The 55682-nt window shown below is 71.0% G+C and carries 51 protein-coding genes (2 of these 51 running past the window's edge); 21 read left to right on the top strand and 30 right to left on the bottom strand.

Going from position 1 to position 55682, the window contains the following annotated elements; translation table 11 throughout:
• Positions 1-564, top strand: the 3' portion of a protein-coding gene (locus tag OKJ99_RS15480; protein WP_407700702.1) for a LacI family DNA-binding transcriptional regulator. Its footprint begins 465 nt before the window's first position; the window shows 564 of its 1029 coding nt (coding positions 466-1029); its start codon lies beyond the left edge, outside the window; it ends in the stop codon at positions 562-564.
• A gap of 1 nt (position 565) precedes the next feature.
• Positions 566-1156, top strand: coding sequence for a GrpB family protein (locus OKJ99_RS15475; RefSeq protein ID WP_326016783.1), 591 nt, complete (start codon positions 566-568; stop codon positions 1154-1156).
• 18 nt (positions 1157-1174) lie between these two features.
• On the opposite strand, the gene OKJ99_RS15470 is transcribed toward OKJ99_RS15475, so the two are convergent.
• The 3 genes from OKJ99_RS15470 to OKJ99_RS15460 all read right to left on the bottom strand — a co-directional run bounded on the left by OKJ99_RS15470 (position 1175) and on the right by OKJ99_RS15460 (position 3746).
• Complete coding sequence (locus tag OKJ99_RS15470; RefSeq protein ID WP_326016782.1) at positions 1175-2647, bottom strand: FAD-dependent monooxygenase; 1473 nt, start codon at positions 2645-2647, stop codon at positions 1175-1177.
• A gap of 43 nt (positions 2648-2690) precedes the next feature.
• A complete protein-coding gene (locus OKJ99_RS15465; protein ID WP_326016781.1) occupies positions 2691-3302 on the bottom strand; it encodes an acyl-CoA-like ligand-binding transcription factor in 612 nt (203 codons plus the stop codon).
• An 81-nt stretch (positions 3303-3383) separates the two neighbouring features.
• Positions 3384-3746: a DoxX family protein gene (locus OKJ99_RS15460; protein ID WP_326016801.1), complete on the bottom strand. Its 363-nt coding sequence runs from the start codon at positions 3744-3746 to the stop codon at positions 3384-3386.
• 178 nt (positions 3747-3924) lie between these two features.
• Here OKJ99_RS15460 and OKJ99_RS15455 point away from each other — a divergent pair, with 178 nt between their 5' ends.
• A complete protein-coding gene (locus OKJ99_RS15455; RefSeq protein WP_326016780.1) occupies positions 3925-4776 on the top strand; it encodes a LysR family transcriptional regulator in 852 nt (283 codons plus the stop codon).
• Positions 4777-4787: 11 nt separating this feature from the next.
• On the opposite strand, the gene OKJ99_RS15450 is transcribed toward OKJ99_RS15455, so the two are convergent.
• From OKJ99_RS15450 to kdgD, 8 genes are all read right to left on the bottom strand, one after another.
• A complete protein-coding gene (locus OKJ99_RS15450) occupies positions 4788-5687 on the bottom strand; it encodes an LLM class F420-dependent oxidoreductase (protein WP_326016779.1) in 900 nt (299 codons plus the stop codon).
• A gap of 25 nt (positions 5688-5712) precedes the next feature.
• Positions 5713-7383 carry an IlvD/Edd family dehydratase gene (locus OKJ99_RS15445; protein WP_407700703.1) on the bottom strand — a complete coding sequence of 557 codons (1671 nt, stop codon included), beginning with the start codon at positions 7381-7383 and terminating at the stop codon, positions 5713-5715.
• Between the two features lie 112 nt (positions 7384-7495).
• Positions 7496-8941, bottom strand: a complete 1446-nt coding sequence (locus OKJ99_RS15440) for an Nramp family divalent metal transporter (protein ID WP_326016777.1) — start codon at positions 8939-8941, stop codon at positions 7496-7498.
• A 150-nt stretch (positions 8942-9091) separates the two neighbouring features.
• Entirely contained in the window at positions 9092-10465 is a 1374-nt protein-coding gene (locus OKJ99_RS15435; RefSeq protein ID WP_326016776.1) for a sodium/glutamate symporter, read from the bottom strand.
• 128 nt (positions 10466-10593) lie between these two features.
• The gene (locus tag OKJ99_RS15430; protein ID WP_326016775.1) at positions 10594-11244 is read right to left on the bottom strand and encodes a DUF4232 domain-containing protein; all 651 of its coding nucleotides are present in this window, start codon (positions 11242-11244) and stop codon (positions 10594-10596) included.
• Positions 11245-11384: 140 nt separating this feature from the next.
• Positions 11385-12707 carry a gluconate:H+ symporter gene (locus OKJ99_RS15425; RefSeq protein WP_326016774.1) on the bottom strand — a complete coding sequence of 441 codons (1323 nt, stop codon included), beginning with the start codon at positions 12705-12707 and terminating at the stop codon, positions 11385-11387.
• A 115-nt stretch (positions 12708-12822) separates the two neighbouring features.
• Positions 12823-14172 carry a glucarate dehydratase gene (gudD, locus tag OKJ99_RS15420; protein ID WP_326016773.1) on the bottom strand — a complete coding sequence of 450 codons (1350 nt, stop codon included), beginning with the start codon at positions 14170-14172 and terminating at the stop codon, positions 12823-12825.
• A gap of 90 nt (positions 14173-14262) precedes the next feature.
• On the bottom strand, positions 14263-15195 hold the full coding sequence (gene kdgD / locus OKJ99_RS15415) for a 5-dehydro-4-deoxyglucarate dehydratase (RefSeq protein WP_326016772.1): 933 nt from the start codon (positions 15193-15195) through the stop codon (positions 14263-14265).
• A 331-nt stretch (positions 15196-15526) separates the two neighbouring features.
• Here kdgD and OKJ99_RS15410 point away from each other — a divergent pair, with 331 nt between their 5' ends.
• Both OKJ99_RS15410 and OKJ99_RS15405 read left to right on the top strand, forming a co-directional pair.
• Positions 15527-16126 carry a TetR/AcrR family transcriptional regulator gene (locus OKJ99_RS15410; RefSeq protein WP_326016771.1) on the top strand — a complete coding sequence of 200 codons (600 nt, stop codon included), beginning with the start codon at positions 15527-15529 and terminating at the stop codon, positions 16124-16126.
• Between the two features lie 55 nt (positions 16127-16181).
• Positions 16182-18554, top strand: coding sequence for an MFS transporter (locus OKJ99_RS15405; protein WP_326016770.1), 2373 nt, complete (start codon positions 16182-16184; stop codon positions 18552-18554).
• A gap of 96 nt (positions 18555-18650) precedes the next feature.
• Here OKJ99_RS15405 and OKJ99_RS15400 read toward each other — a convergent pair whose 3' ends face one another.
• The gene (locus OKJ99_RS15400; RefSeq protein ID WP_326016769.1) at positions 18651-20180 is read right to left on the bottom strand and encodes an alpha/beta hydrolase; all 1530 of its coding nucleotides are present in this window, start codon (positions 20178-20180) and stop codon (positions 18651-18653) included.
• An 89-nt stretch (positions 20181-20269) separates the two neighbouring features.
• The gene (locus OKJ99_RS15395; protein WP_326016768.1) at positions 20270-21169 is read right to left on the bottom strand and encodes a LysR family transcriptional regulator; all 900 of its coding nucleotides are present in this window, start codon (positions 21167-21169) and stop codon (positions 20270-20272) included.
• A 157-nt stretch (positions 21170-21326) separates the two neighbouring features.
• Here OKJ99_RS15395 and OKJ99_RS15390 point away from each other — a divergent pair, with 157 nt between their 5' ends.
• The 3 genes from OKJ99_RS15390 to OKJ99_RS15380 are packed head-to-tail and all read left to right on the top strand — an operon-like array spanning position 21327 to position 25105.
• Positions 21327-22751, top strand: a complete 1425-nt coding sequence (locus tag OKJ99_RS15390; RefSeq protein WP_326016767.1) for a M20 family metallopeptidase — start codon at positions 21327-21329, stop codon at positions 22749-22751.
• Positions 22748-24046, top strand: a complete 1299-nt coding sequence (locus OKJ99_RS15385; protein WP_326016766.1) for an MFS transporter — start codon at positions 22748-22750, stop codon at positions 24044-24046. The genes OKJ99_RS15390 and OKJ99_RS15385 overlap by 4 nt, the downstream gene beginning before the upstream one ends.
• A gap of 51 nt (positions 24047-24097) precedes the next feature.
• Entirely contained in the window at positions 24098-25105 is a 1008-nt protein-coding gene (locus OKJ99_RS15380) for a 1-aminocyclopropane-1-carboxylate deaminase (RefSeq protein ID WP_326016765.1), read from the top strand.
• On the opposite strand, the gene OKJ99_RS15375 is transcribed toward OKJ99_RS15380, so the two are convergent.
• The gene (locus OKJ99_RS15375) at positions 25084-25977 is read right to left on the bottom strand and encodes an NAD(P)H-binding protein (RefSeq protein WP_326016764.1); all 894 of its coding nucleotides are present in this window, start codon (positions 25975-25977) and stop codon (positions 25084-25086) included. The two genes, OKJ99_RS15380 and OKJ99_RS15375, sit on opposite strands and share 22 nt — an antisense overlap.
• 50 nt (positions 25978-26027) lie before the next feature.
• The gene (locus tag OKJ99_RS15370) at positions 26028-27920 is read right to left on the bottom strand and encodes an alkyl/aryl-sulfatase (protein ID WP_326016763.1); all 1893 of its coding nucleotides are present in this window, start codon (positions 27918-27920) and stop codon (positions 26028-26030) included.
• Between the two features lie 121 nt (positions 27921-28041).
• Here OKJ99_RS15370 and OKJ99_RS15365 point away from each other — a divergent pair, with 121 nt between their 5' ends.
• On the top strand, positions 28042-28590 hold the full coding sequence (locus OKJ99_RS15365) for a DapH/DapD/GlmU-related protein (protein ID WP_326016762.1): 549 nt from the start codon (positions 28042-28044) through the stop codon (positions 28588-28590).
• Between the two features lie 12 nt (positions 28591-28602).
• Here the strand turns inward: OKJ99_RS15365 and OKJ99_RS15360 are convergent, their stop codons facing one another.
• On the bottom strand, positions 28603-29028 hold the full coding sequence (locus OKJ99_RS15360; RefSeq protein WP_326016761.1) for a nitroreductase/quinone reductase family protein: 426 nt from the start codon (positions 29026-29028) through the stop codon (positions 28603-28605).
• Between the two features lie 115 nt (positions 29029-29143).
• On the opposite strand from OKJ99_RS15360, the gene OKJ99_RS15355 reads away from it, so the two are divergent.
• On the top strand, positions 29144-29587 hold the full coding sequence (locus OKJ99_RS15355) for a MarR family winged helix-turn-helix transcriptional regulator (protein WP_326016760.1): 444 nt from the start codon (positions 29144-29146) through the stop codon (positions 29585-29587).
• A 9-nt stretch (positions 29588-29596) separates the two neighbouring features.
• Here OKJ99_RS15355 and lysA read toward each other — a convergent pair whose 3' ends face one another.
• Entirely contained in the window at positions 29597-30934 is a 1338-nt protein-coding gene (lysA, locus tag OKJ99_RS15350; RefSeq protein WP_326016759.1) for a diaminopimelate decarboxylase, read from the bottom strand.
• 16 nt (positions 30935-30950) lie between these two features.
• The gene (locus OKJ99_RS15345) at positions 30951-31343 is read right to left on the bottom strand and encodes an SAV_915 family protein (RefSeq protein WP_326016758.1); all 393 of its coding nucleotides are present in this window, start codon (positions 31341-31343) and stop codon (positions 30951-30953) included.
• Between the two features lie 288 nt (positions 31344-31631).
• On the opposite strand from OKJ99_RS15345, the gene OKJ99_RS15340 reads away from it, so the two are divergent.
• Positions 31632-32198 (top strand): universal stress protein, encoded by a 567-nt coding sequence (locus OKJ99_RS15340; RefSeq protein WP_326016757.1) that lies wholly within the window; start codon positions 31632-31634, stop codon positions 32196-32198.
• Positions 32199-32222: 24 nt separating this feature from the next.
• Here the strand turns inward: OKJ99_RS15340 and OKJ99_RS15335 are convergent, their stop codons facing one another.
• The 3 genes from OKJ99_RS15335 to OKJ99_RS15325 are packed head-to-tail and all read right to left on the bottom strand — an operon-like array spanning position 32223 to position 38268.
• Complete coding sequence (locus OKJ99_RS15335) at positions 32223-34196, bottom strand: enoyl-CoA hydratase (RefSeq protein WP_326016756.1); 1974 nt, start codon at positions 34194-34196, stop codon at positions 32223-32225.
• A complete protein-coding gene (locus OKJ99_RS15330) occupies positions 34193-37105 on the bottom strand; it encodes an FAD-binding and (Fe-S)-binding domain-containing protein (RefSeq protein WP_326016755.1) in 2913 nt (970 codons plus the stop codon). The genes OKJ99_RS15335 and OKJ99_RS15330 overlap by 4 nt, the downstream gene beginning before the upstream one ends.
• Entirely contained in the window at positions 37102-38268 is a 1167-nt protein-coding gene (locus OKJ99_RS15325; RefSeq protein ID WP_326016754.1) for a pyridoxal-phosphate-dependent aminotransferase family protein, read from the bottom strand. The genes OKJ99_RS15330 and OKJ99_RS15325 overlap by 4 nt, the downstream gene beginning before the upstream one ends.
• Before the next feature lie 144 nt (positions 38269-38412).
• Between OKJ99_RS15325 and OKJ99_RS15320 the strand changes: the two genes are divergently transcribed.
• Both OKJ99_RS15320 and OKJ99_RS15315 read left to right on the top strand, forming a co-directional pair.
• The gene (locus OKJ99_RS15320) at positions 38413-39153 is read left to right on the top strand and encodes an IclR family transcriptional regulator (protein WP_326016753.1); all 741 of its coding nucleotides are present in this window, start codon (positions 38413-38415) and stop codon (positions 39151-39153) included.
• Between the two features lie 126 nt (positions 39154-39279).
• Entirely contained in the window at positions 39280-40692 is a 1413-nt protein-coding gene (locus tag OKJ99_RS15315) for an SLC13 family permease (RefSeq protein ID WP_326016752.1), read from the top strand.
• Positions 40693-40699: 7 nt separating this feature from the next.
• Here OKJ99_RS15315 and OKJ99_RS15310 read toward each other — a convergent pair whose 3' ends face one another.
• From OKJ99_RS15310 to OKJ99_RS15285, 6 genes are read right to left on the bottom strand one after another with little or no spacing between them, the layout of a single operon-like run.
• Positions 40700-41392: a response regulator gene (locus OKJ99_RS15310; protein WP_326016751.1), complete on the bottom strand. Its 693-nt coding sequence runs from the start codon at positions 41390-41392 to the stop codon at positions 40700-40702.
• A gap of 38 nt (positions 41393-41430) precedes the next feature.
• Complete coding sequence (locus tag OKJ99_RS15305) at positions 41431-42081, bottom strand: potassium-transporting ATPase subunit C (RefSeq protein WP_326016800.1); 651 nt, start codon at positions 42079-42081, stop codon at positions 41431-41433.
• A 24-nt stretch (positions 42082-42105) separates the two neighbouring features.
• Entirely contained in the window at positions 42106-44202 is a 2097-nt protein-coding gene (kdpB, locus tag OKJ99_RS15300; protein WP_326016799.1) for a potassium-transporting ATPase subunit KdpB, read from the bottom strand.
• 38 nt (positions 44203-44240) lie between these two features.
• Positions 44241-45905 (bottom strand): potassium-transporting ATPase subunit KdpA, encoded by a 1665-nt coding sequence (kdpA, locus tag OKJ99_RS15295; RefSeq protein ID WP_326016750.1) that lies wholly within the window; start codon positions 45903-45905, stop codon positions 44241-44243.
• A gap of 8 nt (positions 45906-45913) precedes the next feature.
• A complete protein-coding gene (kdpF, locus tag OKJ99_RS15290) occupies positions 45914-46003 on the bottom strand; it encodes a K(+)-transporting ATPase subunit F (RefSeq protein ID WP_133888732.1) in 90 nt (29 codons plus the stop codon).
• Positions 46000-46176 (bottom strand): hypothetical protein, encoded by a 177-nt coding sequence (locus OKJ99_RS15285; protein ID WP_326016749.1) that lies wholly within the window; start codon positions 46174-46176, stop codon positions 46000-46002. Before OKJ99_RS15285 ends, kdpF begins: the two co-directional genes overlap by 4 nt.
• Positions 46177-46367: 191 nt before the next feature.
• Here OKJ99_RS15285 and OKJ99_RS15280 point away from each other — a divergent pair, with 191 nt between their 5' ends.
• Positions 46368-46553: a DUF5999 family protein gene (locus OKJ99_RS15280; protein WP_326016798.1), complete on the top strand. Its 186-nt coding sequence runs from the start codon at positions 46368-46370 to the stop codon at positions 46551-46553.
• Between the two features lie 162 nt (positions 46554-46715).
• Positions 46716-47258 (top strand): hypothetical protein, encoded by a 543-nt coding sequence (locus tag OKJ99_RS15275; RefSeq protein WP_326016748.1) that lies wholly within the window; start codon positions 46716-46718, stop codon positions 47256-47258.
• A 23-nt stretch (positions 47259-47281) separates the two neighbouring features.
• Here OKJ99_RS15275 and crcB (OKJ99_RS15270) read toward each other — a convergent pair whose 3' ends face one another.
• Positions 47282-47656 carry a fluoride efflux transporter CrcB gene (gene crcB, locus OKJ99_RS15270; RefSeq protein ID WP_326016747.1) on the bottom strand — a complete coding sequence of 125 codons (375 nt, stop codon included), beginning with the start codon at positions 47654-47656 and terminating at the stop codon, positions 47282-47284.
• Between the two features lie 28 nt (positions 47657-47684).
• Complete coding sequence (crcB, locus tag OKJ99_RS15265; protein WP_326016797.1) at positions 47685-48149, bottom strand: fluoride efflux transporter CrcB; 465 nt, start codon at positions 48147-48149, stop codon at positions 47685-47687.
• A gap of 337 nt (positions 48150-48486) precedes the next feature.
• Here crcB (OKJ99_RS15265) and OKJ99_RS15260 point away from each other — a divergent pair, with 337 nt between their 5' ends.
• From OKJ99_RS15260 to OKJ99_RS15250, 3 genes are all read left to right on the top strand, one after another.
• Positions 48487-49458, top strand: a complete 972-nt coding sequence (locus OKJ99_RS15260) for a lysylphosphatidylglycerol synthase transmembrane domain-containing protein (protein WP_326016746.1) — start codon at positions 48487-48489, stop codon at positions 49456-49458.
• A gap of 80 nt (positions 49459-49538) precedes the next feature.
• Complete coding sequence (locus tag OKJ99_RS15255; protein ID WP_326016745.1) at positions 49539-49667, top strand: hypothetical protein; 129 nt, start codon at positions 49539-49541, stop codon at positions 49665-49667.
• Between the two features lie 247 nt (positions 49668-49914).
• Positions 49915-50298 (top strand): VOC family protein, encoded by a 384-nt coding sequence (locus tag OKJ99_RS15250; RefSeq protein ID WP_326016744.1) that lies wholly within the window; start codon positions 49915-49917, stop codon positions 50296-50298.
• A 29-nt stretch (positions 50299-50327) separates the two neighbouring features.
• Here the strand turns inward: OKJ99_RS15250 and OKJ99_RS15245 are convergent, their stop codons facing one another.
• Positions 50328-51701, bottom strand: coding sequence for an NAD-dependent succinate-semialdehyde dehydrogenase (locus tag OKJ99_RS15245; RefSeq protein WP_326016743.1), 1374 nt, complete (start codon positions 51699-51701; stop codon positions 50328-50330).
• A 143-nt stretch (positions 51702-51844) separates the two neighbouring features.
• On the opposite strand from OKJ99_RS15245, the gene boxC reads away from it, so the two are divergent.
• The 3 genes in view from boxC to OKJ99_RS15230 are tightly spaced (at most 53 nt apart) and all read left to right on the top strand, a layout consistent with a single transcriptional unit that may run on beyond the window.
• Positions 51845-53518 carry a 2,3-epoxybenzoyl-CoA dihydrolase gene (boxC, locus tag OKJ99_RS15240; RefSeq protein ID WP_326016742.1) on the top strand — a complete coding sequence of 558 codons (1674 nt, stop codon included), beginning with the start codon at positions 51845-51847 and terminating at the stop codon, positions 53516-53518.
• A 2-nt stretch (positions 53519-53520) separates the two neighbouring features.
• Complete coding sequence (gene boxB / locus OKJ99_RS15235) at positions 53521-54939, top strand: benzoyl-CoA 2,3-epoxidase subunit BoxB (RefSeq protein WP_326016741.1); 1419 nt, start codon at positions 53521-53523, stop codon at positions 54937-54939.
• A 53-nt stretch (positions 54940-54992) separates the two neighbouring features.
• A protein-coding gene (locus OKJ99_RS15230) for a benzoate-CoA ligase family protein (protein WP_326016740.1) crosses the window boundary here: on the top strand, positions 54993-55682 show its beginning. It continues 885 nt past the right edge of the window; the window shows 690 of its 1575 coding nt (coding positions 1-690); its start codon is at positions 54993-54995; the stop codon falls past the right edge of the window.

Genomic DNA, 55682 nt, shown 5'->3' with positions numbered 1-55682 from the left:
ATGATGGACAACCGACACGGCGGCGAGGAGGCCACCGAACATCTGCTGGCCCGTGGCTACCGGCGCGTCGCCTGCATCGCGGGCCCCGAGGGCGCCTCCACGTCCGACGAACGCCTCGCCGGGTACCGGGCGGTGCTGCGCGACCACCTGGGAGACACCGGGCAGCCGATCGAGCCGCCGCCCGAGTACGTCGTGCACGGGGACTTCCGGGTGGACGGCGGGCGCGCCGCGATGGAGCGGTTGCTCGCGCTGCCCGAGCCGCCGGACGCCGTGTTCGTCGCCAACAACCTCATGACGGTGGGCGCGCTCGCGGCGCTGCGCGAGGCCGGACACGAACCGCCGGGCACCGGACTTCTCTCGTTCGGCGACGTGCCCTGGCCCGAACTGGTCACACCCTCTCTCAGTTCGGTCCAACTCCCTTCGTACGAGCTGGGGTTCGCGGCCGCGCAGCTGTTGCAGGAGCGGATCGCGGGCACGGCCAAGCCGCTTCAGACGGTGGTGCTGCGCACCTCGCTCCAGGTCCGGGAGTCGACGAGCGGCCCGGCAGCGAACCGAGGAGGCTGACATGCCGTTCCCCGACGAGTGGGCTCCGGTGGCGGTGCTCGACCACCGTCCGGAGTGGGCCGTGGACTTCGCGCGCCTGGCGGGGGTGCTGGGCGACGCACTCGGCTCGCAGGCGCTCTCGATCGACCACGTCGGCTCCACGGCGGTGCCGGGGCTGGCCGCGAAGGACTGCGTGGACATTCAGGTCCGGGTCGCCGCGATCGACGAGGACGTGCACACCGGGCTGCTCGCGGCGATCGGGTTCCGCCGCCGTCCCGAGCCCTGGAACCGCGTCGAGGTCTCGGGCGGCGAGGAGTGCCGCAAGCTGGTGTTCGCGCCGCCGGTCGGTGCACGTCGCTGCAATGTGCACGTGCGCGAGGAAGGGCGCCCCAACACCCGCTTCGCGCTTCTGTTCCGGGACTACCTGCGGGCCGACGAGGACGCCCGCCGGGCCTGGGGAGCGTTCAAGCAGCGCCTGGCCCGCACTGTCCCGGACCTGGCCGACTACGGGCAGATCAAGGCACCTGCCACGGAGGTGCTGATGGCGGCCGCGGAGGCCTGGGCGTCCCGGACCGGCTGGCGGCCCGCCCCGGCCGCGACGCGAGGCGGGTGACACGCGCCCGCCCGCCCTCTACGGTGCGCCGAACCAACGGTGCAGCGCCGCCTCCAGGCCGCGCACGTCGTCCGGGCCGTGGCCGGTCCAGGCGACATGCGTGTCGGGAAGCAGCAGCATGCCCGTCGCGTCGGTGCCGTCCGCCGTGCCGGTGATCACGTCGACCCGGTCGTGCCAGGGCTTCGCCGCATCGGCGCATCCGCCGCCGAGGTCGAGGAGCAACGGGCGTGCGGTGACGGTCAGTTCGGCCAGCCGGTGGGTTCCGGTGGTGGTGTGCACGACGAGGTCGGGTGCGAAGCCCTCCGTGGTGCCGGCGATGAGGTGGGCGACGCGTTCCGTGCCCGCGGGCGTGGCGAGCAGTTCGCCGAAGACGGTCCGCAGGGCGGTGACCTCCGGGCCCGGGCGCAGCAGCGCCGACTGGGCCAGGGTCGAGTCCACGACGCGTTCGGCGACGGGGCGGCGCTCCTCGTCGTAGGTGTCGAGCAGGCCTGCGGGCGCCCACCCGCGCACCGTGGCGGCCAGTTTCCAGCCGAGGTTGACGGCGTCCTGCAACCCCAGGTTGAGTCCCGGGCCGCCGATCGCCGAGTGCACGTGGGCCGCGTCCCCGAGCAGCAGGATCCGCCCTTCCCGGTAGCGGTCCGCGAGCCGGGTGTTGCCTCCGACGAGGCGGCGCAGCAGGTGTGGTCCTTCGCCCTCGGGCGGGAGCACCGGCAGGGGTGCGCCCAGGACGCGTTCGGCGCTGTCGAGCAGTTCCTGGAAGGTCATCGGCGCGGACCGGTCGTCGTCCGGTGACTCGACCTCCGTGGTGTGGATGCTCGCGGGGCGGCCGGGAAGCCGGGCCCAGACGATGGTCCCGCGCTCCGTGCGCACGTACATGGTGGGCGGCAGCGTCCCGTAGCCGGGGACGATCAACTCGCCTTGTGAGCCCACGTGTTCCTCGCGCGCGGACACGCTCGCGGAGCGTGACACGAAGTCGTCGTTGGTGACTCCGGGAAAGCCGATGCCGGCCAGGCGGCGCACGGTGCTGCGCCCTCCGTCGGCCGCCACCAGGTAACGGGTCGTGAGCTGTTCCCCGCTCGCCAGGGTCACCCGGACCGAGTCGGTGTCCTGGTGGACATCGGTGACTTCCTGGCCCATGCGCAGGTCGACCCCGAGTTCGGCGGCGCGTTCGGCGAGGACCGCCTCGATCCGCGCCTGCGGTGCGGGGAGAATGCCGACCGGGTTGTTCTCCAGCCGGTGGAGTTCCAGGGGGAACGCTCCGAACATGTAGCGGGGCGCGGGCCTGACGGGTTCGTCGGAGCCGCTGATCCTCGCGTACAGGCCGCGCCGGTCCAGCATCCGCACCACCTGGCCCACCAGGCCGTTCGCCCGGGGTTCCGTCTTCGGTCCGGTGAGCCGCTCGATGACGACCGGGCGGACCCCGGCCAGCGCCAGTTCACCGGCCAGCATCAGCCCGTTGGGGCCGCCGCCCGCAATGATCACGTCGAACATGACATGCCTCCTCAAGGGACTGTGGGGCTATCGGGCTGTGGGGCTACGGGGTCGGTAGTCCTGCGGCCAGCATCGTGAGGGCCGACCTGAGCAGGGACTCCATCGGTTCCTCCGCTCCGCCGTGCAGGAACAGGTCGAGCGCGGCGCTGTTGGCGGCGGTCACACTCGCGGCCACCAGGCGCGGATAGAGGTCGACGTCGACGGACGTGCCCGTGCGGTCGGCGATCGCCGCGGCGAGTTCGCTCTCCGCGACCTTGCCCGCCCGCAGCATCTCGGCCTGCAATGCCGGTTCGGCCACCATCACCCGGAGCCCCGCCGCCCAGTCGGCCGGCTCCTGTGGCGGCATCTCCCGCACCTCGGGGCCTGGTTCCAACTGCCGGAGCACCGCCCGGGAGATGACGTCCCACAACGGTTCGCCCTCCGGCGCGGACCGCACCTCGGCGGCCACCCGTAGGGAGCGCTGGAGGTGGCGGAAGGCGATCGCCTCGGCCTTGCTGGAGAAGTAGTTGTTGAAGGTGCGCGGCGAGACGCCGACCGCGTCGGCGATGTCCTCGACCCGGACCTCGTCGAGCCCGCGTTCCACGGTGAGCCTGATCGCGGCCCAGCTCAGCGCCACGCGCGTGGCTTCCTTCTTGCGCTCCCTCAGTCCGCTCATGAGACCACGATAGCAAACATTGCGTGTCACGCAATAATGCGTGGCGCGCATGTTTCTCCCGCCAAGGGAACCTCCACCGGTTCAGAGCCAGGTCGTCGCCAGCCCCACAGCCACGGCCCCCGCACCGAGCAGCACACCGTTCAGCACGACCTGGCGCTCACCTCGGCGCAGATGGAGCCGGGTCGCACCGATCTGCAGGACCACGAACCCGACGGCCGCGACCAGGGCAAGCCAGGGCGCGATCCCGGTCAGCGGCGGCAGCACCAGGCCGAGCGCGCCGAGCAGTTCCACCGCCCCGATCGCCCTGACGGCCCGCATCGGCGTGCTGTCCACCCAGGACATCATCGGCCGCAACCGCTCGCGGCTGCGGACCACCTTGAGCCCGCCCGCGTAGACGTAGAACAGGGCCAGCGGCCCCGCGACGATCCAATAGGCGACGGACACCGCGCTCATGACGCCCGCCCCCGGCCGACAGCGGGCGCGCACACGGACGGCACGGCGGACGCGCCCAGCGGCGCGCGGGACTTCGGTTGCTCGGTCATGCCCCGATTGCACCGCCGGGGCACGCGATCCGTCCAAGACCCGTTGCGCGACGCCGATACCGTACGGGTATCGTCCCCGCATGGAGCTACGCGCGCTGCGCTACTTCGTGGCGGTCGCCGAGGAACTCCACTTCGGCCGGGCCGCCACCCGGCTGCACATGAGCCAGCCGCCGCTGAGCCGGGCGATCAAGCGGCTGGAGACCGAGGTCGGCGCCGCGCTGTTCGACCGCTCCCCCGCCGGTGTCACGCTCACCGCGGTGGGCACGGTACTGCTCGACGAGGCACGCACCCTGCTGGAACGGGCCGATCTGGTACGCGTCCGGGTCGCAGCGGCGGCGGGAGCCGCGGCCCTCACCGTGGGTGTCCTGGGTGACAGCACCGATCCTGGCGTGACCCGGCTGGCCGCCGCCCACGGCCGACGGCACCCGCGCGTGGAGGTGCGCATCCGCGAGACCGACCTGACCGACCCCACCTGCGGGCTGCACGCGGGACTCGTCGACATCGCCCTGACCCGTGGCCCGTTCGACGAAACCGGCCTGGCCGTCCGCGAGTTGCGCGCCGACCCGGTGGGCGCCCTGCTGCGCTCCGACGATCCACTGGCCCACCGCGACAGCCTGACCCTGGCGGATCTGGCCGACCGCCGCTGGTTCGTGTTCCCGCCGGGCACCGACCCCGGCTGGCAGGCGTACTGGAGCGGCGGCCGGCCCCGCGAGGGACCTGTGGTCCGCACCGTGCAGGAATGCCAGCAGGCTGTGCTCTGGAACGGCACGGTCGGCATGACACTGCTGAGTCACCGACCGGCGCGGGGTCTCGCCGTGGTGCCGCTGACCGACATGCCGCCGAGCCGCGTGGTCGCGGCGTGGAACGACGGCGACACCAACCCGTTGGTCCGCTCGTTCGTCCAGCTCGCGACCACGACGTACCGCGCCTGACCCGCAGCTTCCTAGGAGGTGGGCAGGCCGAGGGCCGGGGCCAGCTCCCGCAGCGCGGGCAGCGGGTCGGCGGAGGGGTCGTCGCCGAGGACCTGCACGACCACCTGGTCGGCGCCCGCGTCCAGCTGCGCCCGCACGCGCGCGGCGACCGTCTCCGCGTCACCCATGGCCACCATGGCCTCGGCCAGCCTGTCCGAGCCTCCGACGACCACGTCGGACTCGTCGAACCCCTGACGCAGCCAGGAATTACGGTAGTTGGGCAGCTGCGAGTACATGTGCAGGTGCTGGTGCGCACGCCGCAGGCCGGTCTCCCGGTCCGTGGTGAGCGCGACGCCCTGCTCGCTGACCACCCACTTGTCCGGGCCCAGCTGCTCGCGGGTGGACGCGGTCTGCTCCGGGGTCACCAGATACGGGTGCGCGCCGTCGGCCGCCTTGCCGGACAGCTCGATCATCTTCGGGCCCAGGGCGGCGAGGAGCCGCGCCGGGCGCGGCCCGTCCGGCTCCACGGCGTCCGGCACCGCGTCCATGGTCCGCAGGTACTCCCGCATAGTGGCCAGCGGCTTGCTGTAGGAACCGGCGTAGCTGTGCTCCACCAGCGGGGCGTGGCTGACACCGAGGCCGAGCACGAACCGGCCGGGGTGCAGCGCGCCGAGCGTACGGGCGCCCGCCTCGCTCGCCGGGGCGCTGCGGGCGTGGATGTTGGCGATGCCGGTGCCGACCACCAGCCGTTCGGTGCCGCCCAGCAGGGCGGCGGCCTGCGTGAAGGTCTCCTTGCCTCCGGCCTCGCCGTAGAACAGCGAGGCGTAGCCGAGGTTCTCGATCTCACGGGCTCGGGCGACGACGTCGTTGATCGGCCACCGGTCACTGGTCCACCAGACGCCGACACGGGAACTGAAATTGATGTTGGCCATGCCCCCGAGGCTACCCACACCCGCCTCAGTGCGAGTCGCGCGGCACGGCGCTGCCCCGACACCCGCGCAGGAAGTCGAAGTCCGCGCCACGGTCGGCGCCCTCGACGTGCTGCGTGTACAGCCACGCGTAGCCACTGGCGTGGCGCGGCTCGGGCGCCTGCCAGGCCGCGCGGCGGCGCGCCAACTCCGCCTCGTCCACCTCCAGTTGCAGCGACCGCTTCGGGACGTCCAGCGTGATGGTGTCTCCGTCGCGTACGAGGGCCAGGGGGCCGCCGACCGCCGCTTCCGGTGCCACGTGGAGGACGACCGTGCCGTACCCGGTGCCGCTCATTCGGCCGTCGCAGACCCGCACCATGTCGGTGACCCCGGCCTTCAGCAGCTTGGTGGGCAGTGGCACGTTGGAGACCTCGGGCATGCCGGGGTAGCCCTTGGGGCCCGCGCCGCGGATGACGAGCACGGTGTTCTCGTCGACGTCCAGGTCCGGGTCGTCGCACACCGCGTGGTAGGCCTCCGGGGAGTCGAAGACACGGGCGGTGCCGGTGTGCGTGAGCAGGTGGGGCGAGGCCGCGGACTGCTTGATGACCGCGCCGTCGGGGCAGAGGTTGCCGCGCAGGACGGCCGTCCCCGTGCCGGCCGGCTGGAACGGGGCCACCACCCCGGTGATCACCTCGTCGCCGATGCGCTCCGCGTCCGCCACGTTCTCGGCGATGCTGCGCCCGGTGACGGTGAGCTGCTCGCCGTGCAGCAGCCCGGCCCGCACCAGCTCGTGATGGACGGCGGGCAGTCCGCCCGCGTAGCAGAAGTCCTCCATGAGGTACGTGCCGGACGGCATCAGGTTGAGCAACGTCGGTACGTCGCGGGCGAGTTGGTCGAAGTCCTCGGTGTCGAGGTCCACGCCGACCCGTCCTGCGAGCGCCGTCAGGTGGATGATGGCGTTGGTGGAGCCGCCGATCGCCGCGTTCGTGCGGATCGCGTTCTCGAAGGCCTCGCGGGTGAGGAGGCGGGAGGGGCGCAGGTCCTCGTCCACCATGTCGACGATGCGGCGGCCCGCCGCCTGCCCGGTCTCGTAGCGGCGCATGTCGACCGCGGGCCAGGTGGCGGAGCCCGGAAGCTGCATGCCGAGGGTCTCCGCCATGCACGCCATGGTGGAGGCCGTGCCCATCGTCATGCAGTGACCGTTGGAGCGGGCCATGCAGCCCTCGGCGAAGAAGCACTCCTCCTCGGTCATCCGCCCGGCCTTGACCTCGGCCTCCATCTGCCACACCGCCGTGCCCGAACCGACGTCGCGGCCCTGGAACTTGCCGTTGAGCATCGGCCCGCCGGTCACCATCACGGCGGGCAGGTCGACGCTCGCGGCGCCCATGAGCATGGCCGGGGTCGTCTTGTCGCAGCCCGAGAGGAGCACCACGCCGTCCAGCGGGTTGGCGCGGATCAGCTCCTCGACCTCCATGGCCATGAGGTTGCGGTACAGCATGGCGGTGGGACGCATCAGTGTCTCGCCGGTGGCCATGGTCGGGAATTCGAGCGGGAAGCCACCGGCCTGCCACACCCCGCGCTTCACCGCCTCGGCGACCCGCGTCAAGTGGGCGTTGCAGGGCGCGAGTTCGGAGGCGGACACGGCGATGCCGATCACCGGCCGCCCGTCGAACACCTCGGGCCCGAAGCCCTGGTTGCGCATCCACGACCGGTACACCATGCCGCCGCGTCCGGCGGCACCGAACCAGGCCTGGCTGCGTCGGACCGCGTCACCGTGTGCCATGAATGTCTCTCCTGTACGTAGCCGGGGTGGTTTACGTAGCCGGGGTGGTTCAGCCGAACAGATCCGTCAGCTGCTGCCGAGCCGTCAGTACGGACAGCACGCCGAAGAGCACCACCGCCCACACCAGCGCGGCCACGCGAATGCCGCGCACCTTCAGGGGGTTCGGCAGCGCGGTGCGGTTCATGACGAGGAGCAGGATCGAGTACACGAACATCATCAGCCCGGACACGCAGGCCGAGATGACGAGCAGGACGAGCGGCTGGTCGAGCCCGGAGAGCAGCACGATCGCGCCGACGGCGACGACCGCCCACACCAGGCGCGCGTACATCCGCGACTCGCTCGTCCGACTGCCGCGCAGATACGTCGACTTGAGGACGTCGGCCGCCATCCGGCTGGTGTAGTCGATGATGCCGGTGGCCGCGGTGAACAGCGAGAACGCGCCGACCAGCCAGAAGAACACGCCGAACCAGTCGCCGACGCGCTCCTGGAGGACCTGCCCCTCCTTCTCGATGAAGCCGACGTTGTTCTCGAGGCCGCCGGTCCCGAACAGCGTCGAGTGCGCCAGCAACGACGACAGGACGATCGTGACGACGGTGACGAGTACGAAGGTGACGGCCTGCTCGACATTGGCGAAGCGCCACCAGCGGCGCCAGCGCGCCATGTTGGTCTCGTTGAGCTCGAAGACATAGCCGACGACGGGGCCCGCGGCCTCCTCCTTGCCGGTGACCGGGCTGACCAGGCGGGGCACGTAGTGGCCCATGCCGAAGCCCTTGTCCCGGATCCAGTTGCTCTGCACGAGGTTCTGCCCGCCGCCCGCGCCCGCGTAGGCGAGGGCGCCCATGAGGACGGCGACACCGAGCTCGGAGGGGAACGTCGCGTCGGTGACGGCCTTCGGCAGATCGCCCACCGTGGTGGCGGTGACCGCGAGGATCAGGGCGAGGACGAAGAAGCCGCCGATGACGAGGATCTTGAAGCCGAGCAGCTTCTCCAGCGCGTTGTAGACGACGGGCGCGAGGGTGAGGATCAGGCCGATGAGGACCAGGAGACCGATGCCGATGTAGGCGGGCGTGCCGCCGAACACGTAACTGAGCATCGTCGCCGAGCTGGTGGCCCAGCCCGGCCAGAGGTTGGCCGCGTAGGTGAACACCACCATGACCAGGCCCCAGTGCCGCCAGTAGCGGTTGAAGCCGGTCACGGCGGTCTCGCCGGTGGCGAGGGTGTAGCGCTCGATCTCCATGTTGAGGAACCACTGGGTGACCACACCCACCACGGCGCCCCACAGGAAGACGAGGCCCACCTGCGTGGCGATGTACGGCCAGAGGATGAACTCGCCCGAGGACAGCCCGACCCCGGCGGCCACGATGCCGGGGCCGATGATGCGCCAGGTCTTCGCGGGCGGTGCGGGCAGCTCGCGGACGGCGGGCGGCGGGAGGAGTTTGGTGCGCAGGGGGAAGGGGGCGGGCGCTGGGGAGGATGATCTTCCGGTTTCGGTCATCTCGGGCGTCTCCGGGGGCCGTTGGGGCGGAAGGGGAGCGCGTGCGATGCCTCGCAATCATCGGATGATTCGGAGAGCCCGTCCAGGGGTGGCGCACGACGAACGCCCCGGACACGGTGGCCCGGGGCGTTCTCGATGTGTGGCGCGGTGTCAGACTCCGGCGTTCTCCCGCACCGGCGCCGCGGCCGCCTTCGCCCCGCGCTTCGGTGCCCATCCGGCCAGCCACGGCAGGACGAGCGCGAGCACACCGACCGCGGCCCAGGCACCGCCCACGGCCCAGGCGGCACCGGACGACAGCAGAACGGGCACGAAGGTCACGGTGGCCGTCTCGACGGGCGCGACGGGGATGTACGCGACGCCGAACTCCTCCAGCGTGCCGCTCTTCAGCTTCGGGTCGACCATGCGCAGCAGGGCGATCGCGGTCGCGGCGGCGCCGGTCGTCCAGCCCCACGTGACGAGCCCCTTCTCGAACCAGTTCCCCTCGAAGAGGCGCGGCGCGACGACCAGGAAGAGGAAGAGCACGAGAGCGAGGCCGACCGCGAACATCAGCGCCAGCGGCAGCCAGTAGTCGGCGACGAAGCTGGGCACGATGGCGGCGATGCCGCAGGTGATCAGGACGTCGGTGGCGGTGCCCGAGAGCGACTTGAGCGAGTCCCCGTCGACGTAGTTCCAGGCCTTGGTGCGGGCCACGACGGCGCGCAGGAGCAGGCCGAGGATGAAGGCCAGCGCGAAGACCGGGAGCATCAGCGAGGGGAACATCCCGGTGATCCACTCGGAGACGCCGTACGCGGCGGCGGCGAGCGCGGCGACGACCGCGATCTGGAAGCCGAGCGGTTCGATCGAGGCGGGCGAGGTGGTCGCCCTGCCGGTGGGGTGGCGCTCCGCCTCGTCGCGCACGAGGCCGGTGCGCAGCTCGTCGGGGAGTGTCTCGAAGCGGCCGACGCTGCTGGTGTGGCCGCGCCGCGCGCCCCAGTTGCACAGGATGATGCCGCCGACGACGCCGACGAGCATGCCCACGGTGGCCGAGGTGAAGCCGAGCGAGCTGGCTCCTTCCCAGCCGTTGGCCTCGAAGGCGGTGCCGAGCGCGGCCGCCGTGCCGAAGCCGCCGGCCCAGCCCGCGAAGAGCAGCGCGCCGAAGGCGTCGGGCACGTCCCACACGGGCTGCAGCAGCACCAGGCCGAGGATGACGCCGAGGCCCACCTGTAGGGCGTAGGCGGCGACACCGTACGAGCCGAAGGAGCCTGCCGCTTTGCCGAAGCCCTTGAGGCCGAGGCCGTCGGTGAGGGCGAGGCAGGCGAACACGACGACGATCAGGACGGACGCGTAGGTGCCGAGCTGGTCGGAGAAGGGCAGCAGCCCCGCCCCTTCGGGTCCGAGCGCGAGGCCGAGGAAGCCCGCCATGACGCTGGAGGGCAGCATCAGCCGCTGGAACAGCCGGACATGGGCCCGCAGCAGTGTGCCGACGAGCAGCAGCGCCGCGATGAGACCGGCGTCGCTGAGCAGCGACCAGGGTGAGTAGGACAACGGGACTCCGGGGTGGGGCAGGCACCTCAGGCAGTGCGGTACGAGCGGGGTGATCCGGAGTTTTCTATCAGCAAAGAAACGGTAAAGGGAAACCCGGGTTCCGGTTTCCCTTTACCGTCACTCGCCCGTCACTGCTTGCCGGAGCCGACCGGGTCCACCGTCACGTTGGAGTCGGTGGAGTCGCTCGCCGGCAGGTTGAGGGAGACCGGCAGGGTCTTGGAGTGGGTCTCGCCCGGCGGTGTGACGACGATGCTGACGATGTCGACGCCCGAGCCGCCGGTGTCGTTGCGCGGGGTGTGCAGCGTGAAGCGGGTCTCCTCGCCGTTCTTGAGGACGACGGCCGGGGCGGTGCGGTCGCTGCGCGCGGCGCTGATGCCGCCGGGGCCGTTGTCGGCCTTGAGGTCGACGCCCGGGAAGCCCTTGAGGGAGCAGGCGTCGCTGGTGTTCTTCATGGCGACCATGAGGTCGCCCTCGGCCATGCCGTGGGACGTGCTGAACGTGAGGTTCGCCGTCTTGCAGGGCCCGGTGTTGATCTGTCCACCGCCGCTGCCCTCGTTGGCGTCGGCCGAGCCGGTGGCGGACGCGCCGTCCCCGGTGTTCGTAGCGTTGTCGTCCGCGCCCTGCTGCGCGTCGTCACCACCGGAGTTGGAGGGCGAGGAGGACGAGGAGGAACCGGAGTCGTCCGTGCCCGCGGCTGAGTCCTCGTTGCCCTGGCAGGCCGTGAGCGAGAGGCCCGCGACGAGGGCCAGGGCGGCGAGGGCGGTCTTCTGAGCGCGCATGGTGTGGGTTCCTCCGTGGTCGGTGGCGCTTGTCCGCTCGGCGGGGCGAGCGTTACTGATCGTGAAGACCCCGACCGACGGTGAACCGTTCCTGTCGACCGCGCACTCATACATGGCTGTGACAAATGCCTGTCGAATCGTCACATCACGGCATTGAGCGCCATGACCCCACCGAGACCCAACACTGCCAGCACCGTCGTATAGGTGGTCCGCGCCTTGATCGCGTCGAGGACCGAGAGGTTGAAGTACTCCTTGAACATCCAGAAGCCCGGGTCGTTGACGTGGGAGAAGGCGATCGAGCCACAGGAGACGGCGAGCACCATCAGCTCCGGGGACGAACCGCTGCCGGCCACCATCGGGGCCACGATGCCCGCGGCCGTGGACACGGCGACCGTGGCCGAGCCGAGGGCGATGCGCAGGATGGCGGCGATCAGCCAGGCGAGGAGCAGCGGGGAGATCGACCAGTGCTCGGTGGTGTCCTTGATGTAGTCCGAGATGCCGCCCTCGACGAGGACGTTCTTGTACGCGCCGCCCGCCGCGATCACCAGCATGATCATGGCCATGGACTTGGCGGCGTCGCCGCAGGAGGTGGCGATGTCCTTGAGGGAGCGGCCGATGCGCGGGCCGAAGACGTAGATCGCGAGCAGCAGGGTCAGCAGCAGCGCGAACTCGGGGGAACCGACGAACTTGATGACACCCATGCCGAAGGCGTGGTCGTCGAGGGACATCTCGGCGATGGCCGCGCCGGCGATGAGGATCACCGGGAGCAGGGCGACCGCGAGCGACCAGCCGAGGGCCGGCATCTCGTCCTCTTCGAAGACGCGCTCGGTGACCAGGCCCTTGGGTATCGACGGGTTCATCCGGCGGACGAAGGGCAGTCGGGGCCAGACCAGGGCGATCAGCGCGCCGGCCGGGACGGCGATGAACAGGCCGACGAAGAGCGTCTTGCCGACGGAGGCGTCGAACATCTCGGCCACGGCGGTCGGGCCGGGGTGCGGCGGCAGGAAGCTGTGCATCGTGGAGAGCGCGATGGACATCGGCAGGCCGATCCACAGCAGGTTCTGCCGGGTGACACGGACCAGGGTGAAGGCCACCGGGACGATGATGACGAAGGCCACCTCGTAGAACATGGTGACACCGATGAGCATCGCGGTGACGACCATCGCCACCTGGACCCACCGGTCACCGAACGCCTTGGTCAGCTTGGTGGCGATGCGCTGGGCCGCTCCCGCGTCACCCATCACGCGGCCGACCATGGCCCCTAGGCCGATCACCGGCAGGGTGCCGGAGAGTTGATCACCGATACCGGTCTCCAGTACATCGGAGATGTCCGGCAGGCTGATGCCCTGGACCATCGCGACAACCACCGCGACGAGGAGCAGGGCGATGAAGCCGTTCAGCTTCACCTTGGTCATCAGGAACAGCAGCGCCACAACACTGAGCGCAACGACGAGCATTGGCATGATCACTTCTCCTTCGAAGTGACGGGGGCACGTTCGGAAGTCAGGGCATGCGGGGGCTCGGTGCGGCGCCTCGGGCGGACGCCGCACCGGGAAGAGAGCTCCGGGCGGAGAGGACTCAGCGCACCAGCGCGGGGCGCTTGGCGTCGAAGGTCCAGCCGGGGAGCAGGTACTGCATACCGGCGGCGTCGTCCCGGCTGCCGAGGCCGAGGGAGAGGTAGCGCTGGTGCGCCGCCTCGACCTGATCCATGTCCAACTCGACGCCCAGGCCCGGGCGTTCGGGGAGCGCGATGGCACCGCCCTCGATGGGCAGCGGCTCCCGGGTCAGGCTCTGGCCGTCCTGCCAGATCCAGTGGGTGTCGATCGCGGTGATGTCACCGGGCGCCGCGGCGGCGACATGTGTGAACATCGCCAGCGATACGTCGAAGTGGTTGTTGGAGTGCGAACCCCAGGTGAGGCCCCAGGCGTCGCAGAGCTGGGCGACGCGCACCGAACCGTTCATGGTCCAGAAGTGCGGGTCGGCGAGGGGGATGTCGACCGCGTCCGTCTTGATGGCGTGGCCCAGCTGCCGCCAGTCCGTCGCGATCATGTTGGTGGCGGTCTTGAGGCCGGTGGCGCGGCGGAACTCGGCCATCACCTCACGGCCCGAGTACCCGCCCTCGGCGCCGCACGGGTCCTCGGCGTACGCGAGGACGTCGCGCAGCGAACGGCCGATGTCGATGGCGTCGTCGAGCAGCCAGCCGCCGTTGGGGTCGAGGGTGATGCGGGCCTCGGGGAACCGTTCGGCGAGCGCGGTGACGGCGTCGGCCTCGGCGCGCCCGTCGAGCACACCGCCCTTGAGCTTGAAGTCCTGGAACCCGTACCGCTCCTGGGCCGCCTCGGCGAGCGCGACGACCGCCTCGGGGGTGAGCGCCTCCTCGCTGCGCAGCCGCTCCCAGGCGTCCTTGGCGTCGGACTCGTCGCGGTACGGGAGGTCGGTGCGGCGCCGGTCGCCGACGTAGAAGAGGTAGCCGAGGACGGGCACAGACGTACGCTGCACGCCCTCCCCGAGGAGCGCCGCGACCGGCACGTTCAGGTACTGGCCGAGCAGGTCGAGCAGCGCCGCCTCGACCGCGGTGACCGCGTGCACGGTGACGCGCAGGTCGAAGGTCTGCGCGCCGCGGCCGCCCGCGTCCCGGTCGCCGAAGCGCTCGCGTATCGCGCGCAGCACGACCTGCGGGTCGCCGACGGGCCGGCCGACCACCAGGTCGGTGGCGTCCTCGAGGGTGCCGCGGATGGGCTCGCCGCCGGGGACCTCACCCACGCCCGTCCGGCCGTCGGAGTCGGTGAGGATCACCAGGTTGCGCGTGAAGTACGGGGCGTGGGCGCCGCTCAGGTTCAGCAGCATGCTGTCCTGGCCTGCGACCGGGACGACCCGCATCGAAGCGACGACGGGGGTGTCGGCGGGGGGAACGGCCTTGGTGCTCATGGACGGTGAGACCTTTCGCGTGCGGCTCGCAGGCGGCTGAGGGGACCTACGGAAGGGGCGGGCGGTTCATGGGTCGTGCGCTGTGCGCTCTCAGAGGCTGATGCCCTTGATCAGCGCGGCGAGTGCGTCCAGTTCGTCCGGTTCGAGGTCGGTCAGCGGGGGCCTGACCGGGCCCGTGGGGTGGCCGGTGACGGCGAGTCCCGCCTTGACGATGCTGACCGCGTAGCCGCTCTTGCGGTTGCGGATCTCCGTGTACGGCAGGACGAACTCGTCGAGCTTGCGCAGCACTTCGTCGTGGCGGCGTGCGCGGACGTCCGCGTAGAAGGAGAGCGCGAACTCGGGGACGAAGTTGAAGATGGCCGACGAGTAGGTGGTGACACCGAGTTCGAGGTACGGCAGGGCGAAGGTCTCGGCGGTCGGCAGGCCGCCGACGTAGGTGAGCCGGTCGCCGAGCTTCGTGTAGATGCGGGTCATGGCGTCGATGTCACCGACGCCGTCCTTGAAGCCGATCAGGTTCGGGCAGCGCTCGGCGACGCGGGCCACGGTGTCGGCACCGTACACGGCGTTGGCGCGGCTGTAGATGATGACACCGAGGTCCGTCGCCTTGCACACCGCCTCGACGTGCGCGGCGAGTCCGTCCTGCGGGGCCTCGGTGAGGTAGGGCGGGAAGAGCAGGATGCCGTCGGCGCCCGCGCTCTCGGCGGCCCTGGCCATCTCGACGGCGGTGGCGGTGCCGTAGCCGACCGGGGCCAGGATCGGCGTGCCCTCGGGCGCGGCGGCCACGGCGGCGGCGACGACGCGCCCGACCTCGGGCACGGTCAGCGAGAAGAACTCGCCGGTGCCGCCGGCCGCGAAGAGCCCGGCCACTTCGTACGCTCCCAGGCGGCCGATGTGCTCCCGGTAGGCCTCCTCGTCGAAGTCGAAGGAGGAGGGGTGGTCCGCGCCGTGAAAGTGCGTCACGGGGAAGGACAGCAGGCCCGAGCCGAGTCGTCGACCGAGGTCGGCAGGCGTGTAGGCGGTCATAGCGGTGGTGCTCCCGAACTGAGGTGTGCGACAGACGTAACTCATGTGTGCGACAGGCGTACCGGCGGCGGGCCAACTCCCGTATGGCCCGCGTCACTGGTCTGGCGTGACGCTATGAGCTGCTGCTGATGCGCGTCCAACACCGATTTCGCATCTTGCGATGCGCGTTCGGAATCATTGAGTCCGCGAGCCCGCCGACCCTCGCAGCGAAACGTTTGCGTTTCGATGTCGGGAGGGCGTACCTTTTAGCGGTACGAAACCGTTTCGGATCGCTTATCCGCGCACGACAGACCGCGAGCGGATCCGCGCACCACCGTCAGGCAAGGAACCCATGGGGCTGCCCGAACCCCTCACCCGCAACAAGCGGCGCACCCGGCTCACACCCGAGCGGGAGCGCGAGCTCTACGGACGCACCCTCGACCTCGTACGCGACGTCGGCTACGAGACGATGACGCTCGACGCCGTCGCCTCGGAGTCGCGGTGCAGCAAGGCCACGCTCTACCGGCAGTGGGGCAGCAAGCCACGCCTGGTGTCCGAGGCACTGCGCGAGATGCGGCCGTTCTCCCTGGAGGACCTCGACACCGGGTCCCTGCGGGGCGATCTGCACGCGCTCGCGCAGCGGATCGGCGAGGCCCGCAAGGACCTCGACCTCGTACGCGGCATCTCGCTGGCCATCCGCAAGGACGCGGATCTCGCGGACGCCGTGCACGAGGCGCTCGTCCAGCCCGAGCTCGACCTGTTCGAGGCGATGCTCACGAGGGCCGCGGAGCGCGGCGAGATCGACCGCACCGCGCCCGCCTGCGGTTTCCTTCCGCACATGTTCGTCGGCTCCGTCTTCTGCCGGCCGCTCCTCGAGCGCCGGGCAGCCGACACCGAATATCTCCAGCGCTACGTGGACACCGTCGTCCTCCCCTTGCTGCTGGCCGCCTGACCGCCTCCGGCCCCTCCCGGCCTCCGGCTCCCGACAGACCTCGAAGGACCACGCAATGCCCACCCCGCTCGACGCGCGCGAGCGTCCGGCCGCGGCCTCGTCCGCACAGCCGCCGGGCGCCCCGGCCGCGCACCACGTGCCCCACCGCTGGTGGGTCCTGGCCGTCATCGGCCTCGCCCAGCTGATGGTGGTGCTCGACGCCACCATCGTGAACATCGCCCTGCCGTCCGCCCAGGCGGACCTCGGCTTCTCCGACGACGGCCGCCAGTGGGTCGTCACCGCCTACTCGCTCGCCTTCGGCAGCCTCCTGCTGCTCGGCGGCAAACTGTCCGACCTCTTCGGACGCAAGAACACGCTGATCATCGGCCTCATAGGGTTCGCGGGCTCGTCCGCCCTCGCCGGTGCCGCCACCGGCTTCTCGATGCTCGTCGCGGGCCGCGCCCTGCAGGGTGTGTTCGGCGCGATCCTCGCGCCGACCGCGATGGCACTTCTGACGACGACGTTCACCGAGCCGAAGGAACGCGCCAAGGCCTTCGGCATCTTCGGTGCGATCGCCGGTTCCGGCGGTGCCATCGGCATGCTGCTCGGCGGCTTCCTCACCGAGCACCTCGACTGGCGCTGGACGCTCTACGTCAACCTGGTCATCGCCGCGGTCGCGGTCGTCGGCGCGGTCATCTTCGTCCGCAAGCCCGCGCCGGGACCGCGCCCCAAGCTCGACCTGCTGGGCACGCTGCTCGTCGCGGCAGGCCTCTTCAGCATCGTCTTCGGCTTCTCCAACGCCGAGACGCACAGCTGGGGCAACTGGATGTGCTGGGTCTTCCTGGCCGCGGGCGTCGTCCTGCTCGCGCTCTTCATCGTGTGGCAGACGAAGGCCAAGCACCCGCTGCTGCCGCTGCGCGTCCTGGCCGACCGCAACCGCGCCGCCTCCTACGTGAGCGTGTTCATCACCGGCGCGGGCATGTTCGGGATCTTCCTGTTCCTGACCTACTACCTCCAGATGATCCTCGGCAAGAGCCCCATGGAGACGGGCGTCGCCTTCCTGCCGATGATCCTGTCGCTGATGGTGACGGCGCAGCTCGCCACCATGGTGCTGGTCCCGAAGCTCGGCCCCAAGCCGGTCGTCCCGGTCGGCATGGGTCTCACCGCGGGCGGCCTGGTCTGGCTCACCGCGCTCGACGTGACCAGCAGCTACGCCTCGCACGTGCTGCCGCCGCTGATCATGATCGGCGTCGGTATCGGTCTCGTGATGCCGCCCGCGATGAGCCTCGCCACCCTCGGGGTCGACCCGAAGGACCAGGGCGTCGCCGCCGCGACCGTGAACACCATGCAGCAGGTCGGTGGCTCGATCGGCACCGCGCTGTTCAGCACCATGGCCGCGACGGCCGCCACGAACTACATCGCCGACCACGGTGCCTCGAAGGCCGCCCAGGCCGAGGCCGCCGTGCACAGCTACGCGACCGCGTACTGGTGGGCCGCCGGATTCTTCGTGGCCGGTCTCATCGTCTCGGTCCTGCTGTACCGCGCGGGCCGTCCGCAGGCGCAGGCGCAGCGGAAGGTCGATTCGGCGTCCGAGGCGTCCGAGGCCACCGAGGTGGCCGGCGAGGCCGTCGCCGCCGCCGCTCCTGTCACCCCCGTCGCCACCGCCTCCGCGGTGGAGGGGCCGGGTGTGCACGGCCGGATCCTCGACGGTCAGGGCGCTCCCCTGACGGGCGCCGTCGTCACGCTGATCGACCGCACCGGCGCCCAGATCGGCCGCGGCACCGCCGCCGCCGACGGCAGCTACGCGGTGTCGGCCCCGGCCGCCGACGGTGACGGTTACGTCCTCGTCGGCTCGGCGCCCGGCCGCGATCCGCGGGTCGCCACCCTCGCGCTCCGCGCGGACGGACCGGTCAGCTTCGACCTCGTCCTCAGCGGCGACGGCGGCCTCTACGGCACCGTACGGTCCGAGTCCGACTCGGCTCCCGTCCTGGGCGCGCTCGTCGTCACCACCGACGAGCGCGGTGAGACCGTCGGCTCGGCGCTCACCGACACGGACGGCGGCTACTCGCTGCCGCAACTGCCGCCCGGCGCCTACACGTTCACCGCCAGCGCGGAGGGCTTCCAGCCGTACGCGGGCCAGGCCCACGTCGCCGGTGGCACCGCCACTCGGCAGGACGCCGTGCTGCGCTCCGCGGCGACCCTGACCGGCACGGTCCGTGGCACCGCCGGCGCCCCGGTGAACGACGCCCGCGTCACCCTCCTCGACCAGGCGGGCAACGTGGTCGCGGTGCACACCACGGGCGACGACGGCGCGTACGCCTTCGCCGGCCTGTCCGGCGCCACGTACACGGTGATCGCCAGCGGCTACCCGCCGGTGTCGAAGCCGGTCACGGTGGCGGGCGGCGGCAACCCGAGCGACCTCGACGTCGCGCTCGGCCACGGGGACTGACGGCCCCGGACGACCGAGGAAGCACACCGCCGCGGGCGGAGCAGATGTCTGCTCCGGCCGCGGCGTTCTGCTGGGGCCTGTCGTTTGGATCGGGCCCTATGGGCACGTCGTGCCGTTCTTCGGTGTCGTGCCGTCGAGGAGGTACGTGTCGATGGCCCGGGTCGCGCAGCGGACCTGCGGGTACGTGCCGTGGCCCTCGGCCCGCACGGTCAGCAGCACACCGACGCCCTCGCCCAGCTCGGCCGCCATGTGCCCACCGCCCTCGTAGGGGGTCGTGGGGTCCCCGGTGCCCGCGACGACCAGGATGGGGCGGGCGCCCCGCGCGCTGACGTCGGGGTCGGCGCGCTCGCCGTCGAACGGCCACTCGTAGCAGAGGTACACGCTGTTGGACCACGCCTCCCCGAAGACGGGAGAGGCCGCCCTGATCCTCCTGGCCATCACGTCGGCCCGGCCGTCGTATCCGGGGCGCACGTTGGAGTCGGTGCAGGTGATGGCGACGAGGGCGGTGGTGCCGTTGTCGCCGGAGGGGGCGGTGGTGCGGGCGCGGGCGCCCGGTTCGTGGTCGTCGGCGGCGCCCATCAGTGCGCGGGCGTCGCCCCGAGTCATGACGTCGTCGAGCGCCTTGGCCAGGGGTCGCCAGCCCTCCTTGCCCCGGTCCAGATAGTCGGAGACGGCGTAGGCGGCATCGGTACCGTCGAGCTTCTCCTTGCCGCCGGTGCGGGCGGGCGTCTTCTCCAGTTCGCGCAGGAGCGCGGTGACCTTCCGGTCGGGGTCCCGGCCGAGGGGGCAGTCGTCGTAGGCGCGGGCGCAGTGTCGGGCGAAGCGCTCGAAGGCCCGCTGCACGGCCTTCACCTGGGCGACCTCGCCCGCCACCTGGTCCCGCGTCGGGTCGACGGGGGCTTCGAGCACGAGGCGCCCCACGTTCTTCGGGAACAGGTGGGCGTACACCCCGCCGAGCTCGGTCCCGTAGGACACACCGAAGTAGTGCAGTTCCTCGTCCCCGAGCAGATAGCGCATCAGGTCCAGGTCGCGCGCGGTCTGCGAGGTGCCGATGTACGGCAGGACCTTCCCGGACCCCTTCGGACAGGCGTCCCGGGCCTCGTACCGCCTCGCCACGCAGGTCACGGGGATGGTCCCGCCGACCCCACGGGGGTCGAAACCGACCAGGTCGTAACGCTCCCCCAGGGGCGCGTACTGATCGAAGAACCTGGGCAGCCCGACGACACCGGACACCCCCGGCCCACCGAAGTTGAGCAGCAGGGACCCGATGCGTTCGCGCTCCGCACCGGTGGCCCGCTTCCGTATGAGCGCGACGTCGATGGCGTCGCGGCCGGGCCGCCGGTAGTCCAACGGCGCCTTCATGGTGGCGCATTCATACCCGTGGCCCCGCGCCCCGGACGGCGCCGAACAGCCCGCCCATGCGAGCCGCTGCCCGGCGGTGAACTTCGAGGGCAGCCCGGCCGGCGGATTGGAGGCCTTGGCCTGCGACCGCCGGGGCTCCGGACGCGCGTCGTCCGTCCTCTTGATGACATCGCACCCGACGCCGGTGGCCATGATGACGACGGCCAGCAGAGCCGCCGCGGCCCGCGACACACTCCGCCCCCGCCCCGGTCTCCACGCACGCATCCCCGGTTCCCCGCCCCTCGCCCACCAAAACTCCGTGCCTATTACACGTCGTTTCCGTGAACCTACTGGTCACCGGCGTCCGAGACCAGTCACACCGCCCGGTGCCCCAGCGCATCGACGACCCGGTCCATGAAGTCCGCCGCGGCGGGCGAGAGTTCGCGGCCGGCGCGGCACTGGACCTGGAGGGTGCGCTGGCGGAACTCCTTCTCCTCCAGGGGGACGGCGGCCAGCGCCCGGCGGTCGGACGGGCCCAGGGTGACGCGGCTGGCCAGGGTGACCGCGCTGCTGGCGCGCACGAAGCGCAGGAGGGCGTCCACCGTCGTGCACTCGAAGACGCCCTCCACCGTGAGCTGGTGGGCCGCCGCCGAGGCCTCCAGGAGCAGCCGGCTCGTGGTGTCCGTCGAGGGCAGGGCCACCGGGTGCTCGACGAGGTCGCGCACCGAGACCGCCGGCTTGTCCGCGAGCGGGTGGCCCCTGCGGACGATCGCGCAGAGCGGTGCCTCTTGCGTGTAACGGATCGAAACACCCGCAGGCAGCGCGATGTTGAAGGTGACGCCGAGGTCGGCGATGCCCTCCGCCACCATCTGGGTAGCCTCCGTCGGCCGTGCCACGTGCAGGATGACGCGGGCCTCCGGGTGCTCCGCGTGGAAGCCGGCCGCGACGTCGGGCAGCAGATGGTGGGTGACACCGATGGTGGCGGCGACCGTGATCACGGCGCGGGTCGTCCGGCGCTGATGCACCTCCTCGGTGAACGCCTCGGCGTCCTGGATCGCCCGCCGCGCGAAGCCCGCGAACGCCCGCCCGGCCGGGGTGGCGATGACACCACTGGGCAGACGGTCGAAGAGCGGGGCGCCCACCTCCCGTTCCAGCCGGGCGAGTTGACGGCTCACCGCGGAGCCCGCGACGAAGAGACGACGTGCCGCCGCGTTCACCGAGCCCGTCTCGAAGACGGCGACGAAGTACTTCAGGGCCGGGTCGACCAGCGGCATTGGATGTCTCCCCGCACGCTCCGCGCGCGCCTGTTCGTATACATATCCGGGCAGCAAGCGTTGCCTCTGCGGCAACGCACGCGTTCCCATATTGTCACCGACGGACCTCCCACCGCCCCTTGTTGGCCTGCTCCGAGCGGTGCCACCGTCGTGGCCCATGAGCAGACAGGACGCGATCGACAGCGCAGCACACCACTTCGACTCCGGGACGTTCCTCGAAGAACTCACCCGCCTCGTCGCGGTCCCGACCGAGAGCCACGACCCGCGCCAGGAACCCGCGCTGCACCGCTACTTGGCCGAGGAGACCACTCCCCGCCTCGAACGCATGGGGTTCACCGTCGAGATCGCGGACAACCCCGTCTCCGCCCGCCACCCGTTCCTGGTCGCCCGCCGCACCGAGGCCGAGGGCCTGCCCACGCTGCTCACCTACGGTCACGCGGACGTACAGCCGGGGCACCCCGACCGCTGGCGCGAAGGGCTCGACCCCTGGCGGCTCACCGTCGAGGGCGAGCGCTGGTACGGGCGCGGCGTCGCCGACAACAAGGGGCAGCACCTGGTCAATCTCGTCGCCCTGGAGCAGGTCATCGGGCAGCGGGACGGGCGGCTCGGCTACAACGTGGTGCTGCTGCTTGAGACCGGCGAGGAGTTCGGCTCCCCCGGCCTCGCCGAGTTCTGCGAGCAGCAGCGCGACCGGTTGCTGGCCGCGGACCTGCTCATCGGCTCCGACGGCCCCCGCGTCGCGCAGGACCGGCCCACCGTCTTCCTCGGCTCCCGCGGCGCCGCGAACTTCACCCTCGGCCTCAACCTGCGCGAGGGGTCCCACCACTCGGGCAACTGGGGCGGGCTGCTGCGCAACCCCGGCACCGTCCTGGCCAACGCGATCGCCTGCCTCGTGGACGACCGTGGCAGCATCCGCGTCGAGGGCCTGCGCCCCGCCGGGATCCCCGACGAGGTGCGCCGCGCCCTCGCGGACATCCCCGCCGGCACCGACGGGCCGACGCCCGATCCCGGCTGGGGCGAGCCGGGGCTCACCCCGAACGAGCGCCTCTTCGCATGGAACACCATCGAGGTCCTCGCCATGACCACGGGCCAGCCGGACAACCCCACCAACGCCATCCCCGGCAGCGCCCGCGCCCACTGCCAGCTCCGCTTCGTCGTCGGCCTGGAGTCGTCCGAGGTGGAGCAGGCGCTGCGCAAGCACCTCGACGAGCACGGCTTCGACATGGTCGAGGTCACCGCCGACTACGGCATGGAGGCGTCGCGCCTCGACCCGGACAACCCCTGGGTGCGCTGGACGCTCGACTCGCTGGAGCGCACGACCGGCACGCCGCCCGCGCTCCTGCCCAACCTCGCGGGATCGCTGCCCAACTCCGCGTTCTCCCGCGGCCTCGGCCTGCCCACCGTGTGGGTTCCGCACTCCTACCCGGGCTGCTCCCAGCACGCCCCCGACGAGCACCTGCCCGCCCCGCTCGTCCGCGACTCGCTCCAGGTGATGGCCGGCCTCTTCTGGGATCTCGCCGAACTCGCCGCTCACGGCACCTGGCCCCCGCAGGCCCCTTCCACCGACGGGAACACCCCATGAGCGCACCACCAGCGAGAACCGCGGCACGGGCGAGCACCACCCCGAGCCCAGGGAAGATCATCACCGCGGCGTGTGTCGGCAACGCCCTGGAGTGGTACGACATCGCGGTCTACAGCTACTTCGCGACGTACCTCTCGAAGGTCTTCTTCACCAATGACGACCCGGCGGTGTCGCTGCTCCTCACCCTCGGCACCTTCGGTGTCTCCTTCCTGATCCGGCCGGTGGGCGCTCTCGTCCTGGGTTCGTACGCCGACCGGGCGGGCCGAAAGGCGGCACTGACCTGGTCGATCGGGCTGATGGCGGTGGGCACGCTGCTGATCTGCGTGATGCCGTCGTACGCGGCGATCGGCGTGGTCGCGCCCATCGGCATCCTGCTCGCCCGGCTCATCCAGGGCTTCGCGGCGGGTGGCGAGTTCGGCAGCGCGACGGCCCTGATGGTCGAGTTCATGCCGAACCGGCGGGGTTTCGCAGCCAGTTGGCAGTTCACCAGCCAGGCCGCCAGCACGCTGCTCGCGGCCCTCCTCGGCACCGTGCTCACCTCGACGCTCAGCGAGGACCAGCTCACCTCATGGGGCTTCAGGATCCCGTTCCTCATCGGCCTGCTCGTGGCGCCCGTGGGCCTCTACATCCGCCGCAACGTGCCCGAGCCGCCCACCACCGCCACCGCCTCCACCGCGGAGGCGGCCACCGCCCGGCCGGTGCGCACCATGCTGCGCGAGCACAAGGCCGGCGTGCTGCTCACCATCGGGCTGCTCGCCGTCACGACCTGCCTCAACTACCTGATCACGTACATCCCGACGTACGCGACGAAGACCCTGGGCCTCCCGGACTCCACGGGATTCATCGCGGCGCTCGCCGGTGGCCTGGTACTGCTGGTGGTGACGAGTGTGGCCGGTCACTTCTCCGACCGGGTGGGCCAGATCGCGATCATGATTCCGGCGGCGGGCGCGGTCCTGCTGCTGATCTACCCGATGTTCGCGCTCCTCGTGGCCGCGCCCTCGCTGGCCCTGCTGATCGGCGTCGTCATGGTGATGGCACTCTTCAAGGGCTGCTATTACGGTCCCATGGGCGCTCTCATGGCGGGCATCTTCCCGGCCGAAACCCGCGCCACCGGGATGGCCGTGGGCTACAACATCGGTGTCACCGTCTTCGGCGGCTTCACCCCGATGATCGCGGCCTGGCTGCTCGATACGACCGGGCAGTCCGCGGCCCCCAGTTACTGGGTGGCGTTCGCCGCCGTGGCGAGCCTGACCAGCCTGTTCGTGCTGCGCCGCCGCGCCCTGCACGCCCACTGACCAGTCCCCGACGACCAGCGCCCGACGGGCCCGCCCACGCAAGGAGTCCCCATGTCCCTGAACGACTTCGAGCGCCACCCCCTCCTGTTCGGCCCCAGCCCCGTGCACCCGCTGGACCGGCTCAGCGCCCACCTCGGCGGCCCGCGCGTCTGGGCCAAGCGGGAGGACTGCAACGCCGGGCTCGCCTTCGGCGGCAACAAGACCCGCAAGCTGGAGTATCTGATCCCCGACGCGCTCGCCCAGGGCGCGGACACGCTCGTCAGCATCGGCGGCGTACAGTCCAACCACACCCGGCAAGTGGCCGCCGTCGCCGCCAAGTTGGGCCTGAAGGCCGTGCTGGTGCAGGAGAGCTGGGTCGACTGGCCGGACGCGGTCAACGACAAGGTCGGCAACATCCTGCTCTCCCGGATCATGGGAGCCGACGTACGCCTGGTCGAGGCCGGGTTCGGTATCGGCTTCAAGGACAGCTGGCAGCAGGCCCTGGACGACGTACGCGCCTCGGGCGGCACCCCGTACGCGATCCCCGCCGGCGCCTCCGACCATCCGCTCGGCGGCCTCGGCTTCGCGAACTGGGCGTACGAAGTGGAGCAGCAGGAACGCGAGTTGGGCGTCTTCTTCGACACGGTCGTCGTGTGCAGCGTCACCGGCAGCACACATGCGGGCATGATCGCCGGGTTCGCGGGGCAGGACAGGCCACGCCGGGTGATCGGCATCGATGCCTCGGCGAAACTCGACGAGACCCGCGCCCAGGTGGCGAAGATCGCCCGCTCCACCGCCGAACTCATCGACCTCGGGCGGGAGTTGCACGAGGACGAGATCACCGTCCTGGAGGGCTGGGCCGGTGACCGCTACGGCATCCCGGTCGAGTCCACCGTGGACGCGATCCGGCTGACCGGTGAACTGGAGGGCGTGCTCCTCGACCCGGTGTACGAAGGCAAGTCGATGGCCGGGCTCATCGATCTCGTGCGCGGCGGTGACATCCCCAGGGACTCGAACGTCCTGTACGCACACCTCGGCGGACAGCCGGCGCTGAACGCCTACAGCGGCATCTTCCACTGATCGGTGGCCCACTCGCGGAACGTCCGCGCGGGCACCCCGAGGACATCGGCCACCGTGGTCGTCACGTACGCCGGGTGCCCCTCGCTCGCGCCCCACGCGTCGAGCAGCATGTCGACGACCGGCCGCGGCCAGACACCTTCGGTGGCGCGCCGGAACTCGTCGGGCGTGAGCTCCTCGAAGGGGACCGGGCGGCCGATGACGTCGCCGATCACGCGCACCTGCTCCGCGTGGGTGAGTGCCTCGGGCCCCGTGAGGACGTAGTCGCCGCCGGTGTGCCCGTCCTCGTACAGGGTGCGGGCCGCCACGGCGGCGAGGTCGCGCTCGTCGATCGGGGCGGTCCCGACGTCGACGTAGGGCCACCGGACGGGTTCGCCGGCGTTGATGGTGGCCTCCCACCACAGGCGTACGTTCGAGGCGAACATGCCGGGCCTGAGGATCGTGGAGTCGAGCCCGGAGGCCGCGATCAGGCGCTCGATCGCGGCGTGCAGATCGGCCATCGGGTTGGGCTGCTGGAAGAACGGGTGCGGTGTCCGGTGCGGCGAGGAGAGGAAGACGATCCGTCGTGTGTAGGCCGCGATCCGCTCGATGACGGCCCCGGCCGTGGCGGGCGGCGCCGTCCACAGGAGGAACACCGAGCGCACGCCCCGCAGTGCGGGGTCGAGCGAGGCGGGGTCGGCGAAGTCGCCCGCCACGACCTCGACCCCGGCCGGGAGGTCCGCGGCCGCGGGATCGCGCGTGAGCGCCCGCACGGGCACGCCCGCCGCCAGGAGTTCGTCGACCACCGCCCGGCCGATCCGGCCGGTGGCTCCCGTGACCAGGACGGGGTGTGCCCCGCCCTGGTCTTCGTCCGTCTGCTGTGCCTTGTCGTTCATCACGGGAGCCATAATAACGTAACCGAGTTACATTTTTTACCTGGTGAAGTTCACGGGGTGACGATCGCGAAGTCCCGGTCGCCGGGGTCGAGCACCGAGGCGAGTCGGCCGAGCACCGAAGCGTCGCCCTGGACCTGCACACCCGCCCGCTTCAGGCCCTCGGGGGTCAGGCCCGTGACGGCCAGTGCGGACAGGGACTGGGCCTCGCCGCTGAGGGAGACATCGGCCGCGGTCCTCTGGGACGCGGCGCTGTAGGTGAGCACACCATTGGCGAGGCGGAGCCGGTAGCGCTCGTCGACATCCGTGAGCTGGACGTCGATGCTGAGCTTCTCGTCCCAGGCCCTGGGCCCGTCGACCTGGATCGCGATGGCGTCGAACAGCATCGTCGGGCTGAGGTTCGCGATCACGTCGGCCGACGCGGCGACGGTGGGGGTGCCGAACTGGCCGTCGCGCAGTTCGGTGGCGCCGGAGAGGTAGAAGTTGCGCCAGGGACCGTTCTCCGCGCCGTAGCCGAGCTGCTCGTAGGTGTCGGCGAGCAGTTCGCGCGCCGCCGAGTGGTCGGGCTCGGCGAACACGACATGGCTGAGCACCTCGGCGGCCCACCGGTAGTCGCCCGCGTCGAAGGAGCCGCGCGCCTTGTCCACGACGGTGTCGGCGCCGCCCATGAACTCGACGTAGCGCTTGCCCGCCTCGACGGGCGGGTGCTGCCACAGATGGGCCGGGTTGCCGTCGAACCAGCCCATGTAGCGCTGGTAGATGGCCTTGAGGTTGTGGCTGACGGAGCCGTAGTAGCCGCGGGCGTTCCAGGCGTTCTCCAGGGCGGGCGGCAGTTGCAGGTGTTCCGCGATCTCGCTGCCGGTCCAGCCCTTGTTGATCAGGCGGAGCGACTGGTCGTGGAGGTAGCCGTACAGGTCGCGCTGGCACTCCAGGAACTCGACGACGCGCTCCTGACCCCAGGTCGGCCAGTGGTGCGAGGCGAAGACGACGTCGCTCTTGTCGCCGAAGAGGTCGATGGTCTCCGTGAGGTAGTGCGACCAGCCGTGCGGGTCGCGGACCACGGCGCCGCGCAGGGTCAGCAGGTTGTGCAGGGTGTGCGTGGCGTCCTCGGCCGCGCACAGGGCCCTGAAGTCGGGGAAGTGGATCAGCATCTCCGACGGTGCCTCGGTGTCGGGCGCCATCTGGAAGACCATGCGCACCCCGTCCACGGTCTCCTCGTGGCCCGTCGTCGTGATGGACAGCGTCGGCGGGATCAGCGTGACACCGCCGGTCGAGGTCGTCTGTCCGAGCCCGGCGCCGACCGCCCCTTGCGGCCCGCGGGCGAGCGCCGCCCCGTACATGTAGGAGGCACGGCGGGCCATGGCGGTGCCCGCGTACACGTTCTCGGCCACGGCGTGCTCGGTGAAGCCCTCCGGCGCGATGACGGGTACGCGCCCGGCGTCGACGTCCTCCTGCGTGGTGACACCCTTGACGCCGCCGAAGTGGTCGGCGTGCGAGTGGGTGTAGACCACGGCGGCGACCGGACGCTCGCCGCGGTGCTCCCGGTACAGCTCCAGCGCCGCCGCGGCCGGCTCCTTCGACAGCAGCGGGTCGATCACGATGACACCGGTGTCGCCCTCGATGAACGTGACGTTCGACAGGTCGAGGCCGCGCACCTGGTAGATGCCCTCGACGACCTCGAACAGGCCGTGTTCCGCGGAGAGTTGGGACTGCCGCCACAGGCTCGGGTTCACGGTGTCGGGGGCGTCGCCCTTGAGGAAGGCGTACGTGTCGTTGTCCCACACGACGCGCCCGTCCTCGGCGGTGACGGCGTTCGGTGCGCGCCGGGCGATCAAACCCCGCTTGGCGTCCTCGAAGTCCTGGGTGTCGGAGAACGGAAGACGTGCACGCAGTTCCGTCTGCCGCTGCGTGATGGACGGTTGCGCGGCGTTGGGCGTCGAAGTCATATCGATAGATTCACACCTTTACGCCCCGAATGCGTGGCACGACGCGCACAACCAACCGTTGTGCCTGCGCGCCATGTTCGTTGTTTGATCCCGGCATCCGCCGATGGCTTGGATGACTGCCATGCCCGATCAGGATCGCCTCTACGTCCACACACCCGAGTTCGCGCGCGTAGCCGAGCGCATCGAGCACGTCACCACGCTGACCTCACGGCTGAACGTCCTGCCCTTCGACGACAAGACCGCACGCGCGGCGCTGCTCTCCGACATCGTCGGCAAGCCGGTGCCCGACTCCGTCACCGTCTACCCGCCCTTCTACACGGACTTCGGACTCCGCATCGAGTTCGGCGAGCACGTCTTCGTGAACCAGGGATGCACGTTCCTCGACCAGGGCGGGATCAGCCTGGGCGACGGCGTGCTGATCGGGCCGAAGACCAATCTGATCTCCGCCAACCATCCGATCCGCGCGTCCGAGCGACCCGAGTACTTCACGCGGGCACCCATCACGATCGAGGCCGACGCATGGCTCGGCGCGTCGGTGACGGTACTGCCCGGCGTCACGATCGGCCGCGGTGCCGTGGTCGGCGCCGGAGCCGTGGTCACCAAGGACGTACCACCGGACACGCTGGTGACCGGGCCTGCGGCGGCCGTGCGCAAGCGCTGGGAGGACTGAGACCCGGCGCGCCTATGCGCGCTCGCTCCCCGTGACCGTGATGCGGAAGGCGGGGTGGTCGGCCGGGTCCGGGAGTGTCTCGAAGGTCTTGGCGACGTTCGGGAGCTTGCCGAACTGCCCCAGGTAGGCCTCCATGAGCGCCTGGAGCTCGGACGGGCCGACCTCGACCGCCGTGAACTGCTCGACGCGGCCGCGCCGGGTGAGGCGGCCCGACTTGCTGGCGCGCAGATTGCGGGACCATTCGGTGTCGCCGTAGGCCGCCAGCAGGTATTCCGCGCCGCCGTGGTCCAGCACGGCCACGGGGGTGGAGCGCCAGGCGCCGGTGGTGCGTCCGGGGACCGACAGCAGGCTGACCACCTTGGGCTTGACCAGGCGCGCCATGCGTCCGCCGATGACGCGCGCCGCCCACGGCGGGCGCAGGTAGTTCCTGGTGGACATGGTGGGACCTCTTCTCCTCCGACGGGTGCGCCGTGACGCCCCCTCCTCACCCTCCAAGGGTAGACGCCTAATGCTTAGACATCAAACGTTTCGACATCGCTGCTAAGGTTCGGACATGCAGCAGCCCGCCTCCCCGCCCCTCGGCCTCCAGCTGAGCCAAGCCGCCCGCACGGTCAGCCGGGCCTTCGAAGAAGCGCTGGAGGAGGCCGACGGCTCGCTGCCGGTGTGGCTGATCCTGCTGAACCTGAAGACCGGGCGCCCCGCCAATCAGCGCCGGCTGGCCGAGGCGGTCGGCGTCCGGGACGCGACCCTCACGCACCATCTCAACGCGATGGACAAGCGGGGCCTGATCACCCGGCGCCGCGACACCACGAACCGGCGCATCCACGTGGTGGAGCTGACCGAGGCGGGCGAAGCGGCCTTCACGCGCATGCGGAAGGCCGCGGCCACCTTCGACCGCGGCCTCAACACGGGCCTTTCGGACGCCGACCGCGCCGAATTGAGCCGACTGTTGCAGCACCTCGCACGGAACGTGGGCACCGAGCGGACCGGAGCGTGAAGAAAGGGCCTACAGGCCCACGTCGCGGCTGTGGATGTCCTCCAACGACTCACGGCGCACGAGGAGTCGGGCGCGCCCGTCGCGGACCGCGACCACCGGCGGCCGGCCAACGGCGTTGTAGCCGGAGGCCATCGACAGGTGGTAGGCACCGGACACCGGCACGGCGATCAGATCACCGGCCCGTACGTCATCGGGGAGACGGGCATCCGCGGCGAGCACGTCACCGGCCTCGCAGTGCCGGCCGACGACCGTGACCGGGGCGAGGTCCGCGCTGCCCCGGCGGCCGACCAGGCGCGGCGCGTAGCGCACCCCGTACAGCGCGGGCCGCGGGTTGTCGCTCATGCCCCCGTCGACCGCGACGAAGGTGCGGCCGCCGGTGTGCTTGACGGACACGACGCGGTACAGGGCGACCCCCGCGGGCCCCACGACGGCCCGGCCCGGCTCGATGATCAGGCGCGGCACCGTGAGCCCGGCCGCCGCGCACGCCTCGGTCAGCTCGGCGCGGACCTTGCGGGCCAGGCGGGTGAGGTCCATGGCGGGCTCGCCGGGACGGTAGGCGATGCCGTGCCCGCCGCCGAGGTCCAGCTCGCGCAGCACGAGGCCGTGCTGCTCCTTCAGCCGGGCCATCAGACCCACCATGCGGCGCACCGCCGCCAGGTACGGCTTGACATCGGCGATCTGGGAGCCCAAGTGGCAGTGCAGGCCGGTGAGTTCGAGCTGCGGCTGGTCGAGGATTCGGGCGATGGCGTGCTGGGCGTAGCCGTCACTGATGGACAGACCGAACTTCTGGTCCTCGGTGCCGGTACGGATCTTGTCGTGGCCTCCCGCGCTGATGCCGGGAACCACGCGGACCATCACCTTCTGGTGACCGTCGGGGCCGACCGCCGCGGCGATCCGGGCGATCTCCGAGGGGCTGTCGATGACGATGCGGCCGACGCCGTACCACAGGGCCCGCTTCAGGTCGTGCGGCGTCTTGGCGTTGCCGTGCAGGACGATCCGGTCGGCGGGGAAGCCCGCGGTGACCGCGAGTTCCAGCTCACCGGCGGAGCAGACGTCGAGGCCGAGGCCCTCGTCCGACACCCAGTGCGCCATCGCGCGGCACAGGAAGGCCTTGGCCGCGTAGTGGACCTCGGCCTCCGGGAAGGCGTCGCGATAGGTCCGGCAGCGGTGGCGGACCTCGCCCTCGTCGAGGACATACGCAGGTGTGCCGTAGCGGCCCGCGACCTCCGCGAGCGACACACCACCGACGGCCGCGTCGCCGGGGCGCGGTTCCGTGGTGGAGCTCGGCCACACCGACAGGTCGTCGGGCGCCGCGGTAGTGGTGACGGGTTCGTGAATGGTGGTCATCGTGTCTCGCCCTTCCTCAGCCGATCCAGTACGACAGCGCCATGGCGAGGGCGGCGACCCCGGCTCCCCGGAGCGCGCCGCTCGCCTGCGGGTTCCGTGCGCGGTGGTGCGGACTCGGAACCGGGGCGGGGGCGGAGAGTTGGGGGTCCACCGTGACGGTGGCGGCGCCGAGCGGCGCGGTCATGGCGCGCAGGGCGGGCTCGGCCAGCCGGATCCACGGCTGGCCGGCGCCGAGGGTGGCGGTCAGCGCACGCTCGGAGGTGAAACCGACGGCCGTGCGGTCACCGAGCGGGGTGCGGAACAGCCGGGCGGCGTGCCCGAGCGGGCCCGGCCGGACGGGAACGAACAGGGGCCCGGCCGGGATCCGTTCGGAGGGTTCCGGGTCCTCGTCGCTCACGGGTTGTGCCATGGGATGCCTCCTGGGGAGTGCGGGTGTCGGTGGCTCACCGAGGACGCTATGCCCGCTCTCCCCCACCTCCGGCACCGTCCTGACGGGACGCTGACGTCGATCGCGGCGATGCTGACGCGCTGGTGACGGGCGCGGCTCCGAAGGTGTCCCGCGGCCGTCAGGAGTGCGCCAAGAAGCGGCGGGAGGTCTTGGCGCGGGCCAGGGCACAGGAGTCACATGGAGCAGGTACGGACAAGAGACGACCGCCGACCGGGCACCCCGCGGCGGCAGTTGACGGAGCGTGAAGCGATGCCCGGTTCCGACGCGACCCCGGCTCCGCCCGCCACCCGTGTCGTGGTGGGAGTGACCGGAACCCCGGGCAGCCGCGCCGCCCTGCGCCGGGCAGCCGACGAGGCCCGCCGCCGGCAGGCCGCACTCTGGGCGGTGCTCGCCTGGCAGCCACCAGGCGGCGAACTCCACGCACGCCGGGCCCCCGCCATCCCGCTCGCGGGAGCCGACTGGGAGAACCTCGCCCGGACGACGCTCGTCACCGCCGTCCGCGAGGTGTTCCCCGAAGGGCCGGGCGTTCCCCTGCGGGCCGTTCTGGCCCGCGGCACACCCGGCAGGGCCCTGGCCGAGTCCGCCGATCGCGAGGACGACCTCCTCGTCATCGGCGCCGGACACCACGGCCTACTCCACCGGGCGCTCCGCACCTCGGTGAGCCGCTACTGCGTCGCCCACGCCGTCTGCCCGGTCCTCACCGTCCCGCCGCCCCCGCTGGAGGCCGATCTCGCGCTGGCCCACCGCCGAAACGTATGGCGACTGCGCCTGGACACCCGGCACTTCGCACGGGAGACCGGGCCACCCGCCGGCTGACGGGACACGGGGCACGGGACACACCTACCGTCCTTCCCACCGCGGCTTCCGCTTCTCCAGGAACGCCGCCACGCCCTCCCCGAAGTCGCGGCTGCCGTAGACACGGGCGTACAGGTCCTCGGCGTGGCCGGGGGCGGAGGCGGCCAGCACGCGGCGGTCCGCCTCCTTCAGGGCCGCCAGGGTGAGCGGGGCGCAGCGGGCGATGTCCGCCGTGAGCTCGGCGAGGCGTGTGTCCAGGTCGGCCGGGTCGACGATGTCCGCCACGAAGCCGGACTCGTACGCTTCCGTGGCCGTGATCAGCCGGCCGGCGAGGAGGGCCCGCAGTACGCGGGCGCGGCCGAGGCCCGCGTAGAGGCGGGACATCATGGCGGGGGAAAGGCAGTTGCCGAGCGTGCGGCCGATGGGGGCGCCGAAGACCGCGTCCGGGGTGCACAGCACCACGTCGCAGCAGCTCGCGAGGGCGCTGCCCGCGCCGACCGCCGGACCTTCGACCGCGGCGACGACGGGCATCCGCAGCCCCGCGAGCCGGTCGACGGCGAGGCCGACACGACGCTCGTACGCCACACCGTCCTCGCCGCTCGCGAAGTCTCGGAACTCGCGGATGTCGGTGCCGGCCGCGAACGCACGCCCGCCCGCACCGCGGAGCACCGCGAGGCGGATGTCGGGGTCGGCGTCGATCTCCTGGCAGGCGCGTTCCAGTTGGTCGTACATGCGCAGGGTCATCGCGTTGCGCCGGTCGGGGTTGGCGAGGGTGAGATGGGCGGCGTACGTGTCGGTTCCGGGGACCGCGTGGCGGGTCCAGGTGACGGAGCCTTCGCCCGCGTCGTCGTCTGCCGTCAACTCCGGTCCCTTTCCGAGGAGTTCACCGTTGTGCTCGCCGAGCACCGGTGGGTGGCGGCGCAACGTCGCCGGGGTGCGGGCGAGCTTCACCGGGAAGCCGACGACGCGGCTGCGGCCGTCGACCGGGTGGTCGTACTCCTCGACCATGCCGCGGGCCCGCGCGTGCGGGTCGTGCTCCAGGATCTGCCCGTAGTCGAGGATCGGTCCCGCGGGGACGCCCGCGTCGAGGAGCTGGGCGACGCACTCCTCGGTGCTGGTGGCCGCGAGCCGGCCTTCGAGAAGGGCGATCAGTTCGGCGCGGTGGCCCATCCGGTCCGTGTTGGTCGCGAACCGCTCGTCGTCCGCGAGGTGTTGGAGGTCGAGGGCCTCGCACAGCCGCAGCCACAGCCGCTGGTTGTTCGCGGCGATGGTGGCGTGGTCGTCCTTGGTGCGGACGACCTGGTAGGGAGCGGACATGCGATGCGCGGAGCCGAGACGCTGCGGGGGCTCGCCGCCGGCGAAGTACTCGACCGACTCCCACACCGACATCGCCAACACCGCCTCGTACAGGGAGGTTTCGAGGTACTGGCCCTCCCCCGTACGCAGCCGGTGGACGTGCGCGGCGGCGATGCTCAGCGCGCACAGCATGCCCGCGCCGAGGTCGCCCACGGGCAGCCCGCACTTGACCGGCGGCCCGTCGGGGTCGCCGGTGACACTGACGGCGCCCGCCATGCCCTGCGCGATGAGGTCGTAGCCGGGCCGGTCGGCGTACGGGCCGTACTGGCCGAAGCCGGAGATCGAGGCGTAGATGATGTCGGGCCGGACCTCGCGGACGGCTTCGTAGCCGACACCGAGGCGGTCGGTGACACCGGGCCGGAAGTTCTCCACGACGACGTCCGCGTCGGCGACGAGCCGGAAGAACTCCGCGCGGTCGGCGTCGGTGCGCAGATTGAGGGTGACACTGCGCTTGTTGCGGTTGAGGGCGTGGAAGGCGGGGGTGTCGCTGCCGGGCCGCGGTGTGCCCATGGAGGTGCGGGTCTGGTCGCCGCCCTCCGGTGACTCGATCTTGATGACGTCCGCGCCGAGGTCGGCGAGCAGCATCGTGCAGTACGGGCCCGCCATGACCTGGGTGAGGTCGAGGACGCGGACGCCGTCCAGCGCACCTGCGGTGACGGTCATCGCAACGCCTCCCGTATCAGCTGGAGCGGGTGCACGGCCGTGCGCTCCGTGCCGTGGTGGATCTGCTGGCGGCAGGAGACACCGGTGGCGGCGAGCACGGTGTCGTCCGGTTCGGCCCGCACCGCGGGGAAGAGCCGGTCCTCGCCGACCGCCATGGACGTGTCGTAGTGCTCGGCCTCGAAGCCGAAGGAGCCCGCCATCCCGCAGCATCCGGCGTCGAGTTCGACGACCTCGGCGCCCGGGATGCGCTGGAGGAGCGCGACGGTGGCCGCGGTGCCGACCTCGGCCTTCTGGTGGCAGTGGCCGTGGAAGAGGATGCGGCGGCCCGCGGGCCCGGCGTCGTCCCGCAGCTGGAGCCTGCCGTCGTCGATGGCCTCGGTGAGCAGTTCCTCCAGCTGCTTCACCCGTCCGGACACGTCGGCGACGGCCGGGTCTCCGGGCAGCAGGGCACGGTGTTCGTCGCGCAGGGTCAGCAGGCACGAGGGTTCGCAGCCGACGATGGGGCCTTCCCCTGCGTCCGCGAGGCGGTGCACGAGATCCCCGGCCTGTGCCTTCGCCTGGTCGAGCAGACCCTTGGAGAAGGCGGCGCGGCCGCAGCAGCCGCCGCTCTCCAACTGCACGTGCCAGCCCGCTCGTTCGAGGAGTTCGACGGCGGCGCGGCCGACGTCCGGGTCGGTGTAGGTGGTGAAGGAGTCGGCGAGGAGGGTGACGGTGCCCTGGCTGCCCGCCACGCTCGCCGGCCTGCGCCGGAACCACGTCACGAGGTTGCGGCGGGCGAACACGGGCAGTGGCCGGGCGCGGGCGATGCCGAGTCCGCGCTCCAACAGCCGCCTGGGGAGCGGGAGGTTGGAGAGGGGCGCGGTCGCGGAGCCCAGCCGGTTGAGGCGGCGGATGGCGCCGAAGACCCGGGACCGGAGGGGCGTGCCGTGCTGTTCGTGATGGTGGGCCAGGGTCTCGGCCTTGAGCGTGGCCATGTCGACGCCCAGTGGGCACTCGCTCTTGCACGCCTTGCACATCAGGCACAGGTCGAGGACCTCGTGCAGCCCCTCGTCGCCGAGCGCCGCCTTCGGGTCGGGCTCGGAGAGCGCCTTGACGAGGGCGTTGGCGCGGCCGCGCGTGGAGTCGTGTTCGTGCTTGGTGACCATGTACGAGGGGCACATGGCGCCCGTGTCGCTCTTGCGGCACAGGCCGATGTTCATGCACCGGTCGGCGGCGCCGCGCATGCCGCCGCCCCCGAGGACCTCGAAGTCGAGGTGGGTACGCAGGGGTGGCGCGGGCGGCAGTGCCGCGTCGCGGAGGTGCTCGGTCATCGCCGGGGCGTCGACGATCTTTCCGGGGTTCAGCCGGTTCTCCGGGTCGAAGAGGCCCTTGACCTCGCGCATCGCCTCGTACAGGTCGTCGCCGTACAGCTCGCGGTTGAACTCGCTGCGGGCCAGGCCGTCGCCGTGCTCGCTGGAGTTGACGCCGCCGTACTCCCGTACCAGTTCCTTGATCTCCTCGGCGACCGCCCGCATCGTCCGCACCTGGGCGGGGTCGGCGACGTCGACGAAGGGCCTGATGTGCAGACAGCCGACCGAACAGTGGCCGTAGAAACCGGCGTTGAGGCCGTGCCGGTCCAGGACCTGCTTGAAGCGGCGGGTGTAGGCGGCGAGGTGCTTCGGGTCGACCGCGGTGTCCTCGATGAAGGCCAGTGGGCGCCGGGTGCCCTCGCTCGCGGCCATCAGCAGTCCGAGGCTGGACTTGCGGACCTTGAGCAGCCCGGACTGCTGGGCGGGGGTGACGGCCTGGAGCGTGTGGTAGCCGTGACCGTGCCGCTTCCAGAGCGCGGTCAACTCCTGTAGGCGGCCGTTGAGTTCGCCGTCATCGTCGGCGGAGTCACCGGTGAAGCTGACGAAGAGCAGGGCCTCCGGGTCGCCTTCGAGGATGCTTCCGAGCGCGGCGTACTCGATCTTCTGCCGGGAGAGGTCGAGGATCGTCCGGTCCATCATCTCGACGGCGGCCGGATCGAGGCCAAGGGCGTCCTCGGTCGCCTCGATCGCCCCGGCGACGGAGGTGAAGTGGCCGACGGCGATGACCGTACGGGCGGGTTTGGGCACGAGGTCGACCAGGGCGCGGGTGGCGACGACGAGGGTGCCCTCCGAGCCGACGACGAACTTCGCGAGGTCGAAGGGGGGCTCGCCGCCGGGGCCGGGGAGCCGGTCGAGGCGGTAGCCGCCCGAGCGCCGCCAGTACGCGGGGAAGTCCGAGGCGATCGAGGCGGCGTGCGCGTCCACGATCCGGGGGAGCTCGCGATAGAGCCGCCCCTCCAGGGTGTCGAGTCCTGCGCGGCGGGCGCGCTCCGCCTCGTCGACGGGGGCGAGCCTGGCCGTGGTCCCGTCCGAGAGGACGACGTCCAGTTCCCGGATGTGGTCGATGGTCATGCCGTAGCGGATCGAGCCGCTGCCCGCGGAGTTGTTGCCTGCCATGCCGCCGATGGTGGCGCGGTTGCTGGTGGAGGTGTCCGGGCCGAACATCAGGCCGTGCGGTGCGGCGGCCCGGTTCAACTGGTCCTGAACGACGCCGGGTTCGACGAGTGCGGTGCGCGCGTCGGCGTCGAGTTCGACGATGCGGTGCATGTGCCGGGAGAGGTCGAGGACGAGGCCTGGGCCCACGGTCTGTCCGGCCAGGCTGGTCCCGGCGCCCCGGGGCACCAGCGGCACACCGTGCGCGGCGGCCGCCGCGACCGCGGCCCGTACGTCGTCGGCGTGGCGCGGGAAGACGACGCCCTGCGGCTCGATCGCGTACATGCTGGCGTCGCGGGAGAACAGGTGCCGGGTGTAGTCGTCGAAGGCGACCTCGCCTTCGAGGTCCCGGCGCAGCGCGGCCTCAAGGTCGCGGGCGGCGGTGCGGACTTCGCTGGGGGCCGTCATCGCAGCACGTCCAACGCCGCTTCGAGGCCGCGCCGTTGGACCGGCATCCCGGAGAGTTCGAGGCCCATCTGCACTCCGGCGAGCGTGCCCGCGAGGGTCAGGTCGTTGAAGTTGCCGAGGTGGCCGATGCGGAAGACACGGCCGGCGAGCCGTCCGAGGCCGGAGCCGAGTGACATGTCGAAGCGCTCCAGGATGACCTTGCGGAGCTTGTCGGCGTCGTGGCCCTCGGGCATCAGCACGGCGGTGAGTGAGCCGGAGTGCTCGCGCTCGTCGGCGCACAGCACCTCAAGTCCCCAGCCCCGCACGGCGGCGCGGGTGGCGGCGGCGTGGCGGGCATGCCGGGCGAAGACGTTCTCCAGGCCCTCCTCCTCCAGCATGCGCAGCGCCTCGTCCAGGCCGTAGAGGAGGTTGGTGGCCGGCGTGTACGGGAAGGCGCCCTTGGCGTTGGCGTCGATGACCGGCTGCCAGCGCCAGAAGGAGGCGGGGAGCCGGGCGGTCCTGGAGGCGGCGAGGGCCTTGTCGCTCACGGCGTTGAAGCTGAGGCCCGGCGGCAGCATCAGTCCCTTCTGCGAGCCGGCGACGGTGACATCGACGCCCCACTCGTCGTGCCGGTAGTCGATGGAGCCGAGCGAGGAGATGGTGTCGACGAACAGCAGGGCGGGGTGGCCCACGGCGTCGATCGCCGCGCGCAGTTCGGGGATGCGGCTGGTGACACCGGTCGATGTCTCGTTGTGGACGACGCAGACCGCCTTGATGCGGTGGTCGGTGTCGGCGGCGAGCCGCTCGGCGAGCGCCTCCGGGTCCGCGCCGTGCCGCCAGTCACCGGGCAGCGCGTCCGTATCGGCGTCCAGGCCGAGACCGCGGGCCATCTCGCGCCAGAGCACAGCGAAGTGCCCGGTCTCGAAGGACAGCACCCGGTCGCCGGGGCTGAGGGTGTTGACCAGCGCGGCCTCCCAGGCGCCGGTGCCGGAGGCGGGGTAGACGACGACGGGCCCCGCCGTACCGAACACCGGTTTCAGAGCGCCGAGCAGACGCTTCGTCAGCTCGGCGAACTCCGGGCCGCGGTGGTCGATGGTGGGCGCCGCCATGGCGCGCAGGACCCGGTCGGGGACGTTCGTGGGGCCGGGGATCTGCAGGAAGTGGCGGCCGGTGCGGAGCGTCATGCGGTCGACTCCTCAAGGGTGTTGTGCCGTGTGATGGCACGCCGTACCGTGAAGCGGCACGTGGAGCGTAGGCTTCCCGTCGCCGACGCGTCAACGGCCGCGTACGGGTCGCCGGTTGGGATCAACGACGCGTGAGGACTCGCGATGATGCAGAACGTGGCCAACACCCTGCGGGCGCTCGAGGAAGTGGCCGCCCGGCAGCCCGTCGGCGTCGCCGACCTGGCCAGGGCCCTGGACCTGCCGAAGAGCTCCGTCCAGCGCTCGCTCGTCACGCTGCACACCACGGGCTGGATCCGCCCCGCCGGAGGAGCCCCCACCCGCTGGGTGGTGACCACCAAGGCGCTGCACGTCGGACGGCACGCCACCGACGAGCTGGGCCTGCGCGACGCCGCGCTCCCCGTGATGGAGGAACTGCGCCAACGGACCGACGAGACGGTCCACTTGGCGGTCCGCGAGGGCGGGAGCGTGCTGCTCGTCGAGCGGCTCCAGACGAGCAAGGCCGTACGCATCATCCTGCCGCTCGGCCAGGACCTGCCGATGCACGCCTCGGCCAACGGCAAGGCGGTGCTCGCCGCCGACCCCGACGACGCGGTCGAGCGCTACCTCGACGAGGGACTGCCGCGCTACACCGGCACCACCGTCACCGACCGGGAGCAACTCCTCGCGGAGGTACGGGAGATCAGGGCGCGCGGCTACGCGACGAACTCGGGCGAGTGGCGCGCGGACGTCTCTGCGGTGGCCTCGGCCGTACTCGGAACGGGGGGCCTGCCGGTGGCCAGCGTCAGCGTCAATGTGCCGACGAGCCGGATGACCGAGGACGCGGCCGCCACCTTCGGTGACCTGGTGCAGGAGGCGGCGCGCACGATCAGCGCCCGAATCTCCTGATGTGCAAGGTGTCTTGACGCGCCATCAGACACATTCCATACTCTCGCCCCAACCCCGAAACCCAGATTCCGGATTCCGGAATGTCCTGAATGTGTGGTGACCACCGACCGAAGGCGAGGAAGCCTCGTGTCAGATCAAGTCATCTCCATCATCGGCCTTGTGCTCGTGTTCGTCATTGCAACTTTCTCCAAGGTGCACATGGGCGTCATCGCCATCGTCGCCGCGTTCGTCGTCGGTACCGCCGTCGCCGGTGAGTCGGCGGATGAGCTGTTCGCCGGCTTTCCCGGCGATCTGTTCGTGGTGCTCGTCGGTGTCACGCTGCTGTTCGCGATCGCCAAGAACAACGGCACCGTGGACTGGCTCGTGCAGGCCTCGACCCGTGCCGTGCGCGGCCGGATCGCCCTCATCCCGTGGGTGATGTTCCTGATCACGGGGGCGCTGACGGCCTCCGGAGCGGTCGTCCCCGGCGCGGTGGGCATCATGGCGCCCATCGGCATGGGCTTCGCCGTGCGCCACAAGATCAACCCGATCCTGATGGGCCTGCTCATCATCAACGGCGCCAGTGCGGGCGGCTTCTCGCCGATCAGCATCTTCGGCACCATCACCAACGGCGTGGTGCAGCGGGAGGACCTGCCCGGCAGCGAGGGCATGCTCTTCCTGACCTCGTTCCTCTTCAATCTGGCGCTGAGCGTGATCGTCTTCTTCCTTTTCGGCGGCCGGGGGCTCATCGGCCGACGAGCGGAGAGCGTGACCGGCAAGCCGGCCGACGAGAGTGGCGGGGGCGGTGGCGGGGGCGTCCCCGCGCAAGGCACCGCCGCCGACCGGACATCCACTCCGCCGACCCCCACGACCGACGGCACCTCCGGCGCCACCGCGACCGCGACAGCCCCGGCACCCGCCCCGGCACCGGCAGCCGGTGGAGTCGAGGAGGAGATCTACCGCCTCGACCCCGTCCGCGCGCTCACCGTGCTCGGGGTGATCAGCCTGGCCGTCGGCTCGCTCGCCTTCGACCTCGACGTCGGCCTGATGGCCTTCGTGGTCTCGGCCGTCCTGTGCCTCGTCTCCCCCGCCTCCGCGAAGGGGGCCGTCGAGCGCTGCGCCTGGCCCACGGTCCTGCTGGTCTGCGGCATCGTGATGTACGTGAGCCTGATGGACAAGATGGGCACCATCAAGTGGGCCGGCGAGAGCGTCAGCGACCTCGGCACACCCCTCGTCTCGGCGCTGCTCATCTGCGTGATCGGCGGCGTGGTGTCCGCGTTCGCGTCGACGACCGGCATCCTCGGCGCCCTCATCCCGCTGGCCGTCCCGTTCCTCGCCGGGGGCGAGATCGGAGCGATCGGGATGATCAGCGCCCTGGCGATCTCGTCCTCCGTGGTGGACTCCTCGCCGTTCTCCACCAGCGGTGCGCTGACCGTGGCCAGCGCACCGGAGGAGATGCGGGACACCGTTTTCCGACGGTTGATGACATGGGGTCTGAGCATGACCGTGATCGCCCCGCTCGCGACCTGGGTCATCCTCGTGATCCCCGGCCAGTTGTGACGGGGGGTCAGCCCGCTGGATTCTCGAAGCGGTAGCCCATCCCGGGCTCCGTGATCAGGTAACGGGGGTGCGAGGGATCGACCTCCAGCTTGCGCCGCAGCTGCGCCATGTAGACACGGAGGTAGTTGGTCTTGTTGCCCCGCGAGACACCCCACACCTCGTGGAGCAACTGCTTCTGGCTGATGAGCCGGCCGGGGTTGCACACCAGGATCTCCAGCAGGTGCCATTCCGTCGGTGTCAGGCGCACCTCGCGCCTGTCCCGCAGCGCTCTCTTGGCGATCAGGTCGACGGTGAAGTCGTCCGTGGTGACGACGACCGTGTCGGGTGCGAGCGCCGTCGCCTCGGTGCGGCGCACGGCGGCCCGTAGCCGGGCGAACAGTTCGTCCATGCTGAAGGGCTTGGTGACGTAGTCGTCGGCGCCCGCGTCGAGCGCCGCCACCTTCTCGTCGGGGGCCCTGCGCGCGGACAGCACCATGATCGGTACGTGGGTCCAGCCGCGCAGGGCCCTGATCACGTCGACGCCGTCCATGTCGGGCAGCCCCAGGTCGAGGACGACGACGTCCGGCCGGTGGGCAGCGGCCAGGCGGAGCGCGGTGGCCCCGTCGGGGGCCGCGTCGACGCCGAACCTGCGCGCCCGCATGTTGATCACGAGCGCCCGCACGAGCTGCGGATCGTCCTCCACCACCAGTACGCGCGTCATGCCGTTCCCGTTCCGGTCATGTTCCGTCCGGCTCTTCGTCAGCTCTTCGCCGTCAACTGCTTGAGTGCGATGTTGAGTTCGAGGACGTTGACCCGCGGCTCCCCCATGAAGCCGAGGTCCCGGCCGTCCTTGTGCGCGTCGACGAGCTTCTGGACCTGTGCGACGGAGAGGTGGTTCCGCTCCGCGATCCGGTGCACCTGGAGGTCGGCGTACTCGGGGGAGATCGCCGGGTCGAGGCCCGAGCCGGAGGAGGTGACGGCGTCGGCGGGGATGTCGGAGGCCTTCACCTTGTACGTCGCCGTGGAGTTGTCCTTGACGACGGCGGCCTTGGCGGAATCGACCTGCTTGACCAACTCCTTGTTGTCACCGGCGAGGTTGGTGGCACCGGAGAGGATCAGCTTGTACTGGGTGTTCACGCTGTTCTCGCCGAGGCCGTTGGAGGGGCGCGGCTGGAACCACGTGAGGTCCGGCTTGCCGTCCTTGCTGAGGTACGTCTGGCCTATGAGGGAGGAGCCGACGACCTTGCCGTCCGCCTTGATCTCGGATCCGTTGGCCTTGTCGTGGAAGGCCACCTGCGCGATGCCGGTGACCGCGAGCGGGTAGACGACGCCGCAGACGACGGTGAGGACGATCAGGGCGCGCAGCCCCGCCCACAGCAACCGGCCCGTGTTTCCTACCGAGTTGTTCATCGTGATCAACACGCTTTCTAAAGGTCACAGCCCGGGGATGAGGGAGATGAGGAGGTCGATGAGCTTGATGCCGATGAAGGGGGCGACCAGTCCGCCCAGGCCGTAGATCCCGAGGTTGCGGCGGAGCAGCTTGTCCGCGCTCACCGGCCGGTACTGGACGCCCTTGAGGGCGAGCGGGACCAGCGCGATGATGATGATCGCGTTGAAGATGACCGCGGAGAGGATCGCGGAGTCGGGGCTGGACAGCTGCATGATGTTGAGCTTGTCCAGGCCGGGGTAGACCGCCGCGAAGAGCGCCGGGATGATCGCGAAGTACTTGGCGACGTCGTTGGCGATCGAGAACGTCGTCAACGCACCCCGGGTGATGAGGAGTTGCTTGCCGATCTCGACGATCTCGATGAGCTTGGTCGGGTTCGAGTCGAGGTCGACCATGTTGCCGGCCTCCTTCGCGGCCGACGTACCGGTGTTCATGGCGACACCCACGTCGGCCTGCGCGAGGGCGGGCGCGTCGTTGGTGCCGTCACCGGTCATCGCGACGAGCTTGCCGCCCGCCTGCTCCCGCTTGATGAGGGCCATCTTGTCCTCGGGAGTGGCCTCCGCGAGGAAGTCGTCGACGCCCGCCTCCTCGGCGATCGCCTTGGCGGTCAGCGGGTTGTCACCCGTGATCATGACGGTCTTGATGCCCATGCGGCGCAGCTCGACGAACCGTTCGCGCATGCCGTCCTTGACGACGTCCTTGAGGTGGATGACGCCCAGCACTCGCGCACCGTCGGTGTCCTCGACGGCCACGAGCAGCGGTGTGCCGCCGGCCTCGGAGATCAGATTGGCGAGGGTGTCCGCGTCGTCGGCGATGCGGCCGCCCCGCTCCTTGACCCAGCTGATGACCGAACCGGCCGCGCCCTTGCGGATCTTGCGGCCGTCCACGTCGACACCCGACATGCGGGTCTGGGCGGTGAACTCGATCCACTCGGCGCCCGTCAGCTCGCCCTGGTGCCGCTCGCGCAGCCCGTACTTCTCCTTGGCGAGGACCACCACGGAGCGGCCCTCGGGTGTCTCGTCGGACAGCGAGGAGAGTTGTGCGGCGTCGGCGACCTCGGCCTCCGTGGTGCCGCGTACCGGCACGAACTCGGCGGCCTGGCGGTTGCCGAGGGTGATGGTGCCGGTCTTGTCGAGCAGCAGGGTGGAGACGTCTCCCGCGGCCTCGACGGCACGTCCTGACATGGCCAGTACGTTCCTCTGCACCAGGCGGTCCATGCCCGCGATGCCGATCGCGGAGAGCAGCGCGCCGATGGTGGTCGGGATCAGACACACCAGCAGGGCGACGAGGACGACCATGGTGAGGTGTTTGCCCGCGTAGTTCGCGAACGGCGGCAGTGTGGCCACCGCGAGCAGGAAGACGATGGTCAACGAGGCCAGCAGGATGTTGAGCGCGATCTCGTTGGGCGTCTTCTGCCGGGCGGCGCCCTCGACCAGGTTGATCATGCGGTCGATGAACGTCTCGCCGGGCTTCGTCGTGATCTTGACGACGATGCGGTCGGAGAGCACCTTCGTTCCGCCGGTGACCGCGCACCGGTCGCCGCCGGACTCGCGGATGACCGGGGCGGATTCGCCGGTGATCGCGGATTCGTCGACGGAGGCCACGCCCTCGACGACGTCACCGTCGCCGGGGATGATGTCGCCGGCCTCGCAGACGACGAGGTCACCGATCGTCAGCTGCGTGCCGGCGACCTCCTCCTCGCGGTCCCCCGTCAGGCGGCGTGCCACGGTGTCGGTCTTCGCCTTGCGCAGGGTGTCGGCCTGGGCCTTGCCACGGCCCTCGGCGACGGCCTCCGCCAGGTTCGCGAAGATCACCGTCAGCCACAGCCAGGCGCTGATCGTCCAGCCGAACCAGTCGGACGGGTGCAGGCAGGAGAAGACCGTCGTCAGCACGGACCCGATCAGCACCACGAACATCACCGGCGACTTGACCATGATGCGCGGGTGGAGCTTGCGGCAGGCGTCGGGCAGCGACTTCAGCAGCTGCTTGGGGTCGAACAGGCCCCCGCCGACCTTGCCGTCGCCGGGCTTGTGCCCGGTGGGCACGTCCGGGTGGGGCGCCCTGGTGGGTGTGGCAGTGGACATCGTGTCCTCGGAATTCTCGGAACGTTCGGTACGTACGGTCATGACGCGAGCCCTTCCGCGAGCGGGCCGAGCGCGAGCGCCGGGAAGTACGTCAGGCCGGTGATGATCAGGAGCGTGCCGACCAACAGGCCGGTGAAGAGCGGCTTGTTGGTGCGCAGCGTGCCCGCCGTGGCCGGGATCGCCCGCTGCTCGGCCAGCGAGCCGGCGAGCGCGAGCACGAACACCATCGGCAGGAAGCGGCCGAGCAGCATCGCGAGGCCGATCGTGGTGTTGAACCACTGGGTGTCGGCGGACAGCCCGGCGAAGGCGGAGCCGTTGTTGTTGGCGCCGGACGTGTACGCGTAGAGGATCTCGGAGAAGCCGTGCGCGCCGGGGTTGAGCATGGAGTTCGGCGGGGTCGGCAGGGCCATCGCGCAGGCCGTGAAGATCAGCACGAGGGCCGGGGTGATGAGGATGTAGCAGGCCGCGAACTTGATCTCACGGGTGCCGATCTTCTTGCCGAGGTACTCGGGCGTGCGGCCCACCATGAGGCCGGCGATGAACACCGCGATGATCGCCATGATCAGCATGCCGTAGAGGCCGGATCCGGTGCCGCCGGGCGCGATCTCACCGAGCTGCATGCCGAGCAGGTTGAGTCCGCCGCCGAGGCCGGTGTTGGAGGAGTGGAAGGAGTTCACCGCGCCGGTCGAGGTGAGCGTCGTGGCGACCGAGAAGATCGCCGAGCCGCCGATGCCGAAGCGGGTCTCCTTGCCCTCCATCGCGCCGCCCGCGGCCTGGAAGGCCGGGCCGTGGTGGGCGAACTCGGTCCACATCATCAGGGCGGTGAAGCCGATCCAGATCGTCGCCATCGTGGCGAGGATCGCGTAGCCCTGCTTGACCGAGCCGACCATGGTGCCGAAGGTGCGGGTGAGCGCGAACGGGATCACCAGGATCAGGAAGACCTCGAAGAGGTTCGAGAACGCGGTGGGGTTCTCGAAGGGGTGGGCGGAGTTGGCGTTGAAGTAGCCGCCGCCGTTGGTGCCCAGCTCCTTGATGACCTCCTGGGAGGCCACCGCGCCGCCGTTCCACTGCTGGCTGCCGCCCAGGAACTGGCCGACCGAGTGGATGCCGGAGAAGTTCTGGATGGCACCGCAGGCGACCAGGACGAGGGCGCCGATCACGGAGATCGGAACCAGGATCCGGATGACACCACGCACCAGGTCGGACCAGAAGTTGCCCAGCTCACCGGTGCGGGAGCGGGCGAAGCCGCGTACCAGGGCGACCGCCACGGCGATCCCCACGGCCGCCGAGACGAAGTTCTGCACGGCGAGTCCGGCGGTCTGCACGACGTGGCCCATGGCCTGCTCGCCGTAGTACGACTGCCAGTTGGTGTTGGCGACGAAGGACGCGGCCGTGTTGAAGGCCTGGTCCGGGTCGATCGAGGCGAAGCCGAGCGAACCCGGCAGGCTGCCCTGGATCCGCTGCAACAGGTAGAGAAACAGGACGCTCATGGCCGAGAAGGCGAGGACGCCGCGCAGGTAGGCGGTCCAGCGCATCTCGGTGTCCGGGTTGGCGCCGATGCCCTTGTAGATCCACTTCTCCACGCGCAGGTGCTTGCCGGAGGAGTAGACCCGGGCCATGTAGTCGCCGAGGGGGCGGTACGCCAGTGCCAGCGCCGCTATCAGCGCGAGGAACTGGAGCACTCCGGCGAGTTCGGGGCTCATATCTGTACTCAGAACCTCTCGGGGTGGATGAGGGCGAGGACGAGATAGCCCAGGAGGGCGACGGCCACGACGAGGCCGACGATGTTCTCGGCGGTCACAGCTTGGTCACCCCCTTGGCGACGAGTGCCACCAGCGCGAAGACCGCGATTGTGGTGACGACGAAGGCCACGTCGGCCATCGTGAGCTCCCTGGTTGAAGGTGTTGATTCGGAACTGACACTCAGAGGAAACCCCCGGTCATGGCCGGTTTCGGTCCCGTTGACGGCTCCCATACGCCGCCGTGTGCGCCCTTGACGCGTCTCTTACGCAAGGGGGGGCGGGCGGCGGTCGTGGAACGGTTCCGGGAGTGTCCGGGAGCTGTCACATTCGGCGCCTGGACCTGGTTCGCGGGGGCCGGCGGGCGCATCGTCGACACATGGGGCAGCCCTCCAGGACCGCCCCGCCGGCCGACCAGGAGGTCGCCATGTGTTTCCACCGCCCCACGTGCCCGAACTCCGAGCACGTCGTCGCCGCACACCCGGAGCAGGGCTGGAGCCTGTGCTGCGACGGCACGATCGTCTTCGACGACACCGGTGAGCTGCGGCCCGACGGGGGCGTCGTGGCCCCGCACCGGTCGTACCCGGTGGAGCGGCTGGCCGTCGCGGCCTGAGGCCCGCCCCGGCTCGGCCTCCGGCACGAGCTCGGCGCCCGGGTTCCGTGGACGCGCCGTTGACGACCACGGCGCGCGGCTCGTCAAGAAGGCGTACGGAGAGGCGTTCGGGTCACATCAAGAGTGCGGACGGCGCGGGATCGGCTGCCTAGCGTCGGCGGTATGGCAGACATCGGTATGGCAGACACCTTCAGCGCGGCGGACGCGTCGAGCGCGCGGGACGAACAATGGGCCGGCGAAGCGCGCAGCGCCGTACGGTACGGGGCGGTGCTGTGCGCGCTGCTGCTCGGGATGGACGCCCTGTCGGGCCAACTCGCCCTGTGGCGCGGCGCGTTGTGGCTGGGCCTCGGCGCGCTGCTCACCGTGGTGCTGCTGCCCGTCCGGGTCACCGCCACGACGGACCGGCTCATCGCGCGCGGGCTGTGGCGCGAGCACACAGTGCGCACGGACCTGCTGGTGTCGGTGCGGTGTGTGGACGGCGTCGCCCAGCGGCTGGTGCTGCGCGACCGGTTGGGCGGCAGGGTCGAGATCGACCCGCGGGTCCTCGTCGCCAATCCCCCGCTGTGGCACCTCCTCGACGACGCCGCCCGCCAGTCGGAGCGGCGCGGCCTCCTGCTGTGCGGCACGACCGCGCTGCGCAGGCTGGGGCGGCGAGTGGACGGGGAGCTGGCGCAATCGGTGTTCCGGGTGTCCGGGCTGCGCTGAGAGCCACCTTTCGCCCCACGCCCTCACGGCCAGACGGCCGCCGCGAGCGCCGCGCCCGTGAAGGCGGCGCCGAGCCCCGCCACGACGCTGCCGACGACGTTGGCCGCGGCGTAGAAGCGCGCCCCGCTCTCGGCCAGGCGCAGGGTCTCGTACGAGAACGTGGAGTACGTCGTCAACGCCCCGCACAGTCCGGTGCCGATGAGCAACTGCACCTGGGAGGAGGCGCCGCCGGCCGCGACGGCGCCGGTCACCAGGCCGAGGATCAGGGAGCCCGTCACATTGACGGCGAACGTGCCCCAGGGGAACACCGTGTCGTGCCTCGACTGGACGGTGCGGTCGGTGAGATAGCGCAGCGGGGCGCCGACCATCGCGCCCACGATCACCAACAGCCAGTTCACGCGTCTCCCCCGTCCGGGTTGCCGGTTGTCACTGATGTCTCCCTCGGACGGCGCGGCGGGTCAGATGCGCCGCGGTCCACACCGATGCGAGCGCCACGCACGCCGTCAGGGCCAGGTAGCCGAGGGCGGTGCGCGGGTGGCCTTCCTCGATCAGGTTCCGGATGTCCACGGCGTACGTGGAGAAGGTCGTGAAGCCGCCGAGGACGCCCGTGCCGAAGAACGGCCGGACGAGGCGGTGGGCCGCCCACATGTCGCTGATGACGACCATGAAGACGCCGATGACGGCGCAGCCGATCGCGTTGACGACGAGCGTCGTCCAGGGGAAGGCACCGGTCGCGGTGGGCCACAGCAGACCCGCGCCGTAGCGGGCGCTCGCGCCGATCGCGCCGCCGAGCGAGACCACGGCGACGACGGGTCCCTGCCCCCGCCATGCGGCCTTGCGCGGGACGGGCACATGCAGGTCCACGTCCGGATCGACGGGTTCGTTCAGCATCGGGGTGCGGGCCTCTCCCACGTACGTCTCCTACTCGCCGGGCACACGTTACGTGTGTGCGTCGTCGCAAGTAGGGACCGTTGGCGGCGACCGTGCCGCGGTTGGAGGACGGCGGGCCCCACCGCCGCGCGGTGATCGTGACCACCGCCGCGGAAATGCTACCTCGCGCCGCGCCGGGCCCACCGCCCGGCACCGGGCCCGCACCGTTTCAAAGATTGACGGGCGCACGACACTACGGCGCCGCCAAAAGCGGGCATCACCGTAGTGGTCCCATACCGCCCCCTACCACTCCTTCCCCTGCCCTGCGCTGTGCGCGCCCTGAAAGGACGGCTCAAGCGTGGCCACTCCCCCTCCCCCTGTCCTGCGACCTGCCCCGAGACGCCGACTCCCCGTACGGAAATGGCTCGCGCTCGTTCCACTCGTCCTGGTCGCCGGGTGGGTGGCCTGGAACTGGCCCGTGTTCGCCTCGGGGCTCGCGCAGCTGCGCGGCGCGGATCCCGGCTGGCTGCTGGCCGCCGCCGTGGTCACGGTGGCGTGCTGGGTGCCGGTGTGTCTGCTGCGGCAGGGCGCGGTGCTCGAACCGCTGCCCGCGGGGCGGCTGTTCGCCTCGCAGGTCGCCGCGGGTTCCGCCAACCACCTGCTGCCCGCGGGGCTCGGCGCGCACGTGGTGACGCTGCGGTTCATGCGCTCGTGCGGGATATCGGCGACCCGCGCCTGCGCCGCGCTCGCGCTGTACTCGCTGGCGCAACCCATCGGCCGGTACGCCCTGTTGATCGCGCTGATGGCGGCCTCACCGGACGCGCTGCCGCTGGGCGGGCTGATGCCGGCCGAGCGGGGTGGCCTCGCGGTGCTCCTGCTCGTCGCGGTGGTCGCCGTCGCGGCGGGGGTGCTGTGGTGGGTGCGGCCGCTGCGCGGGGCCGTCCGGGACTTCCTGGCCACCGCGCTGACCGACGTGCGGGCCCTGCACGCCCGGCCCGCCCGCGCGCTGGCCCTGTGGTGCGGGGCGGTGGGCTTTCCCGCGTTGCAGGCCACCGTCATGGTCGCGGTGGCGCGTTCCTTGCAGGTGCCGGTGCCGTCGCTGGACATCGCCCTCGCGTATCTGGCGGCCTCGGCGGTGGCTGGGGTGGTGCCGACGCCGGGCGGGATCGGGTCCGTCGAGGCGGCCCTGGTGTTCGCGCTCGTGGGCGCGGGGTCACCGGTCGTCGAGGCGACCGGCGCGGTCGTGGGCTTCCGCCTGCTCACGGTCTGGGGGCCGCTGCTGCCCGGCGCGCTGGTGCTGGCCGCACTGGTGCGCCGCAAGGTGATCTGACGGCCGCCCGAGCAAGGGGGCCACTTGGTACATTCGCGACGTGGAACCCCATATGCCGCACACGAGGAGGCGTGGTGCCCATGACGCCGCTCGCCCTGTTCCTGCCCGGCCTCGACGCGGTCCCGCGCTGGCTTCAGATCACGGCGGCCGTGGTGGTCCTCGGCCTCATGGCCACGCGGGTGTGGCTGTTCTTCCGCCGCCGGAAATAGCGTTGCCCCCTGTCGATGGCCCGCATTAAGGTCACCGACGTGACTACCGGGTCGGCCATGGGCCATGCACGAGTGAGGCTCCCGGCCCCGGCGTGAGCCCGGGGCGGGCGAGAGGCCCGCCGTTCTCCTCCGCGTCCTTCCCCGGCGCCCGTGCGCGGCGCCGCATTCCAGCGGATCCCACGTGGCGGATTCGAAGAAGTAGCGGATTCGAAGAAGCGGATCCCGAGACCGGAGACACACACCACTGATGCATGTTCAGCTGAACCACACCGCCGTCTACGCGAGCGACCGGCATCTGTCGGCCGAGTTCATCGCCGCGATCCTCGGCCTGAAGGTGGGCGCCCCGTTCGGGCCTTTCCTTCCCGTCGATCTCGGCAACGGCGTGACGCTCGACTACTACGAGAAGCGGGACGAGCCGATCCAGGCGCAGCACTACGCCTTCCTCGTGCCCGACGAGGAGTTCGACGCCATGATCGACCGTCTGGAGGCGGTCGGGGTGACGTACTACGCCGACCCCGGACACACCGAGCCCGGCCGGGTCAACGACCTGTTCGGTGGCCGCGGGGCCTACTTCGACGATCCGGACGGCCACAACATGGAGATCATGACCCGGCCGTACGCCCGCCCCTGACGCGCAGGGGCGGGCCGGCCGACGCGTGATCAGCCCTGGACGCGGATCAGCTTCTTGTTCGCGAACTCCGCCATGCCGTACTTGCCCAGCTCACGGCCGATGCCCGAGCGCTTGACGCCGCCGAAGGGCAGGTCGGCCTGGGTGCCCGCGAAGCCGTTGATCCACACCATGCCGGTGTCGAGCTGGTCGGCGACCCGCTTGGCGCGCTCGACGTCGCCGCTCCACACCGCGCCGCCGAGACCGTACGGCGAGCTGTTGGCCAGCTCGACGGCCGCGTCCTCGTCGGCCACCGGGTAGACGACGGCGACGGGGCCGAACAGCTCCTCGGTGTAGGCGCGCATCTCGGGCGTGATGCCGGTCAGCACGGTCGGCTGGACGTACGCGCCCGGGCCCTCGCCGCGGCTGCCGCCGGTGTGCAGCGTGGCGCCCTTGTCGACGGCGTCCTTGATCTGTTCGAGCAGCTGGTCGGCGGCCGCCCGCGAGGACAGCGGGCCGAACTTGGTGTCCGGCTCCAACGGGTCGCCGGCCTGCACCGCCCCGACGTTCGCGGTCAGTTCGCGCACGAAGTCCTCGTAGAGGCCCTCCTGGACGAGGAAGCGCTTCGGCGAGTTGCAGGCCTGCCCCGCGTTGCCGAGCCGGCCGCCCGCCGCCTTGCGGGCCGTCTTCGCGACGTCGTCGGTGTCCAGGAGGATGAAGGCGTCGGAGCCGCCCAGCTCAAGGACGCACTTCTTCAGGTTGCGGCCCGCGATCTCGGCGACGGCCGAACCGGCCCGCTCGCTGCCGGTCAGCGAGACACCCTGGTTGCGCGGGTCGCCGATGATGTCGGCGACCTGGTCGTTGGTGGCGAAGACATTGATGTACGCGCCGGTGGGCAGGCCGGCGTCCGCGAAGATCTGCTCCATCGCGAGGGCCGCCTGCGGACAGCTGGGGGCGTGCTTGAGCAGGATGGTGTTGCCGAGCATCAGGTTCGGCGCGGCGAACCGGGCCACCTGGTAGTACGGGTAGTTCCACGGCATGATCCCGAGCAGCGAGCCGAGCGGGGCGGTGCGCACGGTGGCGGTGCCACCGCCACTGACCGAGAGCTCCTCGTCGGCGAGGAAGCCGGGGCCCTGGGTGGCGTAGTACTCGTAGATGCTGGTGACGATGTCGACCTCGCCCATGGCCTGGGCGAGCGGCTTGCCCATCTCCAGGCTGATGATGCGGGCGAGGTCGTCCTTGCGCTCCTGGTAGATCTCGCCGACCCGGCGCAGCACCGCGGAGCGGTCCCCGACGGGCGAGGTGCGCCAACTCTGGTATGCGGCATGGGAGTCGGACAGTGCCGTCTCGATCTGCTTCGCGGTCGCCTCGGGGAATTCCTTGAGGGTCTCGCCGGTCGCGGGGTTCACCGTTTTGTAGGCCGTCATGCTCGCGACCATACCTTTTGCCTCCCGCCGCCCGTCCAGACCCTGCCCACCCCCAGGAAACGTGCTACGAGATATTGACGCTCCTACAGGCCAGCGTGGAGTGTTGTGGCATCCGAGGACTCACCGAGGACAAGGGGACCGCCATGCGCGTCGAGTTCCGGACCGCCCCGACGCACTACCGCCACTGGTCGCTGAAGGTCGACGAGGCCGTCGCCACCCTCACCATGGACGTGGCGGAACAGGGCGGCCTCGCTCCCGGCTACGAACTCAAGCTCAACTCCTACGACCTCGGCGTCGACATCGAGCTCTACGACGCCGTGCAGCGGCTGCGCTTCGAACACCCCGAGGTACGTGCGGTGGTGGTGACGAGCGGCAAGGAGAAGGTGTTCTGCGCGGGGGCGAACATCCGGATGCTGGCCGGATCGAGTCACGCGTGGAAGGTGAACTTCTGCAAGTTCACGAACGAGACGCGCGGCGCCATCGAGGACGCCTCCGCGCACTCCGGCCAGACCTACCTCGCCGCCCTCAACGGCACGGCGTCCGGCGGCGGTTACGAGCTGGCGCTGGCCTGCGAGCGGATCCTGCTCGTCGACGACCGCTCCTCGGCGGTGTCCCTGCCCGAGCTGCCGCTGCTCGGTGTCCTGCCGGGCACCGGCGGACTGACCCGGCTCGTCGACAAGCGGCACGTGCGCCGCGACCGCGCCGACTACTTCGCCACGAAGCCGGAGGGCGTGGGCGGCAGGCGGGCCGCGCAGTGGCACCTGGTCGACGAGGCCGTGCCGCGCAGGGAGTGGGAGCACACCGTCGCCACCCGCGCGGCCGAGGCCGCCGCCCGCTCCGACCGCCCGGCGGGCGACCCCCGGGGCATCCGCCTCACCCCGCTGGAGAAGACCCGGACCGAGGACGACACCGAGGACCGGATCGCGTACCGGTACGTGCACGCGACCCTCGACCGCGCCCGCCGCACCGTGGAGATCACGCTCGAAGGACCGCAGGAGGACGCCCCGGCCGACCTCGCCGCCCTGCACCGGCAGGGCGACGCGAGCTGGCCGCTCGCCCTGGCCCGCGAGCTCGACGACCTCGTCCTCGATCTGCGCACGAACGAACCGGAGTTGGGCACCTGGGTCGTACGAAGCCGGGGCGACGCCACCCGCGTCCTCGACCACGACGCCCTGCTGCTCGCCCACCGCGACGACTGGCTCGCCCGCGAGATCACGCTCTACCTCAAGCGCACGCTGAAGCGCCTGGACCTGAGCAGCCGCAGCCTCATCGCCCTGATCGAGCCCGGCAGTTGCTTCGCCGGGACGCTCCTGGAGACCGTGCTCGCGGCCGACCGGTCCTTCCAACTGGCCGGTGTCTTCGAGGAGATCGCCCCGGACGCCGAACCGGCCGCGCTCGTCGTCGGCCCGATGAACCTCGGCCCGCTCCCCATGAGCAACGGGCTGAGCCGCCTTCAGACCCGGTTCTTCGGCGACGAGGAGTCACTCGCGGCCGTCCGCGCCGCCGAGGGCCGGCCACTCGACGCCGAGGCGGCCGAGCGGCTCGGCCTTGTCACCTTCGCCCCCGACGACATCGACTGGGACGAGGAGGTGCGGATCTCGCTGGAGGAGCGGGCCGGGTTCAGTCCGGACGCCCTCACAGGACTTGAGGCGAATCTGCGGTTCGCGGGCCCCGAGACACTGGAGACCAAGATCTTCGGACGGCTCACCGCCTGGCAGAACTGGATCTTCAACCGGCCCAACGCCTCGGGACCCGAAGGGGCCCTGCGCAGGTACGGCACCGGACAGCGCGCCGAATTCGACCGGAAGCGGGTGTGACGATGGCGCTCACCGCCGACTACACGGACAAGATCCCCAACAATGTAGCTCTGCACGAGGACCGCAGGCTCCAGCGGGCCCTGGAGTCCTGGCAGCCCAACTTCCTCACCTGGTGGGACTCCATGGGCCCCACCCTGCCCACCGAAGACGTGTACCTGCGCACCGCCGTCGACGTCGGGCGCGACGGCTGGGCGCGGTTCGGGCACGTCGCCATGCGCGACTACCGCTGGGGTGTCTTCCTCGCCGAGCCGAAGCCCGACCGCCGCATCGCCTTCGGCGCGCACCGCGGCGAGCCCGCCTGGCAGCAGGTGCCCGGCGAGTACCGGGCCGATCTGCAACGCCTCATCGTCATCCAGGGAGACACCGAACCGGCCAGCGTCGAGCAGCAGCGCAACCTGGGTGCCACCGCGCCCAGCCTCTACGACCTGCGCAATCTCTTCCAGGTGAACGTGGAGGAGGGCAGGCACCTGTGGGCGATGGTGTATCTGCTGCACGCCTACTTCGGCCGGGAGGGGCGCGAGGAGGCCGAGGAGCTGCTGCACCGCAACTCCGGCAGCGACGAATCGCCGCGCATCCTGGGCGCGTTCAACGAGGAGACCCCCGACTGGCTGTCCTTCTTCATGTTCACGTACTTCACCGACCGCGACGGCAAGTACCAGTTGGGCACGCTCAAGGAGTCGGCCTTCGACCCGCTGTCGCGCACAGCCGAGTTCATGCTGAAGGAAGAGGCGCACCACATGTTCGTCGGCACCACCGGCATCGACCGGGTGGTGCTGCGCACGGCCGAGTTGATGCGTGAGCACGACACCGACGACGTGACCGCCCGCGGCGGCATCCCGCTCGACGTGATCCAGAAGTACATCAACTTCCACTACTCGGTCTCCCTCGACCTGTTCGGCTCGGAGACGTCGACGAACGTCGCCAACTACTACACCTCGGGCCTCAAGGGCCGCTGGGGCGAGGAGCGCCGCAAGGACGACCACACCCTGACCGACGACTCCTTCCTGGTCGACGCGCTGGTCGAGGGCGCGATCGGGCAGCGGGAGGTCGCGGCGCTCGTGGGCCTCAACACCGATCTGCGCCGCGAGTACATCCGCGACTGCCACACAGGGCTCGGCCGCTGGAACCGCCTCCTGGAGGAAGCCGGTATCGAGCGCAGGCTGTATCTGCCGCACATCGCGTTCAACCGGCAGGTCGGCGCCTTCGCCGCGGTCGAGACGGCACCCGACGGCACGGTCCTCACCGCCGACGCGTGGGAGGACTCCAAGGGTGCCTGGCTGCCGACCGAGGTGGACAAGACGTACATCCGCTCGCTGATGCGGCCCGTGCACGAGCCCGGCCGGATCGCCTCCTGGATCGCCCCGCCGCGGCAGGGCATCAACGGCAAGCCGTTCGAGTACGAGTACGTGCACCTCGTCTGAAGACGTCCGAAGCCGCCTCAAGCCGCCTCAAGCCGATGACCGGGGAGTCGACGATGAGCGAACCCTTCAACGCGTGCCGCTATCTGCTCGACCGCCGGCTCGACCACGGGGACGGCGCCCGCCTCGCCCTGACAGGACCCTCGGGCGATCTCACCTACGCCGAACTGCACGACCGGGTGTGCCGCACGGCGAACGGCCTGCGTGCGATCGGCCTGCGGCCCGAGCAGCGCGTGATGCTGTTCATGGCCGACTCCCCCGACTTCGTCACCGTCTTCCTGGCCGCGCTGCGGGTCGGTGCGATACCGGTGCCGGTGTCGACGATGCTGCACGCGGGCGATCTCGCCGAGCTGCTGCGTGACGCGCGGGCGGCGTTCCTCGCCGTCAGTTCCTCGTACGCGGCGGTGGCCGACAAGGCGGTGCCGGACGCCCCGGAGCTGCGCGGGCTGCTCGCCGGGGCCGATGTCACGTTCACGGGCACCCTCCCGGTGCACCGGCTGCGGGAGTTGGCCGAGGCGGACCCGGACACCGACGTGTACGCCACCACGGCCGACTCCCCCGGCTTCTGGCTCTACACCTCCGGCACCACGGGCTCGCCCAAGGCCGCGATGCACCGGCACGGCGCCGTCGCCGAGGTCTGCGAGACGTACGCGACCCGGGTCCTCGGCATTCACCCCGGCGACCGGTGTCTGTCGGCGGCCAAGGCGTTCTTCGCGTACGGGCTCGGCAACTCGGTGCTGTTCCCG

The sequence above is a fragment of the Streptomyces endophyticus genome (assembly GCF_035798155.1).
Lineage (GTDB): Bacteria > Actinomycetota > Actinomycetes > Streptomycetales > Streptomycetaceae > Streptomyces > Streptomyces endophyticus.
The sequence above is the reverse complement of the archived record's forward strand: the minus strand, read 5'-3'. Positions and strand labels throughout refer to the sequence as shown.

Bases quoted from the DNA above. Each gene is read 5' to 3' on its own strand.
- OKJ99_RS15470 (WP_326016782.1), bottom strand. From the start codon at position 2,647: ATGTTCGACGTGATCATTGCGGGCGGCGGCCCCAACGGGCTGATGCTG.
- kdpB (WP_326016799.1), bottom strand. From the start codon at position 44,202: ATGTCCACTGCCACACCCACCAGGGCGCCCCACCCGGACGTGCCCACC.
- gudD (WP_326016773.1), bottom strand. From the start codon at position 14,172: ATGAGCACCAAGGCCGTTCCCCCCGCCGACACCCCCGTCGTCGCTTCG.
- OKJ99_RS15370 (WP_326016763.1), bottom strand. From the start codon at position 27,920: ATGACTTCGACGCCCAACGCCGCGCAACCGTCCATCACGCAGCGGCAG.
- OKJ99_RS15245 (WP_326016743.1), bottom strand. From the start codon at position 51,701: ATGACGGCCTACAAAACGGTGAACCCCGCGACCGGCGAGACCCTCAAG.
- OKJ99_RS15335 (WP_326016756.1), bottom strand. From the start codon at position 34,196: ATGACCGTCACCGCAGGTGCGCTGGACGGCGTCCGCGTCCTCGACCTC.
- boxC (WP_326016742.1), top strand. From the start codon at position 51,845: ATGCGCGTCGAGTTCCGGACCGCCCCGACGCACTACCGCCACTGGTCG.
- OKJ99_RS15455 (WP_326016780.1), top strand. From the start codon at position 3,925: ATGGAGCTACGCGCGCTGCGCTACTTCGTGGCGGTCGCCGAGGAACTC.
- OKJ99_RS15425 (WP_326016774.1), bottom strand. From the start codon at position 12,707: ATGCCAATGCTCGTCGTTGCGCTCAGTGTTGTGGCGCTGCTGTTCCTG.
- OKJ99_RS15445 (WP_407700703.1), bottom strand. From the start codon at position 7,383: ATGGTGTACCGGTCGTGGATGCGCAACCAGGGCTTCGGGCCCGAGGTG.
- OKJ99_RS15360 (WP_326016761.1), bottom strand. From the start codon at position 29,028: ATGTCCACCAGGAACTACCTGCGCCCGCCGTGGGCGGCGCGCGTCATC.
- OKJ99_RS15345 (WP_326016758.1), bottom strand. From the start codon at position 31,343: ATGGCACAACCCGTGAGCGACGAGGACCCGGAACCCTCCGAACGGATC.
- OKJ99_RS15440 (WP_326016777.1), bottom strand. From the start codon at position 8,941: ATGACCGAAACCGGAAGATCATCCTCCCCAGCGCCCGCCCCCTTCCCC.
- crcB (WP_326016797.1), bottom strand. From the start codon at position 48,149: ATGCTGAACGAACCCGTCGATCCGGACGTGGACCTGCATGTGCCCGTC.
- OKJ99_RS15305 (WP_326016800.1), bottom strand. From the start codon at position 42,081: ATGAACAACTCGGTAGGAAACACGGGCCGGTTGCTGTGGGCGGGGCTG.
- OKJ99_RS15450 (WP_326016779.1), bottom strand. From the start codon at position 5,687: ATGGCCAACATCAATTTCAGTTCCCGTGTCGGCGTCTGGTGGACCAGT.
- OKJ99_RS15385 (WP_326016766.1), top strand. From the start codon at position 22,748: ATGAGCGCACCACCAGCGAGAACCGCGGCACGGGCGAGCACCACCCCG.
- OKJ99_RS15395 (WP_326016768.1), bottom strand. From the start codon at position 21,169: ATGCCGCTGGTCGACCCGGCCCTGAAGTACTTCGTCGCCGTCTTCGAG.
- kdgD (WP_326016772.1), bottom strand. From the start codon at position 15,195: ATGACCGCCTACACGCCTGCCGACCTCGGTCGACGACTCGGCTCGGGC.
- OKJ99_RS15250 (WP_326016744.1), top strand. From the start codon at position 49,915: ATGCATGTTCAGCTGAACCACACCGCCGTCTACGCGAGCGACCGGCAT.
- lysA (WP_326016759.1), bottom strand. From the start codon at position 30,934: ATGACCACCATTCACGAACCCGTCACCACTACCGCGGCGCCCGACGAC.
- OKJ99_RS15465 (WP_326016781.1), bottom strand. From the start codon at position 3,302: ATGAGCGGACTGAGGGAGCGCAAGAAGGAAGCCACGCGCGTGGCGCTG.
- OKJ99_RS15325 (WP_326016754.1), bottom strand. From the start codon at position 38,268: ATGACGCTCCGCACCGGCCGCCACTTCCTGCAGATCCCCGGCCCCACG.
- OKJ99_RS15410 (WP_326016771.1), top strand. From the start codon at position 15,527: ATGGGGCTGCCCGAACCCCTCACCCGCAACAAGCGGCGCACCCGGCTC.
- OKJ99_RS15330 (WP_326016755.1), bottom strand. From the start codon at position 37,105: ATGACGGCCCCCAGCGAAGTCCGCACCGCCGCCCGCGACCTTGAGGCC.
- OKJ99_RS15340 (WP_326016757.1), top strand. From the start codon at position 31,632: ATGCCCGGTTCCGACGCGACCCCGGCTCCGCCCGCCACCCGTGTCGTG.
- OKJ99_RS15400 (WP_326016769.1), bottom strand. From the start codon at position 20,180: ATGCGTGCGTGGAGACCGGGGCGGGGGCGGAGTGTGTCGCGGGCCGCG.
- OKJ99_RS15430 (WP_326016775.1), bottom strand. From the start codon at position 11,244: ATGCGCGCTCAGAAGACCGCCCTCGCCGCCCTGGCCCTCGTCGCGGGC.
- OKJ99_RS15390 (WP_326016767.1), top strand. From the start codon at position 21,327: ATGAGCAGACAGGACGCGATCGACAGCGCAGCACACCACTTCGACTCC.
- OKJ99_RS15320 (WP_326016753.1), top strand. From the start codon at position 38,413: ATGATGCAGAACGTGGCCAACACCCTGCGGGCGCTCGAGGAAGTGGCC.
- OKJ99_RS15285 (WP_326016749.1), bottom strand. From the start codon at position 46,176: ATGGGAGCCGTCAACGGGACCGAAACCGGCCATGACCGGGGGTTTCCT.
- OKJ99_RS15475 (WP_326016783.1), top strand. From the start codon at position 566: ATGCCGTTCCCCGACGAGTGGGCTCCGGTGGCGGTGCTCGACCACCGT.
- OKJ99_RS15310 (WP_326016751.1), bottom strand. From the start codon at position 41,392: ATGACGCGCGTACTGGTGGTGGAGGACGATCCGCAGCTCGTGCGGGCG.
- OKJ99_RS15280 (WP_326016798.1), top strand. From the start codon at position 46,368: ATGTGTTTCCACCGCCCCACGTGCCCGAACTCCGAGCACGTCGTCGCC.
- OKJ99_RS15255 (WP_326016745.1), top strand. From the start codon at position 49,539: ATGACGCCGCTCGCCCTGTTCCTGCCCGGCCTCGACGCGGTCCCGCGC.
- OKJ99_RS15375 (WP_326016764.1), bottom strand. From the start codon at position 25,977: ATGAACGACAAGGCACAGCAGACGGACGAAGACCAGGGCGGGGCACAC.
- OKJ99_RS15380 (WP_326016765.1), top strand. From the start codon at position 24,098: ATGTCCCTGAACGACTTCGAGCGCCACCCCCTCCTGTTCGGCCCCAGC.
- OKJ99_RS15355 (WP_326016760.1), top strand. From the start codon at position 29,144: ATGCAGCAGCCCGCCTCCCCGCCCCTCGGCCTCCAGCTGAGCCAAGCC.
- OKJ99_RS15405 (WP_326016770.1), top strand. From the start codon at position 16,182: ATGCCCACCCCGCTCGACGCGCGCGAGCGTCCGGCCGCGGCCTCGTCC.
- kdpA (WP_326016750.1), bottom strand. From the start codon at position 45,905: ATGAGCCCCGAACTCGCCGGAGTGCTCCAGTTCCTCGCGCTGATAGCG.
- OKJ99_RS15275 (WP_326016748.1), top strand. From the start codon at position 46,716: ATGGCAGACATCGGTATGGCAGACACCTTCAGCGCGGCGGACGCGTCG.
- OKJ99_RS15365 (WP_326016762.1), top strand. From the start codon at position 28,042: ATGCCCGATCAGGATCGCCTCTACGTCCACACACCCGAGTTCGCGCGC.
- boxB (WP_326016741.1), top strand. From the start codon at position 53,521: ATGGCGCTCACCGCCGACTACACGGACAAGATCCCCAACAATGTAGCT.